42 protein-coding genes, 1 pseudogene and 1 riboswitch are annotated in these 51,103 nt (G+C 53.9%); of the genes and pseudogenes, 26 read left to right on the forward strand and 17 right to left on the reverse strand.

The features are described from left to right. On the forward strand, positions 1 to 3,409 hold a 3,409-nt coding region (locus HY788_15040), incomplete at its 5' end, for a PAS domain S-box protein (protein ID MBI4775463.1). Between the two features lie 414 nt (positions 3,410 to 3,823). On the opposite strand, the gene HY788_15045 is transcribed toward HY788_15040, so the two are convergent. Together HY788_15045 and HY788_15050 are read right to left on the reverse strand one after the other, a co-directional pair. After that, positions 3,824 to 4,447, reverse strand: coding sequence for a hypothetical protein (locus HY788_15045; protein ID MBI4775464.1), 624 nt, complete (start codon positions 4,445 to 4,447; stop codon positions 3,824 to 3,826). Positions 4,448 to 4,563: 116 nt separating this feature from the next. Then, positions 4,564 to 8,076, reverse strand: coding sequence for a multicopper oxidase domain-containing protein (locus HY788_15050; GenBank protein ID MBI4775465.1), 3,513 nt, complete (start codon positions 8,074 to 8,076; stop codon positions 4,564 to 4,566). A 1,506-nt stretch (positions 8,077 to 9,582) separates the two neighbouring features. Here HY788_15050 and HY788_15055 point away from each other — a divergent pair. Further along, a complete protein-coding gene (locus HY788_15055; GenBank protein ID MBI4775466.1) occupies positions 9,583 to 12,483 on the forward strand; it encodes a PAS domain S-box protein in 2,901 nt (966 codons plus the stop codon). An 83-nt stretch (positions 12,484 to 12,566) separates the two neighbouring features. Here the strand turns inward: HY788_15055 and HY788_15060 are convergent, their stop codons facing one another. After that, on the reverse strand, positions 12,567 to 13,079 hold the full coding sequence (locus tag HY788_15060) for a type 1 glutamine amidotransferase (GenBank protein ID MBI4775467.1): 513 nt from the start codon (positions 13,077 to 13,079) through the stop codon (positions 12,567 to 12,569). 582 nt (positions 13,080 to 13,661) lie between these two features. Here HY788_15060 and HY788_15065 point away from each other — a divergent pair. Next, the gene (locus HY788_15065; protein MBI4775468.1) at positions 13,662 to 14,807 is read left to right on the forward strand and encodes an acyl-CoA dehydrogenase family protein; all 1,146 of its coding nucleotides are present in this window, start codon (positions 13,662 to 13,664) and stop codon (positions 14,805 to 14,807) included. Between the two features lie 187 nt (positions 14,808 to 14,994). On the opposite strand, the gene HY788_15070 is transcribed toward HY788_15065, so the two are convergent. The 9 genes from HY788_15070 to HY788_15110 form a co-directional block, all read right to left on the reverse strand. Further along, positions 14,995 to 15,624: a (2Fe-2S)-binding protein gene (locus tag HY788_15070; GenBank protein ID MBI4775469.1), complete on the reverse strand. Its 630-nt coding sequence runs from the start codon at positions 15,622 to 15,624 to the stop codon at positions 14,995 to 14,997. Beyond that, a complete protein-coding gene (locus HY788_15075; protein MBI4775470.1) occupies positions 15,621 to 17,549 on the reverse strand; it encodes a 4Fe-4S binding protein in 1,929 nt (642 codons plus the stop codon). Before HY788_15075 ends, HY788_15070 begins: the two co-directional genes overlap by 4 nt. An 8-nt stretch (positions 17,550 to 17,557) precedes the next feature. Continuing rightward, positions 17,558 to 18,010: an NAD(P)H-dependent oxidoreductase subunit E gene (locus HY788_15080; GenBank protein MBI4775471.1), complete on the reverse strand. Its 453-nt coding sequence runs from the start codon at positions 18,008 to 18,010 to the stop codon at positions 17,558 to 17,560. A 52-nt stretch (positions 18,011 to 18,062) separates the two neighbouring features. After that, on the reverse strand, positions 18,063 to 18,836 hold the full coding sequence (locus tag HY788_15085; protein ID MBI4775472.1) for a hydrogenase iron-sulfur subunit: 774 nt from the start codon (positions 18,834 to 18,836) through the stop codon (positions 18,063 to 18,065). 94 nt (positions 18,837 to 18,930) lie between these two features. Beyond that, positions 18,931 to 22,014 carry a CoB--CoM heterodisulfide reductase iron-sulfur subunit A family protein gene (locus tag HY788_15090; GenBank protein ID MBI4775473.1) on the reverse strand — a complete coding sequence of 1,028 codons (3,084 nt, stop codon included), beginning with the start codon at positions 22,012 to 22,014 and terminating at the stop codon, positions 18,931 to 18,933. Positions 22,015 to 22,041: 27 nt separating this feature from the next. Further along, the gene (locus tag HY788_15095) at positions 22,042 to 23,217 is read right to left on the reverse strand and encodes a (Fe-S)-binding protein (GenBank protein ID MBI4775474.1); all 1,176 of its coding nucleotides are present in this window, start codon (positions 23,215 to 23,217) and stop codon (positions 22,042 to 22,044) included. A gap of 35 nt (positions 23,218 to 23,252) precedes the next feature. Continuing rightward, positions 23,253 to 23,801, reverse strand: coding sequence for a (4Fe-4S)-binding protein (locus HY788_15100; GenBank protein MBI4775475.1), 549 nt, complete (start codon positions 23,799 to 23,801; stop codon positions 23,253 to 23,255). 21 nt (positions 23,802 to 23,822) lie between these two features. Continuing rightward, complete coding sequence (locus tag HY788_15105; GenBank protein MBI4775476.1) at positions 23,823 to 25,829, reverse strand: aldehyde dehydrogenase; 2,007 nt, start codon at positions 25,827 to 25,829, stop codon at positions 23,823 to 23,825. A 293-nt stretch (positions 25,830 to 26,122) separates the two neighbouring features. Continuing rightward, on the reverse strand, positions 26,123 to 26,314 hold the full coding sequence (locus HY788_15110; protein MBI4775477.1) for a DUF2080 family transposase-associated protein: 192 nt from the start codon (positions 26,312 to 26,314) through the stop codon (positions 26,123 to 26,125). 402 nt (positions 26,315 to 26,716) lie between these two features. Between HY788_15110 and HY788_15115 the strand changes: the two genes are divergently transcribed. From HY788_15115 to HY788_15135, 5 genes and pseudogenes are all read left to right on the forward strand, one after another. Continuing rightward, the gene (locus HY788_15115; protein ID MBI4775478.1) at positions 26,717 to 27,115 is read left to right on the forward strand and encodes a hypothetical protein; all 399 of its coding nucleotides are present in this window, start codon (positions 26,717 to 26,719) and stop codon (positions 27,113 to 27,115) included. Between the two features lie 69 nt (positions 27,116 to 27,184). Then, entirely contained in the window at positions 27,185 to 27,433 is a 249-nt protein-coding gene (locus HY788_15120; GenBank protein ID MBI4775479.1) for a hypothetical protein, read from the forward strand. Next, a complete protein-coding gene (locus tag HY788_15125) occupies positions 27,403 to 27,831 on the forward strand; it encodes a hypothetical protein (protein ID MBI4775480.1) in 429 nt (142 codons plus the stop codon). Before HY788_15120 ends, HY788_15125 begins: the two co-directional genes overlap by 31 nt. Before the next feature lie 616 nt (positions 27,832 to 28,447). After that, on the forward strand, positions 28,448 to 30,811 hold the full coding sequence (locus HY788_15130) for an FIST C-terminal domain-containing protein (GenBank protein ID MBI4775481.1): 2,364 nt from the start codon (positions 28,448 to 28,450) through the stop codon (positions 30,809 to 30,811). 49 nt (positions 30,812 to 30,860) lie between these two features. Further along, positions 30,861 to 31,064, forward strand: a pseudogene (locus HY788_15135) (sensor with HAMP domain protein). Between the two features lie 150 nt (positions 31,065 to 31,214). Here the strand turns inward: HY788_15135 and HY788_15140 are convergent. Next, positions 31,215 to 31,709: a prepilin-type N-terminal cleavage/methylation domain-containing protein gene (locus HY788_15140; GenBank protein ID MBI4775482.1), complete on the reverse strand. Its 495-nt coding sequence runs from the start codon at positions 31,707 to 31,709 to the stop codon at positions 31,215 to 31,217. Continuing rightward, positions 31,685 to 31,759, reverse strand: a riboswitch (cyclic di-GMP riboswitch). (Overlaps the previous gene by 25 nt.) A gap of 674 nt (positions 31,760 to 32,433) precedes the next feature. On the opposite strand from HY788_15140, the gene HY788_15145 reads away from it, so the two are divergent. The 16 genes from HY788_15145 (at position 32,434) to HY788_15220 (ending at position 45,894) form a co-directional block, all read left to right on the forward strand. Then, entirely contained in the window at positions 32,434 to 33,009 is a 576-nt protein-coding gene (locus HY788_15145) for a rubrerythrin family protein (GenBank protein ID MBI4775483.1), read from the forward strand. Between the two features lie 142 nt (positions 33,010 to 33,151). Continuing rightward, the gene (tpx, locus tag HY788_15150; GenBank protein ID MBI4775484.1) at positions 33,152 to 33,667 is read left to right on the forward strand and encodes a thiol peroxidase; all 516 of its coding nucleotides are present in this window, start codon (positions 33,152 to 33,154) and stop codon (positions 33,665 to 33,667) included. A 174-nt stretch (positions 33,668 to 33,841) separates the two neighbouring features. Then, positions 33,842 to 34,222, forward strand: coding sequence for a desulfoferrodoxin (locus HY788_15155; GenBank protein ID MBI4775485.1), 381 nt, complete (start codon positions 33,842 to 33,844; stop codon positions 34,220 to 34,222). Between the two features lie 398 nt (positions 34,223 to 34,620). Then, on the forward strand, positions 34,621 to 34,830 hold the full coding sequence (locus tag HY788_15160; protein MBI4775486.1) for a rubredoxin: 210 nt from the start codon (positions 34,621 to 34,623) through the stop codon (positions 34,828 to 34,830). Between the two features lie 14 nt (positions 34,831 to 34,844). After that, positions 34,845 to 36,404 carry a hydroxylamine oxidase gene (locus HY788_15165; GenBank protein MBI4775487.1) on the forward strand — a complete coding sequence of 520 codons (1,560 nt, stop codon included), beginning with the start codon at positions 34,845 to 34,847 and terminating at the stop codon, positions 36,402 to 36,404. Positions 36,405 to 36,810: 406 nt separating this feature from the next. After that, positions 36,811 to 36,996, forward strand: a complete 186-nt coding sequence (locus HY788_15170) for a hypothetical protein (GenBank protein MBI4775488.1) — start codon at positions 36,811 to 36,813, stop codon at positions 36,994 to 36,996. Between the two features lie 119 nt (positions 36,997 to 37,115). Further along, positions 37,116 to 37,319 carry a hypothetical protein gene (locus HY788_15175; protein ID MBI4775489.1) on the forward strand — a complete coding sequence of 68 codons (204 nt, stop codon included), beginning with the start codon at positions 37,116 to 37,118 and terminating at the stop codon, positions 37,317 to 37,319. A 23-nt stretch (positions 37,320 to 37,342) separates the two neighbouring features. Further along, a complete protein-coding gene (locus tag HY788_15180) occupies positions 37,343 to 37,501 on the forward strand; it encodes a rubredoxin (protein MBI4775490.1) in 159 nt (52 codons plus the stop codon). A gap of 312 nt (positions 37,502 to 37,813) precedes the next feature. Beyond that, positions 37,814 to 39,901: a thioredoxin domain-containing protein gene (locus HY788_15185; protein MBI4775491.1), complete on the forward strand. Its 2,088-nt coding sequence runs from the start codon at positions 37,814 to 37,816 to the stop codon at positions 39,899 to 39,901. A gap of 269 nt (positions 39,902 to 40,170) precedes the next feature. Next, positions 40,171 to 40,680, forward strand: coding sequence for a ferritin family protein (locus tag HY788_15190; protein ID MBI4775492.1), 510 nt, complete (start codon positions 40,171 to 40,173; stop codon positions 40,678 to 40,680). 180 nt (positions 40,681 to 40,860) lie between these two features. Next, positions 40,861 to 41,058, forward strand: coding sequence for a heavy-metal-associated domain-containing protein (locus tag HY788_15195; GenBank protein ID MBI4775493.1), 198 nt, complete (start codon positions 40,861 to 40,863; stop codon positions 41,056 to 41,058). Positions 41,059 to 41,155: 97 nt separating this feature from the next. Beyond that, positions 41,156 to 41,650, forward strand: coding sequence for a ferritin family protein (locus HY788_15200; protein MBI4775494.1), 495 nt, complete (start codon positions 41,156 to 41,158; stop codon positions 41,648 to 41,650). A gap of 245 nt (positions 41,651 to 41,895) precedes the next feature. Beyond that, entirely contained in the window at positions 41,896 to 42,981 is a 1,086-nt protein-coding gene (locus tag HY788_15205; protein ID MBI4775495.1) for a PAS domain S-box protein, read from the forward strand. Positions 42,982 to 43,055: 74 nt separating this feature from the next. Continuing rightward, a complete protein-coding gene (locus HY788_15210; protein ID MBI4775496.1) occupies positions 43,056 to 44,252 on the forward strand; it encodes a flavodoxin domain-containing protein in 1,197 nt (398 codons plus the stop codon). A gap of 220 nt (positions 44,253 to 44,472) precedes the next feature. After that, positions 44,473 to 45,054, forward strand: a complete 582-nt coding sequence (locus HY788_15215; GenBank protein ID MBI4775497.1) for a flavodoxin family protein — start codon at positions 44,473 to 44,475, stop codon at positions 45,052 to 45,054. Positions 45,055 to 45,192: 138 nt separating this feature from the next. Further along, positions 45,193 to 45,894 carry a HEAT repeat domain-containing protein gene (locus tag HY788_15220; GenBank protein MBI4775498.1) on the forward strand — a complete coding sequence of 234 codons (702 nt, stop codon included), beginning with the start codon at positions 45,193 to 45,195 and terminating at the stop codon, positions 45,892 to 45,894. Between the two features lie 137 nt (positions 45,895 to 46,031). On the opposite strand, the gene cysK is transcribed toward HY788_15220, so the two are convergent. The 4 genes from cysK to HY788_15240 form a co-directional block, all read right to left on the reverse strand. Next, positions 46,032 to 46,958: a cysteine synthase A gene (gene cysK, locus HY788_15225; protein ID MBI4775499.1), complete on the reverse strand. Its 927-nt coding sequence runs from the start codon at positions 46,956 to 46,958 to the stop codon at positions 46,032 to 46,034. A 3-nt stretch (positions 46,959 to 46,961) separates the two neighbouring features. Further along, positions 46,962 to 47,978: a serine acetyltransferase gene (locus tag HY788_15230; protein ID MBI4775500.1), complete on the reverse strand. Its 1,017-nt coding sequence runs from the start codon at positions 47,976 to 47,978 to the stop codon at positions 46,962 to 46,964. Positions 47,979 to 48,239: 261 nt separating this feature from the next. Beyond that, a complete protein-coding gene (locus HY788_15235) occupies positions 48,240 to 49,445 on the reverse strand; it encodes a cytochrome c3 family protein (protein MBI4775501.1) in 1,206 nt (401 codons plus the stop codon). Between the two features lie 49 nt (positions 49,446 to 49,494). Continuing rightward, positions 49,495 to 50,046 (reverse strand): NapC/NirT family cytochrome c, encoded by a 552-nt coding sequence (locus HY788_15240; protein MBI4775502.1) that lies wholly within the window; start codon positions 50,044 to 50,046, stop codon positions 49,495 to 49,497. A 44-nt stretch (positions 50,047 to 50,090) separates the two neighbouring features. Here HY788_15240 and HY788_15245 point away from each other — a divergent pair, with 44 nt between their 5' ends. Further along, positions 50,091 to 50,468, forward strand: a complete 378-nt coding sequence (locus tag HY788_15245) for an ATP-binding protein (protein MBI4775503.1) — start codon at positions 50,091 to 50,093, stop codon at positions 50,466 to 50,468. After that, a complete protein-coding gene (locus HY788_15250; GenBank protein ID MBI4775504.1) occupies positions 50,465 to 50,926 on the forward strand; it encodes a response regulator transcription factor in 462 nt (153 codons plus the stop codon). The genes HY788_15245 and HY788_15250 overlap by 4 nt, the downstream gene beginning before the upstream one ends. The last annotated feature ends 177 nt before the right edge of the window (positions 50,927 to 51,103 follow it).

The following is a 51,103-nucleotide window of genomic DNA, read 5'->3' on the forward strand; positions in this document are numbered from 1 at the left end:
GCCTTTCCATGTCGATCCCGAATATCCGTCTCCTCATCTCTCCGTGGTCGTGCCTCTCTTTTCCGGAAAAGACCGTCGGACGGCCGTTGGAGCCCTCGTCCTGGTCTGTGAAGCCGCCCAGTTTCTCTACCCCCTCATCCAATCCTGGCCCACGCCCAGCGACACGGCGGAAACCCTCCTGGTTCAAAAAGACGGCGACGACGTGCTCTTTCTGAATGAATTGCGCCATCAGAAAGATACGGCGCTTAAGCTCCGGATTCCCGTCAGCCGGGCCGATCTTCCTGCCGCCATGGCGGCTGGAGGTAGAGAGGGAATCGTGGAAGGCAAGGACTATCGTGGGGTGGAGGTTGTGGCGGCCATCCTGCGTGTACCGGATTCTCCCTGGTTCATGGTGGCCAAGGTGGATTCGACCGAAGCTTTTGCCGAATGGCGATTTCGCTCGATCATGATCCTGGTATTTATGCTGAGTGTCATAGGCCTTGTTGTTGCGTTCGGGCTCGTTATTCGGCAACGTAATCTCAAGGCCCACTACCGCGAACTCTACCGCTCCGAGACGGCCCTGAGCCAGGCCATGGAACGGCACAGCATCACCTTGCAGGCCATCGGAGACGCCGTGATGGCCACGGATTCGAAAGGCCGGGTGGACCTTATGAACCCGGTGGCCGAAACCCTCACCGGATGGAAGCAGGAAGAGGCTCGAGACAGAAGCATAAACGAAGTCTTCCGGATTATCAATGAAGGGACGCGGAGCATCGTAGAGGATCCGGTAGCGCGGGTGCTCAGAGAGGGAATCGTGGTGGGCCTCGCCAACCACACCCTGCTCATTGCCAGAGACGGGCGTGAGATCCCGATTGCCGACAGCGGGGCCCCTATCCGCGACAATAACAACGAAATCATCGGCGTTGTCCTGGTGTTCAGGGACCAAACCGCGGAACGGACACACCAAAAAGAGATCATTGAAAGTGAAAGAAAATACCGCCTGTTGTCCGACAACACCTTGGACGTGATCTGGACCATGAACCTCGATCTCGAGTTCACCTATGTCAATCCGGCCATATTCAGCCTTATGGGCTTTACCCAGGAGGAGTGGATCGGAAGCCGGCTCCCGGAACATTGTGACGAGGAAAACTTCGCAAGAATGACCTGGATCATTGCGAATGAAACAGCCAACGGGGCGCGGAGTACCGGCGTCATTTTCGAAGCCGTGATGTTCAGGAAGAATGGCCAACCGTTGCCGGTGGAAATCCACGGCAAAGTTATTTATGACGATGGAGGACAGCCCGTCGGTCTTCAGGGTGTCACGCGAGATATCTCCGAACGTAAACAGGCCGAAGAGGCCCTGCAATATCAGGATCGTCTGTTGCGGGAGATGGGCGGCATCGCAAAGATCGGCGGATGGGAGTTCCATCCCGCCACGGGCAAAGGAACGTGGACGGAGGAAGTGGCCCGGATTCATGACCTCGACCCGAGCGATGAAACCAGCCTGAAACGCAGTCTGAACTTTTATCTGGAAGAGTCTCGCGCAAAAATCGAGAAGGCCGTGCAAGACGCCATTGAACTCGGTAAGCCTTATGACCTGGAATTGGAACTGATCACCGCCAAAGGCGCTCGCAAATGGGTACGAACCATTGGTCAGCCGAAAACGGAAAACGGGAAGGTTGTCCAGGTGAGGGGTTCTTTCCAGGATATTACCGAGCACAAACTCGCCGAACTCCGCATCGAGCACCTGAACCGGGTGTTGCGCTCGATCCGCGACATGAATCAGTTGATCGTGCGTGAACGGGACCCGGGGACACTGATCCTCGATGGGTGCAGACTACTGGTTCACAATCGCGGATATGCTTCGGCCCTGGTCATTCTCACCGACGAAGACGATCGGCCCTCCTCCTGGGCCGGCGCGGGCATGGACGATATCTCCGAGTCGCTGAACGCCTTTCTGGCGAGTGGCGGGCTGCCGTCCTGTTGCGATCCGGGCCGGACCGATCGGGAGGCTGTGTTGATCGAAGACAAAGCGGATGTTTGCGATAAATGCCCGATCGCACAAAATTGCACCAAGATGCACACCATGTGCGTACGACTGATCCATGGAGATGTGGCTTACGGCTATCTTATTGCCGCGCTGAGTCATGACCTGACTATTGATGATGACGAACGGGGCCTCTTCACCGAATTGGGTGGAGACCTGGCCTACGCTCTCAGCTTCCTCCGGATGGATAAGGCCCGAAAAGAGTCCGAGCGTAAACGGGAATCACTGGGAAAACAGCTGCTCCAAGCGCAGAAGATGGAATCCATAGGCCGATTGGCCGGAGGAGTGGCGCACGACTACAACAACATGCTCAGCGTCATTCTCGGTTATTCGGAGCTGGCGCTGGATAAGGCGGCCCCGGGTAGTCCCTTGCGGAACGACCTCAGGGAGATCATAAAGGCCACAAACCGGTCCATGGACATCACCCGGCAGTTGCTGGCCTTTGCCCGCCGGCAGACCATAGCACCCAAGGTGCTCGACCTGAACGATACTCTGGAAAGCATGCTCAAAATGCTCCGGAGGCTCATCGGCGAGGAGATCGATCTTGCCTGGCTGCCCGATGCGGATCTTTGGCCGGTAAAGATCGATCCCACGCAGGTCGATCAGATCCTGGCGAATCTCTGCGTCAACGCCCGCGACGCCATAGGCGGCGTAGGGAAGGTCACCATAGAGACGGAGAATGTGAGCTTCGACGAGGCGTATTGCGCCGATCACGCCGGATTTGTCCCAGGTAACTATGTATTGATCGGCGTGAGCGATGACGGCTGCGGCATGGACCCGGAAACCCTGGACAAGGTCTTCGAACCTTTCTTTACGACCAAGAGCACGGGTCTTGGCACCGGCCTGGGTTTGGCCACGGTATACGGTATCGTCAGACAGAACAACGGCTTTATCAACATCTACAGCGAACCGGAAAAAGGCACTACGGTCAAAATCTATCTTCCCCGACATACGGGCGCAGCAGTCCAGGCGCTGAGCGAAAGCGTTACAGAAATCCCATCGAGCCGCGGAGAGACGGTATTGCTGGTCGAGGACGAGGTTTCTATTTTGGAGATCGGCAAAAGGATGCTAGAGGGACTTGGTTATGCCGTATTGACCGCGGGCGCCCCCGGAGAAGCCATGCACCTGGCCGAGGAACATGCGGGCGAAATCAACCTGCTGATAACGGATGTGGTAATGCCTGAATTGAACGGACGCGAATTGGCCAATGAACTGAGATCCTTCTACCCTGATCTCAAAATCCTGTTCATGTCCGGCTACACGGCCAACGTCATCGCCCATCGGGGAGTATTGGAAGAAGGCGTTTGTTTCATGCCCAAGCCTTTTTCAAGAAAGGATCTGGCGCTTAAGGTCAGAGAGGCGCTGGATACCGCCAAGACCTGATCGGCGACTCTACACGCTCGCCCCCGGTGGAGCCGGCGGGAGGAAAGGCGCCGGCCTCCGACTCCCGCCATTTTGAACGGGCTATGGTCTGGTACCCGCCTTTTCGGTTGTGCCGCTCACTTTCTCCTTGATCTCCTTCTGAAGCTCTTTCAGGACCATGTGCATCTCCTGCAGCGTCATCGCCGGTTTGTTGCTTTCCACTGCGTCTTTGGCGCCTCACCGGCCAACAGTTCCATAATCACGATCATCGCCATCACAAATTCCGCGCTCGTTCCTTGTTTCCGGGAAGAAGACAGGGAGGTATAACCTCCCTGTCTTCTTTCGAATCGCGTTGCCCCGCGCCGACCCGACGGCGGACTGACTTCGCCGCAGCGGTCAAACCGGGCAATCGCCTTTGTTCATTCAGGCTTCGTCCTAGGCCCTATGAATCCTGCGTCTGCCCATTCCAATCAGCCCAACCAGTCCGGAGCCCAGCAGCCAGATCGCGCCCGGAATCGGAACGGGGGCGCCCACATCGGGGGTGCCCACATCGGCCCCGTTCGCACCGGCGAACTGATAAAAGGTAAATTGATCGTCGGTGAACCCGTCAAACTGGTCGCCGATCTGTGAAAGCACTGAAAAATCAGCCAGTCCGTCAAAGAACTGAACCGGTGCGACAATGTCGAACGTAAGGGACGCCAGCAGGTAAGCGCCGGCGGCGGCAAACGTCACGTCCGTGGCCGGGTTGAAAGAAAAGAAGATGTGATTGAGCGAACCCGCGGGAGGACCCGCTGTTACGTCTCCCGCCACCACATTCGACGCCGTCCATCCGCCAAGTTCGGTGGTATCGTACACCATGCCGATATCCCAGGAAATAAATGTGAAACTCTCAGCGCCTTCGACATTGAAAAACACGTCAAAGGTGATCGAGGTTGCGCCCGCCGCCACGGCATCGAACGAGCCGGTGGGCGAAACCGATAAGAAGGCCGCGTCGGCCCTGGGGAGAAAAACCGACATACTCAAGAAGAAAAGGACCGCTAGAATTCGTACCACTTTCATTGTATTTTCCTCCAGTTGTTGGGTCTTGCCCCTTACCCGGCCCGTCCCACCTTGTGAGCGACGGGCCGGGTAAGGATGAATCATTTACGAACAAACGTCCGCGTGTTTCGTGTAATTTATGGACATGTCGTACCGTAATACTGCCTGAAGAGGACTAAATCCGCCTGGTTGACCAAGCCGTCTCCATTGATGTCGCCGGTCGGGCCGGTTGTGCCGTAGTTCTGCCTGAAGATGGCAAAGTCCACCTGGTTGATCCTGCCGTCGTTGTTGAAGTCGGCGAGCAGCGCGCACACCGGGATGACCCCGGAGAACGACTCCATCGTCAACACCGGGAAAGCATAACTGCCGGGAGCAATCTCGTTGAAGTTCGGATTGCTGTAATCCCAGGTGTCCCCAACCTGGTTTTGGGCTACCACCCTGTAGTTGTAAGGAACCGCATTCATCAAGCCGGCGTCCGCGAACATGGTCGTATCCTCGGGAACCGTTCCGACATCAACCCATGTGGCGCCTCCGTCGTCACTTCTCTGGACGATAAAGGACGTTTCGTTGGAAGAGTTATCCACCCAGCTCAAAGCCGCCGAGCTACCCTGGATTGCAGCGCCCAAACCTGAAGGAGCATTCACCGGCAGGGCCACGGCTTGCGGCCGCATCATATCCATCTCTTCATGGCTCAGGATATGACAGTGCCAGACATATTCCCAACCGAAATTCACTACATGGTTGATAATGTCGATCGGCTCGCCGTCCGGAGCGAAACCAAGGATCGGCAACCCGGCTGTTTCAGCCGCGGTGCTGTTCACCAGGTACGCGCCTATCGGCATCATCGGACTCATCGGGCGAACGCTGTTGGGAAGATCGAACGGTACGACCGGCATTATTGGTCTTACGGCCACAATCGTATCTTCCAATGGACTGACCCTGACCGTGTCTTTCCAACCCACCTCGTTCGGATCCGGTAGTCTGACACCGTTATCCCAACCGACCCTGTTGATCAGCTGCACATCATACAAGTGCCAGTGCATCGGGTGCGTGTCCACTCCATTGTGGGTGATCTTCCAGATCTGAGTACCGTCATCGGCGGAAGCGATCGGTTGGACTTGAAGTTCGCCGGCTCCATCCACCGGAAACTTGAGGCCTGCTAGGACTTCAGTCGGCGGAGCCGAGTACGGATACAGAATCATATTCTGCAGTCCGGCCTGGGCATTGGGGACCTCGAGACCCAAGTTCCCCTGCATTCTACCGTACTCTTTTTCAAAGGCTTCACCCATTTCATCCTGAATCATTTTGTTCTGGAAACCGATGGAAAGAGGGGTTCCAAGCAGAGTTTGGAAGGTCAGGGAGAAATCGAAAATGTTGGCCCATGTATACGGGAACGCCGTTCCATACGCCGAATTATACGCCTGCTGCCCGATGATGATCGGCTTCTGGGCGCTCTCGAACACTCCGGAGTTATCGGCCTGATGAGCGAATGCCGCTTCCAGAGCAGGCAGGCCAAACGCCGGCGCCGCACCCGTGTTCGCTACCTTAACCTGCATGACGGTGCGGGTGTTCGGCCCATATCCCGCGGGAATCGTAGGAACACCGCCTGTGTCGGTCAGGTCGGGCGATCCTGTGTAATAGTCGTATCGCGGGTCACGCGCCGGGAAGGCTGCCGGAGCATCGTTATACAGGATCAGCGTCTGACCGGCAAAAGCGGAGAAGTCTACAATCACGTCCGCTCTCTCCGCAGGCCCGAGGAGAAGCGAGTGCAGATCGACGTTGCCTGCATTGAAAAGCGTCGGGTCATTAACCCAAGTAGTAGGATGAGCAGGAATAACGACCGGAGCGGGTAAGAACCCTCCCTCGGTGCCGATTTGAATCCAGTCGGGACCTTCAGTGCCGGCCACCGGCGTCGGAAAAACGGTAGGATCGGTCAATGCTGCCGTCACCTCGAGAGGGTTCAAATTCACTTCCGTACACGCAACCCCGCTGGCTTCCGCAATAGGCGCAGGATTGGTGTTTTCATCGCATAATACTCCGATAGCGTCGACGGCCTTGTACCAGGAGAGGTTGAAGAATCTGTCGTTAGCCGCGCTCAGGATGCGGAAGCGATAGGCTTTCGGCTCGACTTCCAAAACCGGATACGCGGTGCCGTTAACCAGGGGCGTGTCGTTAAACGCTTCCATTCCGGCCGAATTAAAGGGCGTCCCCGGCATGATGAGCGGTTCAAGGGGAGAAGTGCCGTAGTACGGGTTCGGAATCGGTCCATGGTCAATAGCATTCGTCGGCGGCCAGAACCAGGAACCATACATCCAGCGGCCATACGCGTTGAAACCGGACAGATCACCGGGATTCTGCGCCGGCACATACACGTGAGGGAACCACAAGTTACCTTTCGCGCCCCATCTTGCGCTGTCCCACGTTTCATCCTGCATGGCTATCTGCCAAGGATCCGGCACAAAGGTCTTGTCCTGAAAAACCAGGGGGATCTCATCGGCGGGAATCAGTCCTCCGGTCAAAAGTAACTGCTCGACCGCGTCTCTGATCAGATAGCCCGCAGCCTCCCCCACATAGACGTTCAGACGGGTAATTCCCCACGCATGATCGTGATAGAACAACAATCTCGCGCTTTGCTGGTTGGTGTAATAATAGGTCTGCGTACCATCCGTCGGGTTGTTATCATCGCCCATATCCGGAACGGGTTGTACGCTGACGCCTTGAGGAAAATTCGTAGGCTCGCCGGCGGGCGTAATCCACTGATGCGGCGTCCCATCGCTGATCCACGGAGTTATGCCCCCATGCAGATGCAATGTAGCCCTGTTCTCCGGAAAACAATCGGGCATGATCATATCCTTGTCCGTGCACATCGGATTTTGCCAATCCGCTTCCGGCATCGGAACGGGAACTCCGTCAGGACCCATCATAAACATATTGGGGCTCATACCCGCGCCCATGAATGTGGCGTCCGTTGGGACAAACAGATTTCCTCCCATTCCGGTCGGCAACAAATTGTAAAACTTGATCCGCACCGGCCTGTCCTTCTGGGCTACGATGGTCGTTCCCAAATAATGGGGATCGTCGTACCCGAGCTTTCCGCCGGGAAGAGGAACGTGCTTGCTCGTCGAAGCATTAAAAGGCGTCTCGAGCTGCACGTAGCCTCTCAGCTTGGTCGCAGGCAAATCGGAGTGCAATTGCTCCATGAACTCTACGACCGCGATCTCATAATAATCGGAACCGGGATAGGTCGTGTCGTCAGGAACGGGCACGGAAATATATTGACCTAAATTATTCATCCCGGCGGATGTAAGCCCCGGAAGCCCGTCCACAAATTTACGGATTCCGACGGAAAACTGCGTGCCGTCGCCGAGAATGTCCACTCCTTGCAACGGGCTGTTCATATAGTTGGGATGGGTAAAGTAACGTGGAGCATCTCCCGGCTGAGCAACCGCCAAGAACATATTCCCCCCTAAACCCGCCGCTTCAAGCTTCGCCGCCGCGCGATCGGCGGCCGCTTGCCTGTCGGCATGAGTCGGTCGCTTCGATATCCCAAACGCATGTGAATTTTGCGTCCAGGCCAGACCGACTACCAATGAAAGCATACATAGCGTCGACCCCAAGCTCATACACTTCAAAAACTTGAGCTTACTCATCACACTTCCCCTTTAAATAGACTTGGTCCTGTTTTTTTTCCTGTTAACGATGAGTCCATCACCAATACCTGACCGGTTTCTTCTTCATTGCCTCCTTTCTTTTGGATTGAGTCAATTTTCTATCCTTGAAATCGCTTGAACAAACGCCACTCAGGCAGAAAAACCAGTCACACGGATACAAGGGTTACCCGATTTCCGGAACACAGACCCTGGCTTGCTCGCGCCACGTCGGAGTTCCAACCTCTGCCTGTGTGTTACGCATCAACGGAACCAGGCAGAAAACAGGTTCATCGGATGTCTTCTTCGCAAACCTCGATCGCCCGTTTTTTCGTGTGGATAACATGTTGTAATACTAACTTCTTACCCGTTCTGACGACTATAAGGCCGATACTGTATTTCCACCTACAAGCAACCCTTGCATGAGATTCAGGCGGTCTTCCTCCCTCGAAATCGCTCGACCAAACAGCTCTCGCACCAAAGAACCGGTGACACAGATGCAGGGGTAACCCGACTTCCAGAACACGGACCAGGGCTCGCTTGCATTCCGTCACGGAATTCGAACCGCCACCCCTCCGTTATGCACCAGCGAAACCAAGTAGAATTTAGCTCAACCGCATACCTGTTTCGCAAAGCTCGATCCTCAAATTCGATACGATTGTGCTCCGGCGAACACCCCAACCAACCTCAAGTCAACTTTATGCCCCTCATCAGAAGCTCACTTCTTCAAGTTGGCAGCTCTTTTTTGTAATACTAACTTCATACCCGTTTGGACGACTATAAGGTCTGTACTGTATTTCCATCTACAAGCAGCCAAATCCTCCAAAAACGTGTGGACATCTCGCCTTTTCGATGTCAGCATATGCCTAGGCGGTTCGCTGACGTGGGCGGAAGAAGCTTTTGCGGGTACAACGGAACACGGGGCTTGGGGCCTTTGAACAGGACCATTGAAAGTGGTTTCCGATGTATTTCAAGGCATTACAAGGCACATGCACTCGTGGGTGGGGTCGTCCGGGTCTCCGGAGGGAGGCGGACATTCGGACACAGGCCTGAATGAGATCCAATGTCTATGGTCGACACTGTCAAGGCGAGAATGTGGATAGAAGTATACAGCAAGATGAGGACGAACCTCAGCGGGCCTATGAGTATCATATCGATAATACCTTTATTCAGTGATTCAATGTCGTTGGAAAGTAATTTAATGATCGGAACATCTGACTTTTCCGATCGATTTCCTGCTATTACTTCGGCTCGAATAACGTCGATTATGGATTTCATCATTTAAATACGAGGAAATTGATCGAACATTAAGCCGTTTGGAGGGTCTCCCAAGCCCGAAAAAAATCTTTACAATTCCGGCTCATGGGATATAGGCTGTATATGGGGAAATGGACACGACACTCCATTTCGCTTCAATAGTCTCATCCTGCTGATTTTACTCTCAATAATTTAATAAGGGCTCGAAAAGGCATGAATGCCGGTGACTTAACGGATCCCGGGAATTCTCGGATGAATAATGAATCGCTTCAGGATTCCTCCCGGCGGATCGGCGCGATCCTTGACAGCATGACCGAAGGTCTTGTGGGCATTGACTTCGATTGGCGGTGTACCTATGCCAACGAAGCGGCCGCTCGGTTCTTGGGAAAAACAAAAACGGATCTTATAGGACAAAAAGGCTTCGAGCTGTTCCCGGAAGCCAGAGGGACGGTCTTCGAGACCAACTTGCGCAAAGCCCTGGAAGAACGTGAGTCCGTATCGTTCGAAGCGTTTTACGAACCTTTGAAGTCCTGGTACGAGTGTCGCTGCAGTCCCTCTCCCGAAGGCATCAGCGTCCTCTTTTCCGACACAACCGAAAAAAGGCGTCGAGACAAGGAGCATGAAGATCTCCTGAGTGACCTGAACCGCAAAGCAGCCGAATTGGAAGCCGTGATCGATACCATGTCCCAAGGGCTCAAGATCTGCGATATGGCGGGGAATATCTTGACAATGAACCGGGCTGCGCTCGATCTGCACGGATTCAAGACCGTCCCGGACGCCCGCCGACCTGTATCGGAATATTCGGATCTTTTTGAACTGAAGCGTCTCGACGGTGAGCCGATACCAGCGGAGGAGTGGCCGTTAAAAAGGGTCATGCGGGGGGATTCCTTTTCAGGACTGGAACTGAGGCGGTACAGGAAAGACACGGGGATGGAGCAGGTGTGCGAGTTTTCCGGGGCTCCCGTTCGGGACGCAACCGGACGGCCTGTATTGGCCGTCGTCATGCTCCAGGATATATCCGAGCGCAAGCGGGAAGAGCAGCGGATCCGCCGGTACAACAACGTGTTGCAGGGGATCAACCGGATCTGTCAGAAAGTGATCCGGGCGGAATCGGAAGAGGCCTTTGGGGAAACCTGTCTGGAGATTGCTCTGGAGATCACCGGCGGCGAAATCGGCTTCATTGCTGAAATCGGGAACGACGGTCTTCTTCATTACGTTGCCGTCAGCCAATCGGGATGGAGCCAGTGTGCGATGATCGAGCAGACCGGCCCTGAAGGTCCGTCATGCGCTTTCCCCCTACGCGGCCTCCACGGCCGGGTTGTTCAGGATGGAAAAAGCCTGGTCGTCAATGATCCGCGGGCGCACCCCGACAGCATCGCGTTGCCCGAAGGCCACCCGCCGCTCAGTTCGTTCCTTGGCGTTCCCCTTATCGAGGACGGAGAAACCACGGGCATCATTGCCGTGGCAAACCGTAAGACAGGCTTCCGCGCAGACCAGCAGGAGGACCTCGAAGCGCTTGCGCCCGCGGTGGTGCAGGGCCTGCGGCGGATAAGGTCGGAAAGGGAGCGGGCCCTCACCGAGGAGTCGCTGCGGTCGAGTGAGAGCAGATACCGTGAACTGGTCCAAAACGCCAGAAGCGCCATCATCCGCTTTGAAAGAAACGGTACGATCTCGTTTTTCAATGAGTATGCACAGGAGCTGTTCGGCTACAGCGAACAGGAGATACTCGGCAAACACGTGGGCATTCTGCTGCCCGAAATCGAATCCTCCGGAACCGATCGGTCCGGTCTGGTCCGGGAAGTGGTCAGCCGGCCAGAGCGTTACATGAGCAACATTAACGAGAACGTATGCCGGGACGGACGCCGGCTCTGGATGACGTGGACGAACCACGCGATATACGACGAGACCGGCCGATTGGCGGAAATTCTGGCTGTTGGAAGCGATATTACCAAGCTGATCCAGGCGGAGGAGGACCTGCGGAGATCCCGGGATGAGCTCGAACGGCGGGTTAAAGAGCGGACGGCTGAACTCCGGGAACGGGCCGAACAGCTCACCAGGCTGTCATCTCAGTTGACCCTGGCGGAGCAGCGCGAGCGACGCCGTCTGTCCGTAATCATTCACGACCACGTCCAGCAGTTGCTCGTAGGGGCCAAGATCAGTTTGGAGGTCCTGGCGGATGAATTGGGAGAGGAACACCAGGAGAGCGTCGGACAGATCTATAACTTGCTGCTCGAGTGTCTGAAGACTACGCGCTCCCTGAGCATACAAATGGCGCCCCACGTTTTGTACGAGCGAGGGCTGGCTCCGGGATTGTCATGGCTGGCCCGAACAATCCAGGAGACCTTTCGAATCGACATCGAGGCGGATATCGGATCGGGGGACATCGTTGAAGCGGAAGACCTTAAAGTGCTTCTTTTCGAGTCGGCTCGCGAACTGCTGCTCAATGTGATTAACCATGCCCGCACTTCGTCGGCCCGACTCGAAATGTCACGCGATAAGGACGGCAACCTGCGGATCGCCGTCAGCGACCAGGGCGTGGGGTTTGACGCGGAGAAACTGGCAAAGGAATTGGGCCGGGAGGATCGTTTCGGACTGTTCAGCATTCGGGAGAGGCTGGAGCTTATCGGCGGCCGCCTCGAAATAGAGAGTTCACCCGGAAAGGGCGCGGTCTTCGGCCTGGTTGTCCCGATCGAAAAGATAACAGCCGCCGGCAAGGGTTTTGAAGCGCGCAAGGCGTCTCATAAAGGGGCCGTTACGGCTCTTACTCCGGCGGAGAAGAGAATCCGCGTCTTGCTGGTGGACGATCACACGGTGATGCGCCATGGCATCCTCTCTTTGCTGGAAAGGTATTCCGATATAGAGGTGGTGGGGGAGGCCGGAGATGGTTTGGAAGCCGTTCAGATGGCCCGAAACCTACAGCCCGAAGTGATTCTCATGGACATCAGCATGCCTAAAATGAATGGCCTGCAAGCGACCAAGTTGATCCATTCGGAATCGCCCCACATCCGAATCATAGGGTTGTCCATGTACGACGGGAGTGAAACGGAGAAAGGCATGCTCGTGTCCGGGGCCGCGGCCTGCATACCCAAGAGCGCTCACTCGGCTGCGCTCTTGACGGCGATTCGCCAACGGAATCCGGAAATGATACATTAAGGATGAACTGAAGAAGAAGCGGAAACCTCCGACTCGGCCGGCTTCCGCCCCATGTTCCCCACCACGCCTGATCCCGCAAGGGGTTACCCAAGCTTCTCGAGAGCCGCCGAAATAAAAGCCGGCAAGTCCCCCGGATCGCGACTGGACACCAGGTTGTCGTCCACCACGACCTCGTCGTTGACAAACTCGGCCCCGGCGTTCTTGATATCCTGAATGATGGATTTGTAGCCGGTCAGCTTTCGCCCTCGCAGCACGTCCGCGGTGATCAGCAGCTGGGCCGCGTGGCAGATGGCAAAGACCGGCTTGCCGCTCTTGACGAAATCGTCGGCAAACCGTACGGCGTTTTCGTCCACCCGCAACTTGTCCGGCGAATAGCCTCCGGGAATCAGTAAGGCGTCAAAATCGTCGACGCCGACGTCTTTGACCTTCCGATCGATGGTCACCGGGGTGTTATCCTTTTTTCCGTGAACGGTGGCCCCGGCTTTCAGGCCCACGTGAACGAGTTGATGCCCGGCCTTTTTAAATGCCTTGGCCGGTTCGGCGTACTCCGAATCTTCAAACAGATCCGTGATGATCACGGCAACTTTGCTCATAATTGTATCCTCCTTGTTGTGTCCTCCTTCTATCCGTATCGGGGGGAATACTTTGCTCCTGCCCGTGGATAAACCGGCACGTACAGCGTACATCGGCGCGTGCAAAAAGACTAATCCGTCTTTCACCATAAAGAAATAGGTGGAATCCCTTATAAAGCGATAAGCGCTACCGTATTATCTACCGCAGCGGGTATTCGGAATGCTCCATAAACGTCGTGAAACGGCGGGAATCGGAAGCAAGAAAGATCAAGAACGGTTGTCCTGGTTGGCTTTCGCTTTTTCCGGCGAACATGAACTGCTCGGCCTATTTCGCGGAGTAACACCTCTTCGAAGCCTCGCCCACCCAGGCTAGAACATGGTTGATGAGGTTCCCTGAGAGGGTTTCTCGGACGGAATCTTACACATTGGACGAGGTGACCTGGATGTTGTCACTCTCGATTAGAAAAGGAACACGAGGTAAGGCATTGACAAAATCCGGCTGCCAGGCTTGACTCGATTCCTCGAATGCCGAACAATTCTGTTCGGATCAACCCGGCTGAATCGGTCATCCGGAGAGGGCCGAATACACACAATGGGGGTGGCGCCGTGGATTTTCAGATATCCGAAGAGCAGGAACTTCTGAGGCAGACCATTCGGAAGATCGCAAAAAAGAAGTTTGAACCAAGGGCGGCTGAAATCGATGAACAGGAAGCATTCCCCTGGGATAACAAAACCATTTTAGCTCAAAACGGCTTATTGGGGATTAATTGTCCCAGGGAGTACGGCGGCTCCGGGGAATCGATTCTTACCTTGGCGCTCGTTATCGAGGAGATTGCCCGCGTATGCGCGTCCACCGCCCATATCGTCGCCGCGCACTCGCTCGTGGTGGACGCCTTCGTGTTGAAGGGCGCCCACGAGCAGAAGACGAGGTGGCTCAGACCCCTGGGAGAAGGTTCACGGATCGGGGCCTTTGCAATGACCGAGCCGAATGCGGGCTCCGACATCATCAGCATGAAGACGAAAGCCACAAGGACGGACGACGGGTACGTGATCGACGGATCCAAGAGGTTCATCACCCACGGGCATTCCGCCGGCATCATCGTCCTGGTGGCCTATTCCGACCGCACCCTCAAACACGAAGGCCTGAGCCTCTTTGTCATCCCCGGCGACGCCGCCGGACTGATTCGCGGCAAGAAGGAAAGGAAGATGGGCCTTCGGGGTTCCGACACGGCGGATTTGTCCTTCGAGTCCTGCTTCGTGCCCAAGGAAAATATCCTCGGGCAGCCGGGCGAGGGATTCAAGACGGTGATGGCCCTGCTGAACGCCTCTCGCCTGGGCATAGCGGCGGAGGCGGTGGGAATCGCCCAGGGTGCCATGGACCAGGCGGTGAACTACACTCGCGACAGAATCCAGTTCGGAAAACGTCTCGTGGAATTCCAGGGCCTGCAATGGGTGTTGGCGGACATGGCGCTCAAAGTGGAGCTGGCAAGGACCCTGTTGTATCGCGCCTGCGCGGCCATCGACAAGGACAGGAATGCAGGGGAAATCCCCAAGCTGTCCGCCATGACCAAGTGGTTCGCGTCGGACACCGCCATGGAAATCACCACCAGCGCGGTCCAGCTATTCGGCGGGTACGGCTATGTGAGGGACTACCCCGTCGAGCGGATGATGCGGGATGCCAAAATCACTCAGCTTTTCGAGGGCACAAACGAAATCCTCCGGAATGTGGTCAGCAGACAGTTGCTTCGCTAACTCTCCATTCAGCAGCGGCCCTTTTCATCTCATGACAGCCCGTTGAAAAAGCCGGGTTGTCACAGGCCGTTGAAAAACGATGAGATGCAAGGCGCGCAAATCCCGAGGAATGAAGGCGTACATAGAGTACGTCGCAGTGACGAGGGATGAAGCGTCACGCCGTTGGCGTGACCGCAGATCGCGTTTTTCAACAGCCTGATGAAGGGAACTGAAGCAACTCCGCGCTTGACGGGGCGGGACTCGCCAGCGCTTTAGTCAAAGCGTAGGCCGCTTGTACTGCCGATGTAGGACAAAGGGGGAAACATTCCTTGCAGCCCCAGCACTCCTTAGCGGCTATTTCAGGGATGAAACATATCTCTCGCCTGGTTCCTCTATCGACAAATCCGACAGCGTTCTTCTTCTTCACTTCGGCGCAATATCTCACACACAGGCCGCAATGTACGCAAAATGAGGCCTCTTTGCCGAAACGGTCTTTGTCTGCTCCATATTCTTTAGCCAAATCAAGCAACTCCAAGGAATCCGGAGCATGCGCCAGCAATAACTCCACTATCATTTTGCGAATTCTATCTATCTTTTCAGATCTGGTTCTTACCACCAAGTCTCGTTCCACCGGGTAAACGCAAGCAGCAACGAGTTTTGGCCGGCCGCGAACTTCCACTTCCACCGAGCAAATTCGGCAAGCTCCGTAAGGGTCTAATTTCTCGTGGTGGCAAAGAGTCGGAATAACAATCCCTGCATTTTGAGCTGCCTCTAAAATGGTCATCCCTTCCCTCGCCTCAACTTCTCTTCCGTCAATCCGCAAAAGCATTTCACTCATTTCTGTTTACTCTCTCTGACTATAGTTCTGGCTTCTTCAGGGATAGGAGACGGAACAGGCTCACCGGAACTTTTCTCTACCGCGCCAAAACGAGGGGGGCAAACTTCAAAGCAGGTTCCGCACTTCGTGCATTTCTCCTGGTCAATTACGTGAATCTGGTTTTTGGCGCCTACTACCGCCTCCGCAGGGCATTTTCGAAGACAAATCATGCAGGCCTTACACTTATCCGGGTCAATATGGTACGCGATCAGCTCCTTGCAGGAAAGAGCCGGGCACCTTCTCTCCTTGATGTGCGCCTCATATTCTTCTCTGAAGTAGCGCAACGTGCTTAGAAACGGGTTGGGCGCACTCCTGCCCAAAGCACAAAGCGAAGCTTCGCCGGCTACTTCGGACAGTTCCTCCAACAGCTCGATGTCACCCTCTTTTCCCTTTCCTTTGGTGATGTTGGTGAGAATCTTAAGCATCTGCCTCATGCCTTCGCGGCATGGGGCGCATTTGCCGCACGATTCATCGGTAAGGAAGTCGAGGAAATACCTGGCGACGTCGACCATACAGGTATCTTCATCCATTATAATCATCCCACCTGACCCCATCATCGAACCGGCCTTGGTGAGTTCATCAAAACCAACTTCCAAATCCAACAGTTCCTCGGGGATACATCCTCCGGACGGTCCCCCGGTCTGCACTGCTTTGAACCGCTTGCCACCAGGGATTCCACCGCCTATTTTGTAGATGATGTCTCTCAGGGTCATGCCCATGGGCACTTCCACAAGGCCGGTGTTGGTTATCTTACCGACCAAGGAGAATATCTTCGTGCCCTTGCTTCTTTCAGTTCCGAATTGAGCAAACCAGTCAGCGCCATTGTTGATAATAAGTGGCACATTCGCCCACGTCTCGACGTTGTTCAAAACGCTGGGTCTATCCCAAACGCCCTTGACCGCGGTGTGGATATATTTCGGTCGGGGCTCTCCGGCCCTGCCTTCCAGCGCCGTCATCAGGGCGCTCGATTCGCCGCAGACGAAAGCGCCGGCTCCTTGGTGCACTTTAACAGTGAAATCAAAGCCGGAGCCAAGGATGTTTTTCCCAAGAAAACCATACTCCTCAGCCTTCTTGATAGCGATGGTCACATTTTCTACCGCCAGAGGGTATTCCTGTCGAACGTAGATATAGCCCTCGTGGGAACCTATGGCATAGGCTACGATGGTCAATCCCTCGAGCACTGAGTGAGGATTCCCCTCGAGAAGACTCCTGTCCATATAAGCTCCAGGGTCCCCCTCGTCTGCGTTGACGATCACATATTTGATTTCGCCCGGGGCATTGAGAGATTCTTCCCATTTTCTCCCTGCGGGAAAGCCTCCTCCTCCTCTCCCTCTCAAGTTCGATTTCTTGACTTCCTCCAATACCTGCTCGGCCGTCATCCGGGAAAGAACCTTGGCTAACGCGGAATAGCCACCGAGCGCCAGATAGTCGTCCATGCTTTTGGGATCAATATGACCGTTGGAACCGAAAACCAGCCGCTTTTGGTTCTTGTAGAAGGGGATTTCAGATTCACGAATTATTTTTTCATTGGTACTAGGGTCGGTATAGAGTAAACGCTCTATAACCTCCTTCTCTTTTACCGTCCGGGAGACGATTTCATGAACATCCTTGGGCTCTATTTGGAAATAACATATTTCCTCAGGGTGAATAACTATAATAGGCCCCCTCTCACAAAAACCGTGGCAACCCGTCTTCCTGATGTCTACCTCGGCGCTTAGGCCTTGTTTCTCGATCTCCTCTTCAAGGCTCGCAGCGACTTCTTTACTGCCGGAAGCATGACAAGCAGATCCGGAACAGAGAGTGATGCAAGGCTTATTGGGGTCTCTTTTCGACAGGATGCTTTTCCTGAATTCCTCCAATTCAGCGGGCGAATGTATCCGCGACATAATCTTCCCTAATCATAGTTTTTCAGCACGTCTGCTGTTTTGGCCGGCGCCATCTTGCCGTGAGGCTTCCCATCGATTTCCATCACCGGTCCTAAAGCACAGCAGCCGAGGCAGTTAACCGTCTCCAGACTGAACTTCAAATCCAAGTCCGTTTCGCCGGGTTTAATTCCAGTCAGGTCCCGCACCGTGTCTAGGACGCGCGACGCACCCCGAACATGACAGGCGGTGCCCATACAAATGTGAATTTGATGTCGTCCTTTTGGAACCAAACTAAAAGCTTTATAAAAGGTAGCTATATGCTGAATCCGGGTCAAAGGAACCTGCAATCTTTCGCTAACCCTTTCCAATACTTCCTTAGGAAGCCAGTTATTTTCGCTCTGAATCTCCAGCAATATTTGAATGAGTGAACTAGCTTCACAGTTATGTTTTTCAATAATCTGATCGATTCTCTCTTTGTCCATAGCCGATGTCCTAATCTTCTTCTTTCGCTAATCCACTACAAAGTCTTTCACCTCAGGCGAGAGTAAAACACTTCCGGCTTTCATCGTATCGGACCAATCCTTGCCTTGACGAACTGTTAATGTGTCTTGATACTTCAGACGGGTTTAGGCCCGACATCTCAGATATTTCTCTGGTTGAAAGGGGTCTTTCTCTCAAGAGCGCCAGTATTTGACCCAATGCCAATCGATCACCAATTAATTCATCAAATAACCTGTTTACCTCGTCACTGGTGAAGAATGTATTATACGCTTGTTCCGATTTAACCGGTACTCTCAGTCGCTCCCTTTCCACCAGCTTAACGTAGGGGATTAATCTGTTAACGGATTCAAATTTGAGCCTTAATCCATGTTCGTCAATTCCTTCGCTCTTGCCAAGAGGTCCTAACTCCCTCAGCTTCACCTTCATGGAGAAGTCATTCATGACTTCGGCGAAACGGCTTCCTTGAGAAGCAGATATCCATTCAAGCCTTAACCTCTCGGAGTTCACCCCTATGTGTTCCAGTAATTTCTTACATAGATACATATTGCTTAACGCGGCGTAATTTCCTTCAGTGATATAGTGGCATTCGCCGGGCCAACAACCGCCGATAAACACCCCGTCATTTCCATTTGAGAAAGCTCGGATGATGAACGACAGGTCGACTCTGCCCGTGCACATGAGGCGAACAATTCTAATCTCAGGCGAATATTGTAGTCTGGAAACTCCAGCCAAGTCCGCGGCGGAGTATCCTCACCAATTGCATAAGAAGCCTAATATTTTTGGTTTAAAATCGAATCCTGTACCCATTCTTATCTCGCTCCCGGGTCGGTAATCCCTGCGTTGTTCATTGGCGGACTTCTACGAGTCCTCAATCATCGCGTCAATTCGGCAAACGATCTGTCTACGCCGCGTCAATCTGGCAAATGATCTCTTCATCCGTATAGTGCTTCAGAAAAATGGCCCCTGTTGGACACTTCGCGTTACAGAGGCCATCTCCCTTGCAAAGAACCGGATTAACCCAGGCCCTTCTGCCTTGTGGCGTGTCACGAAACTCTATGGCGCCGTAAGTGCAAGCTGTAATACATGCCCCGCAGGATACACAATCGTTCTCTTTAACCGCGCAAACAGCGCCGGAGGCTGTGACTGAATCCCGCGATAGAAGTGTTATGGCCCGGCCTGCCGCTCCATACGCCTGGCTGATCGTCTCAGACATGTGCTTAGGATAGTGGGCGGTTCCACACAGAAAAACACCTTCCGCGGCAAAGTCAACGGGTCTCAACTTTACATGGGCTTCCTGAAAGAAACCGTCCGGGCTCAAGGATACCTTGAATAATCGGGATATCTCCTGAGTTCCCGCCGAGGGGATTATGGCGGCGGCCAACGCGACCGCGTCGGCATCTATGGCAAGTTGCTCATTCAGAATAGGATCAGTCACGGTAACCCTTAAACTACGTTGCCCGCCCTCCTCGACAGCTTCAACGTGAGGTTTATCATGCGGCTCGTAGCGGATGAACTTCACATCCTTATTGGATGCTTCCCGGTAGTAGTCTTCTCGAAACCCATAGGTTCTCATATCCCGAAAAAGAATGTAGATATCCATCCGGGGATTGATCTCTTTCAGTTTCAGAGCATTCTTTATAGACTGGCTGCAGCATATCCGGGCGCAGTAATTCCGGTCTTCTTGTCTGCAACCTACACATTGGATCATCGCCAGCGTCTGGGAGTTAATCAGCCTTTCTTCTCCCTTGGCGATGCGTTCCTCCAATTCCAGGTTGGTCAACACCCTGTCATCTTCACCATAGAGATATTCAGTGGGTTTGTATTCCGCAGCACCGGTGGCGAGGATGGCTGCTCCGTGGCGTATTTCATGGACCCTTCCCTGGGCCTTCACCTTGGTTATGAAATTTCCGACATAGCCGGAAACCTCGGTGATGGCGGCGCCCGTTAACACATGGACCAAGGGATGCCGATATACCTTGCGCACCATATCACTCAAATAGGCTTGAACATCCAGTCCTTCCAGGGTGTAATGAATTCTTCGGGCCATTCCCCCCAGGTCTGAATCCTTTTCCACGAGGTACACCTCGAAGCCCTGGTTGGCCATACTCAACGCACTGGTCATGCCGGCCGGGCCCCCTCCGACCACCAGCCCCGTCTTGTTGACCGGCAGATCGAATTCCTGCAAGGGCTCCAAAAGGGTCGTTCGGGCTACCGACATCCGGACGATATCCTTTGCCTTTTGGGTGGCGTCTTCCTTTTCTCGAGAGTGGACCCAGGAACAATGTTCCCTAATATTCGCCATGTCGAAGAAATATTGATTAATTCCCCCTTCCCGGAGCGTGTCCCGGAATAACGGTTCATGAGTCCTGGGGGTGCAGGCGGCGACAACCACTCGGTTGAGTCCTTTTTCCCGGATCGTTTTCGATATTTGCTCGGCAGCATCGGTAGAACATGCAAACAGGCTTTCCTCGGCGTGAACCACGTTGTCCAAGGTTAATGCATATTCAACCACGGAAGGAACATCGACCACTCTTCCGATATTAGCTCCGCAATGGCACACAAAGACTCCCACCCGGGTCTCTTCTTCCGACACATCCCTCTCCGGCGGATATACCCTTTCTCTGGCCAGCTTCCCACGCCGGTAATCGAGCAGTTGACCACACAGAGCGTCAGCCCCACTGGCGGTCACAACGGATTCGGGGATATCCACGGGACCCTGGAAAGCTCCGCTCACAAAAATGCCCGGTCGAGAGGTCTCGATCGGATTCACGGGATTGGTTTTGCAGAACCCATAAGAGTTGAGCTCGATGCCGAACGTATTCGCCAGGCCTTTCACATCGGCAGGTGGGTTGAGGCCAACGGATAATACCACCAGGTCGAATTCCTCCTCCTTTACACCCTCGTCGGAAGTCGCGTATCTTATCGTTATGTTCTTGGTTTCAGGGATTTCTCTTCCTATGGATACGTAGCTTCTGATAAATCGAACCCCTGGAAGATTCTCCGCTCTTTGGTAGAATCGTTCGAAATCCTTACCATACGATCGAATATCGTTATGGAATATGGCCGCTTCGATCTCGGCGTCATGGTCCTTGGCCAAGATCACCTGCTTCTGGGTGTACGAGCAGCATACGGCTGAACAATAGGTGTTACCGCCCGGAATAACCTGCCTGGAACCGACACAGTGAATCCACGCTATCTTATGTGGGTGTTTCCCGTCGGACGGACGCCTGATCTCACCTTCGTACGGCCCGGTGGCGCATAACAGCCGTTCAAAGTCCAGACTGGTTACCACGTTCTCCATTCTTCCGTAGCCATAGTCGCCCCTCAACTTAGGGTCAAATATCTCATAACCCGGAGACAAAACGATCGCCCCCACATTTACTTCTAGCTTTTCCGCCTCTTGATGAAGATCTATGGCGTCATTCTTACAGACTCCTTCGCAAATCGTACACTTCTTGTCTTGAATGTACAGGCAGGTCTTGGGGTCTATATAAGTGATAAGCGGTACCGCTTGAGAAAAGTATATATGGATGGCTTTATTCGACGATAAGTCTTGATTGAACGGATCAGGCACTTTCACAGGGCAATACTCTACACAGGTAGTACAGCCTGTGCACCTGTCCTCTATAATGTATCTGGGTTTCTTGGTCAGAGTTACCTTGAAGTCTCCTGCTTTCCCTTCTACACTGTCTACTTCGGTATAGGTCAGAATCTCGATATTGGGGTGCCTTGCACATTCGATGAACTTGGGAGATTCAATGCACATGGAACAGTCGTTGGTGGGAAAGGTCTTATCAAGCTGGGCCATCTTTCCGCCAATGGCAGGTGACTTCTCAACCAAATAAACCTTATAACCTGAAGTGGCAAGATCAAGAGAAGCCTGGATACCGCTGATCCCTCCACCCACAACCATTACGTCGCCGAAATCGGTGTCCGTGGGAATTTTTAAGTACGTTCCTTCAACGGGTTCTTTTTCCAATCTCATATGTCCTTATCGGGTTTCTACGATCCCTTAAATCACTTCCTGGATAATCTCTGTAATGTCCTTAATCTCTGGGACCTTACTACCCTCGATCTCTATGTCTTTACTATCCTGCAGGTTTAACCTGCTATCTTCGAAATTGGTGATGCAATACGGGCAGGAAGTAACCAATATCTCAGCCCCGACCCCCATAGCTTGTTCGAGTCTGAGGTCGGAGAATCGTTCACCCTTCGGAGTTTCCATCCAAATCCGGCCTCCGCCCCCTCCGCAACATAGGCTGTCCTTCAGCGAATCGGGCATCTCATTCAGCTCTAAACCGGGTATCTTCCTCAGGACCTCTCGGGGCTCGTCAAATATGCCATTATGCCGACCAAGGTAACACGGGTCATGATACGTCACCTTCTTCGCATACTCCTTCCTGATCTCGAGCCTTCCCTCGTTTATAAGATCGAAAATATATTGGGAGATATGAACCACCTCGAAGTTCACCCTGAATTCGGGATACTCGTTCTTGAAGGTATGGTAACAATGAGGGGAAGAGACCAGGATTTTCTTCACCCCGCTATCGATGAACGTCTTGATGTTTTCCCTGGCTAAGCGTTTGAACAGCTCCTCGTCGCCCGTCTTTCGGATGCTTTCTCCACAGCAATTTTCCTTGGAGCCCAGTATCCCGAAATCGACCCCTGCCCGTTTGAGGATCTGGGCCGTGGCTCTGGCCACCTTTTTCAATCTCGGGTCATAGCTGAGATAGCAGCCGGGGAAATATAGAATCTCCATCCCCTCGGCGAACGTGTTTACGGACAGACCTTCCGCCCACTTCGCCCTGTTTTTTCGCTCCTCGTTCAAGGGGTTGCCTTCGCCGATAAGGCTTGCGCTCACGGTGCGGATCGGGCGGACAGAAGCAGGAAAGACCCCATATTCCGTGGCAATCCTGCGCAAAGACATCCCCGATTCGATCTGTTTTACGTCCCTGGGGCACCGCTGAGGGCAGATTCCGCAGGTAGTGCACCGCCAGATGTCTTCACTTTCTATCTCAGTCAAACCGAACGTCGCCTGACGGACAATCTTGCGCATGCTGAAGGTTCGAACCCTGTTCCAAGGACAAACCGTATCACACAGTCCGCATTGATAGCATCGTTTGAAGGCATCTCCGCCCTTCGCCTTGATGACGTCCACAATCTCTTTGAAGTCGGCTACAGTCTCCACGGTGTTTATCGATCCTGTTCTTTCGCCTGAATGTTTTAGCCCTTCTTTGACATGGCCATTCGAGCAACGGCATCCATTACCTGCTTGAAGCCATATTTGTTGGCCAATGATTCCAATCCGATCTCCATCTCCTCCTGCGTTTCTTCTTCTTCGACTTCCTCTTCCCTTTCTTCATAAATCAAGGCATCGTTTAAGCACCATTGGACACACATCGGCCTTTCCAGCGCCGGATCGCTTTCACACATATCGCACTTTAGAGGAAGTCCGGAATCGGGTTCCTTAAAAAGGTCCCTGGATGGGCAGGAGGCTCTGCAAAAGGCGCATTCGTCGTATTCCTTTCCGTCAATGGTGTATTTGTCCCTGCCGGTACATTCGGCTTTAGTATACTCGCCTGCATATACAGGGACATATACGTCTCTCAGTGGCTCATGAATCACGCGGATGCGAGACCTGGCCGGATTGTTGCTCCCATATTTGGGCGCAGCGTGAAAGGAGGAGCAGATAACCTCACAGGCACGGCACCCGTTGCATTTATCCAGATCCACTTTTATGGTTTTAACAATTTTCTTTTTCTTCTCACCCATGACGGTTGCTACCTCTTCCCTTTATTTTTGCACTGTTTCCGACGAAGTCTCTTTGGAGAGTGCGACCTCGTTGTCTTTCAAGATGCCTCGCTGCAGCAAATCTTCGGCAACGTCATCCATAGACAATTCATGCAAAGACTCCTTGGTGGGAATGCCCTGATGATTCCATCCCTTAAATCCGTAGTACTCATCCAAGAGCTTAGCTTCCAACTCGGGAAAACGTTTCTTCCAGTGATCCTCTGGAGGACGTTCGTCTCTTCTTCTTAAACCTCTTCTAACATTAACGGCTCTGATTAAGGTACGGTTCCTCTTGGCAACTTTTGATAGTCCGTCTTCATCCATATCGATTCCCGTTGCAGATGATACAAACGATGGATAATTGTGTATGTGATATGGAGGTTTCAGGGGAAACGATGACAAGCCGGCGCACATCCCTAGAGTGTCATCGATGTAGTGCATCTTCTCTTGCCAATCGACAATTTCACATGTCGCTTCAATCGTGGGATAGTATGGAATGGAGTTTTCTCCGCGAGGATCCCAATCCAAGAAATATTGTTTGAACTTCTCATTGGGAGCCTGGAACCAATCTTTTACAAACTCTTCTCTATCCTCTCTATTGGGAAAAGGCGCCTGGGGAAACTGCCCTTCAATTTGGGTAATGTTGATCTTCTCGCCGGTGCAATACATGAGGAAGTAAATGGGGTTCAGCATGCCCAGCTTGAGAGGAAGTTGCTCGTGTTTCTTGATGTTGTTATGGGCATATGCTTCCGCACCCTTACCGATCTGTTTGGCCGCCCAGTGGGTGCCATTGGCCAGAACATCTCCGATCCCTTCCCGACGAACAATTCTGTCAAGTAACCATAAAAACCTACCCTGGTTATCGGACGGCATCCCCTGCAGGTCCTGGTCCGTCAAAATGCCGGCTTCATATAACTCGAGGGCGAAGGCCATCGTTTGCGGGGTTGAAAACGCGTCCACCCCATAATCGGTGGCACGCTGAGCGATCTTAAAACCAAACTCCAGGTCCGTCATGGACGCCATGGTATAAGTGAGCTTCGAGTAGCATTTCATCATGTACGTTGGATGTCCCGGGACATTTATGGTCGCCCCGCACTTCATCGGACAGTTATAGCAGCTGATGAAGCGCTCCCGAACGTTGTCGAGGCTCTCCGTCCACTTCTTTTTGACTTCCTCGTTCCAGTAGTCTTTTAGTCGGTGGCGCGCATTTCCCCAGGCGAAATTGTTGGCATGCCACTCCTCGTCATGGATGGCCATCTCTTGCGGTGATCCGAGCCCGGCCAAAATGGCCGGCACTCCCTTGATTGGATTGTTTGCTCGGAACTGTATGTACTTCAGCACTTCATTGCAAAGCTCGATGAATTCAGCCGGTCGGGCAATATTGATGTCCTTTGTTCCACGAACAGCGATTGCCTTTAACCCTTTGTCCCCCATAACGGCGCCCATTCCTCCCCGGCTGGCGCTGGACCGGCCCTGCTCGACGGAGGCGAAATAGACCCTGTTTTCACCGGCCAACCCGATAGCGGACACCTGGGCCTTAGGCTCCTTTAACTCCTGCCGAATCAGTTTTGCGGTTTCCACAGCGCCCTTACCGTGCAAATGAGCGGCGTCACGTATTTCCACTTTGTCGTTGTTGATCCACAAATAGACCAGGCTGGGGGACTTGCCGCGAACGATCACTTTGTCATAACCGGCATACTTCAATTCCGGCGCCCAGAATCCCCCCATCATGGAATAGGCCATTAACTGAGTCTGGGGAGAAATGGTGGAAAGGATGGTGCGATTACAGCCGACGGCAGGTGTTCCGCACAGAAGACCGGTGCCGAATATGAGTAGATTTTCAGAAGAAAAGGGTTCAACTTCAGGGGGAACCCTATCCCACAATATCTTGGCGTTGGTGCCCAGACCCCCCAGAAGCAGCTCGGTCAATCTCGGGTCAGTGGGCGCCCTCTCAATGTTTCCTCGGGATAGATCAATTTCCAGATTAAACCCTGTCTCTGCGTATCTCATGTTCTTACCCTTTACACTCGATTTGCTATATGGTCGTCCTCGCCGCCTTGAATGCCGGAAAAAGGATATGGCTGATCATCCGCCTCACACCCGGCCGTGACACTTCGGCGCAAAGCGGGCGTCCCCGTCCCTCGAGAATCTGCTCGAAATCGATGGACTCCCTATCCTATCGTCATTCCAGTAAAATGCAGGAAACGGCTTAAGGATCAAAAGGCATTGCGGATCCTAGTCGCAACAGCCGACGATCCATGAAGGATGTGCAATAGAGTCGGAAGCCATTGGCTGCGCCGTTCCTAATCCAATCGAATGATTTTGACATGCCGGCCCACCCAGTCTTTGGGCAGATATATCCGGCCGCTGACGCCGCATGACCTGACTTCCTTCTCCACCATCTCCATGCCATACGCCTCCAGCTTGACCTTTCCGCGTGTTTTGCCGGCGGAAGGGCGCTTGGATTTGCTGACCGTTCTACTGTCGTCCGGCATTTCTTCTCACACCTGGGACACCAAGAATTAGTAAATGAAAACAACAGCTTTTGATAATTAGTTACAAAGTAGCCATAATATAACTATTTGTCAAGGAAAATCCGGAAAAGGCGCCACAGCCGCCTGAATTGCCGAAGGCCGCGTGGATCAACGAGCCGTCGAGCAGTGGTGAGAGAGTCTAATTTCTGGAAACCGGTGTCTCATTCCCATTGACACATTCCGCTGGATAAGCCTTAAGCATATCGCTTTAATGACGATATATAGGAAACGCCCTGTCTCGTCCGAACGAGACGACCCACGCGCGACGAAAAGGCAAAAGCTCGGGGTGATGTACGCGCACGGCGGCTGATTTCGGACGGCCGATCAACCTATCGATGGCCCAGATGCGGGAAAGGTACAATAATGGGACCCACTTTGACCCGGCGGCTGCATACGCTCTGTGATCCGGGCGCCCTGGAAGAACATCCCGGGGAAATGAGTCTGGCCTACTTCACAGGTTCAGCCGACATAGGAGGCCGCCGCGTGATGGTGATTGCCGCCGATCCCGACCCCCTGCCCGAACATGCCGATTTGTCGTTATCGTTGTCCCGCTATATCGAAGCCCTGATACAGGCCGAATCGTCGGCCTGCCCCGTTGTCTTTCTTCATGACGCCCCGGAGCTCTATACCTCCGGCCGGACCGCATTTCAGGGTTCTCAAATCGAGCTGATGATGGGCAAGAAAGGCGTCGGGAGGCAATACTATGGAATTGGCCGGCTTTGCGGGCGGGTCCCTTTAGTCTGCTGGATCGCGGCTTCCTGACCGGGATTATCGAGCCGAAGCAGGTCAGGGGAACCATCGTCGGCTTTTTGAAAAGCAAGGAGAGCAAGAATGGATTTTGAGATCAGAGAGTTGAGTCGACCCGACGAATTGGAAGACGTCATCAAGTTGCAGGCCGTCGTTGGAGGCTTGCCGCCCAAGGACACCATGTCCCCGATCACGTTGCGCGTCCTGACGTCGGATCGTCCCCGCACCGGTTGGGTATCGGGCGCATACCTGAATTGTATCGGCAAAGCGGCATCCGGAGGGTTTACTTTACCTTCGAGCCGTTGGAATCCCGCAACGCCCATCTTTATCTGAACAAGTTGGGCGGACGCTGCGTTCAATACAAGACGGATTACTATCACCTGGATTCGGGGCTCCACCGCGGCATGCCCCAGGATCGTTTTCTCCTCGAAATGGATATTGAAGATGCACGGACTCGGGACCGGGAATCGGCATCCTTGCGCGATGCCTTGGACCGCTTTCCAACGGCCTCCCGGGAGTGCATGCCCGAAGCCGACGCCTTGCTGGTGGAAATCGTCGGCGACGTGCGCCGTGTGCAGGCGGAAGATCAGGACCAGGCCCTGGCCTGGCGAATGAACACTCGGCCCATATTTCTAGAATACATAAATAACAGAGGCATGGTCGCCGACCAATTATTCTCGGACACCTTGGACGGAAAACGACGTAGCTTTTACCTGTTACGCAAACCTTGATTCTCGAGGACGCCATGGAAATCAGGAACATTCTGAGCTCCCACACCCTCCACGCCCTGACACATGATTCGCAACTCGCGGTTGGAAGCCGCGGAGCTTTGGCAGGCATTGGCCAAAAGAGGGTTTCTCACCGCAAACCTGAACCGCGTCAGCGGACTGCAAGGCAGAAATTTCCTTCGTATGACCATCTGTTCCGAAAAAGACAACGATCTATTTGTCGATAGTTGCAGGCAAATAGAGCAAGAAATGAGGTAATCCATTTCGGATGTACTGATTACGTGGGTTTTTGTGTTCAGAACCCCCTCTTCATCATCAGAAGGATTTTTGCAGGCCTCTGATTTGCTCAAGGATGTTTAGAAATCTCCCAAATACGACGGATTTCGTACCACCGGCTCGATCGTTGCCGTCAGCGTGTTTGATCAGTACACGTTGCAACCTGATGCAAAATAGTATGCCACAAAGCCCTCCATGTATGGTACTCTTTCTACGCAGTTGACTCCTGAAGGTGTGCGTCTGAGGAGAGCGACTTTCACAGGCTCCATGTCGGTTTTTTGGGGTCGAATAACCTGTCCGATGCTCATCGCATGATGCCGGCTCGACACCAACGGAAGAAAGTATGAAACAGATTGAGGTGGGATACGGCGCGGCGGAGGGAAAGGATTCTTTCTCCGTCGGTGCGGAGGCCGCCCTCAAAGCAGCCGAAGGGATCACCTCGCACCCCCTATCCGCGGTGCTCGTTTTTGCGTCGGTTCGTTACCATCTGCCTGAATTGCTTGGGGGAATCCATCATATCATGGGCCATGTCCCCGTATTTGGAGCCACCACCGCCGGCGAAATCTGTAACGGGTCTTTACACGGGAGCGTGGTTGTAACCGCCTTGGCTTCAGCGAATCTTCGAGTGCGACTGGGGCTCGGGAAACATGTTTCCGCCGGATGGCGAAAGGCGGTGGAACAGGCCATCGGCTCGACCGAGATCCGACCCTATTTCTCAGGCAACGACAGCGAAATTTGGGCGGAAATGACGCGCAAGGGCAAGTCGATTTTCGGCATACTCTTTTCACCCGGAAACACCCGCCATGCCGATTCCCGCAGTTTCGAAACGCTGGAAGAGCTCAAGCGACTGTCGGCCGGCCGGATTCCTTTTTTCGGCGGCAGTGCGGCCGACGATTGGAACATGGAAGCCAATTTTGTCCTGCATAACATCGAGGCGCATGCGGACAGCCTGCTGGTAGCGGTTTTCGAAACCAGCCTCCGGTTCGGCATGTCGATGGGCCACGGCTTTTCGCCTTCGGACAAACGGGCGGTGGCAACGAAAGTCAAGGGCCATACGATTTTGGAATTGGACGGCTGCCGCGCGGCTGACCTGTACGCGAAAATGCTGGAAAGCGATGTTGACGGCTTGAGAGACAAGCACCTGACTCTGACGTCCTCCCGGCCTGTCGGAATGCCGGACATGCTGGATCAATATCACATCAATGTGGCCAGCTTTTTCACTCCCGAAGGGGGCGTGCGTTTCAGCCAGCCGGTGCCTGAAAACAGCACTATTACGATCATGGAGGCGCGGCCCGAGCAGTTGATCGAAGCGGCGCGGGAGACAGTGCGAAATGCCCTCCTGCGCGGGCAGATTCAGCGACCGGCCGTGGCCCTTGTTTTCTCGTGCGCCTTGCGCAGACATATTCTGAGAGAAAGATCGTCTGAAGAAATTTCAGCCATCCGGTCCTTACTCCCAGAAATTCCCATCCTCGGTTTTTATTCATTTGGAGAACAAGGGGTCAACGATGCCGGCGTGAGTGGTCATGGAAACGAAAAGATTACGGCTCTTGTCCTGGGAGATGAGCTTTCGACGGGCGCAGAAGTGGCCCTCGAGAACCAGCGGTTATTGAGACTTCAGCGGGAGGCTGAAAAAAAGCTTCGGTTCCAGGCCAATATCCTTGACGCCGTCCAGGACACAGTGTTGATCATTTCGAGCGAGATGAAAACGTTGTGGGGCAATCCGGTTGCCAAGGACCTCTTCGGGGACCGGCCTGAAATGTTCACCGACCCGTGTTATCGGTTTTATAAACAAAGGGACGTGATCTGTGAGGAATGTCCCGTTATCAAGACCATGACGGACGGTCGCAGTCATCAAGCGATCATGAAATCGATCGACAAGGATGGGAACGTCATCTGGCGGTTGAACCGCGCCTATCCCTATTTTGACGAACAGGGACGGATCGCCGGCGCCATTGAGATCGTATCCGACTATTCCGATCAAAAGAGGTTGGAGGACGCTCTCAAGGAGAGCGAGCTCAACCTCAAACAGGCTCAGGCCGTGGCCGGCGTGGGGAGCTGGCATCTCGACATTATGCACGATGTCCTGACCGGTAGTGACGAGGCCTACCGGATATTCGGCATCCCTAACCGCACCCCTCTAAACATAGAAACCGTTCTGGAGCGGGTGCATCCGGACGATCGAACCCTGGTGGAATCCGCATGGAATGCGGCGTTAAAGGGGGCTGTCTTCGATATCGAACACCGCATCATCTCGAGGCAGGAAGAACTCTGGGTTCATGAAAAAGCCCGCATCGTCTTTGACGGCCGAGGGACTGCAATAGAAGCGATAGGAACGGTCCACAATATTACCAAGCGCAAGCAAACCGAAGAGTCGCTGCGCGAAAGGGAGGAAAAATTCAGATTCATCAGCGAAAACATAGCGGATATTGTCTGGACCCTCGATTTGAATTTGAATACGACATACGTAAGTCCCTCTGTCGAAGCCATCCTCGGATTCACGCCGGAAGAAAGGGTAAGACAATCGTTGGAGGAGATGATTACGCCGGAATCCATTCAACGGATTCTGGCACGATTTCAGGAAGAGCTATTGCGCGAAAATGAAGATGCCGTCCCACAAGGATGGGTCTGTTATATGGATGGAAAACATCGCGAAGCCGATAAGGGATTCATCCGGATCTCTCGTAGGGATATTGGGCGTTTCGCGTGACCTCACCGAGCGCAAGCGCGCGGAAGAGGAAAAAGAAAAACTCATTAATGAATTAAGAGAGGCCTTGGCCAAAGTCAGAACGTTGAGCGGTCTTTTACCCATTTGTTCCGTATGCAAGAAGATCAGAGACGACAAAGGATACTGGAACAAGATCGAGTCGTATATTAAGGACCATTCCGAGGCGGACTTTACCCACAGTATTTGCCCGGAATGCGCTAAGAAACTATATCCCGGTTTCGGTGTATCCGGCTGAAAAAGACTCCCGGACGTCCGCTCGAACACGCCTTCCTCGGCGCCCTTTCGACCTTCGAGGTTCCCCGACTTTCCTATGGATCGCGTAAAAGCACGCAACGCCGATGCAGAAGCCCGAAACCTACCTCCCGGCAGGAAGTCGCCGCGGCGGCTAGTTACTCCAGATATAACCGCCCAGGCTGGTGAACTTCAGAGAGCCCTTCGCGCAGTGGCCGTTTGTGTCGACGCCGACGATCGTGGTTACCGGATCGCCCGTAACGGATACCTGATATGTTCCCCGGTAGCCTGTTGAAGTCAGCTCGTCTTCGCCGCCGGCATAGGTATCCTTCACGGTGAAGTAGGCCTCCTGGGAGGTAACATAGTTGTGAACGGCGGATTCGATTTTCGCACAGTACGCCAGCGAGCGATAGTTGAGGTATCTCGGAACCGCAAGGGAAGCCAGGATTCCGACGATGGCGACCACGAACATAAGTTCCACTACCGTGAAGCCATCTTTGCACCGTTCTTGAGCTGTGTTCATCACCGTTTTCCCTCCGTGTCGGCCGCGCTCGGAATCGCTATTCTCGATGCCGACGATGGAAATCTCCGAGAGTCCAAAGAAAAAAAGCCGGGTGACCTTATTCAGGCAACCCGGCTGTCTGTTCAAGACCCGTGGCTTTCCGTCCCCACCTCCCGGCGGGTTTGGCGTTCTTACTGAACAACTGTAAATATGGTTACAAGAATATATGATTACTTGCTACCTGTCAAGCACCCAAAAAACCTTTTTCGCTCTTCCGTGGCTGGAAAGTCTGTTGCTTCCGTTGCAACATGTTCGCCCTTAGGAATTCGATCCAGAGAGGCGAGCAGAAACAATAGCTTCAAAGCTCCATATCGTCATGATCGGATTTAAGGAATGCTTCCGGGCCCTTACCCGTCCCGTCACCGCACTGGTTGTAAAACGCATTTGAACTGGGATAGCTCCCACCCTTTCAGCCGGTTCTTTTGAAACCAGATCGTTTCCGAACTCATCACCGGATTTCATTTTAGTTTTCCCGCTGCCGCGGCGTCAAGAACGGAGGCGACAGAACGGAGGCGAGCCGTTATGCATCCGGTTTGATCGATACCCAAAGCGCCAGGATCTGCGAGCGATCCTACCCGCGTTTCCCATCGAAGGCCGAGGCCCCTTGGCGTATCTGCTTCAGGCGGAAGGAATTCCTTCGCCACCCTTGACAGGGGCCGTCATGCACCCTAGTGTTGAACTAATACATCTCTTTTCTTAAACATCGATCCGGCTTTAATCGAGTGTAGCTTGTCCATGGGATCCAACGTTTTCCCGTGGGGGATGGTCATGTGGAATCGACGTCTTACTGATCTGTACAGGGGGGAGTGAAATGCCCACACTCAAAGGAAGTCAGACTGAGAAGAATGTGCTCACATCGTTTGCCGGCGAGTCACAGGCTCGCAACCGCTACACGTACTTCGCCGGCCAGGCCCGTAAGGAAGGATACGATCAGATTTCCTTTATATTCGAAGAAACGGCAAACCAGGAGAAAGAACATGCCAAGCGCTTCTTCAAGCAGTTGCAGGGTGGAGAAGTTCAGGTTCAATGGAATTTTCCTGCGGGAGTACTTGGAGCGACCGGCGAAAATCTCAAAGAAGCGGCGGCCGGAGAGCAATTCGAGTGGACCGAGCTGTACCCCGGTTATGCCAAAGTCGCCCGGCAAGAGGGATTCGAAACGATCGCCAAACTCTACGAATTTGTTTCCGTTGCGGAAAAGCAGCACGAAAAGAGGTATCTCGGTCTGCTGGCCAACATGACGAACGGAGCCGTGTTCAAGAAACCCCAAAAGGTTGTCTGGCGCTGCCGGAACTGCGGATACTTGCACGAAGGATTGGAAGCACCCGCCATGTGCCCGGCCTGCGAGCATCCTCAAGCGTATTATGAGCTGTTGGGCGAAAACTGGTGAGACCTGGTATCAGGCGGTAGGAATAAAACGAAAAACCGGAGCTACCGGAATGATCCGAGCCGGGCGGCGATAAGAGCGATCGTTTGAAGCGCGGCCATGGCAAGAGCACGGACCATGACGGGACATGACAGGAGGGTATAAGATGGAAGAAAGAACGGGCATTGTAACGATTCGTGGAAATCCTGTAACCCTGGTCGGCAAAGAAATTCGTGTGGGGGATCCGGCTCCGGATTTCGAGGTCATCGGCAACGATCTCAAGCCCGTGAAGTTCTCCACGTATCGAGGGAAAGTAGTCATCATCAGCTCTGTTCCTTCCTTGGACACTCCGGTGTGTGACATGGAGACCCGCAGGTTCAATCAGGAAGCCCCCAAACTCGGCCCGGACGTCGTCATTCTGACCGTTAGCGTGGACTTGCCCTTTGCCCAGAAACGGTGGTGTGGAGCCGCCGGGGTGGAGAACGTGACTACACTGTCCGACCACCGGGAGGCTGCGTTCGGCAAGACCTATGGAGTGCTGATGAAGGAGCCGAGGCTGCTGGCGAGAAGCATTTTTGTCGTTGATCGGGCGGGCGTAGTCCGCTATGTCCAATTGGTCAAAGAGACCAGCCAGGAGCCGGATTACGAAGCCGTGCTAAATGCCGTCAGAAAGATCGCATAAACACGATTTCAAACCCGAAGCGTTCAACGCATCTTGAATACGCCATTGAATTAGGCGGATTTCGTGGCTATGTATCTATCTCAAGCTCATGTCTGCTGTCGGTTCAACCCGTGCGAATTTTGGAAGATGCAACCAACCATGTTCAGTGACGCAATACCAGCGAGGAGGTAAGAAATGCCTGAGAAACTGGCCATCTACAAATGCGAAGTCTGTGGTAACATTGTTGAAGTAGTTCATGCCGGCGATGGTGAACTCGTGTGCTGTGGCCAACCCATGAAGTTATTCAAGGCGAACACTGTGGATGCGGCCAAAGAGAAACATGTTCCGGTAATCGAACAAGTGAAAGACGGCGTCAAGGTTAAGGTAGGCAGCGTTGCACATCCGATGGAGGAGAAGCACTACATCGAGTGGATCGAGGTGGTGGACGGCAAGAACAACGCGTATCGACACTTCCTCGAGCCTGGAACAGCTCCGGAGGCTACCTTCTGCATAAATCCCGCAGGGGTGACCGCGCGCGAATACTGCAATCTCCACGGATTGTGGAAGGCGGAATGAACATGCTCAGCGAGGGAGTACGGGAAGCGCTGAACGGGCAGATCGGATGGGAACTCCATTCAGCCTACCCGGCCGGAGGGAAACGCCGCATCAAACCGGCCGTTTGACGTTCGAGCCGTTCTGCGCTGCACCCTCGGAAAGCCGTTCGTTTACGGCTGACCCGCTTGATTGTAATACTTCCCCTGGTTCCCGCTACGACGGAAACCAGGGGAAGCGTTGTCCGGTAAAGATCTGCTTCCTGCTTTTGCCAGCGCTTTGTAAAGGGTGTGGTGTCTCCTTTTATTAGAGCAGGAAAAGCATTCGTGCAGGTCGCGGCTTGGGAGGCTGCTCGTCTTGCACAGGTTACCGTGAGCTCGAAGCCCCCGTCAGCGCCTTAGATGCTCGCCCAGGAGATTGCCATGGCCAAGCCTGAAGAAATGTATCAATGCCAAACGGTGAATTGCGGGTTCATCTACGATCCGGATAAGGGGGTCAGGAAGAAGAAGATCCCGAAAGGGGTCCGGTTCGAGGACCTTCCGGAGGACGATATCTGTCCGATCTGTGGAGCCGGCAAGAAGAGTTTCCGTCCTCTTGCCGGACCGGGCTCCACCAAAGAGGAAAAGAGATAAGCTGCAAAGGAAGGATGAGCTTCATGAGGAACCTGTCGATCGCCTTTGCCTTGTTATTTCTTTTCGCTGGGCGCGGTCTTGGCGCGGACAAAGAGATCAGCGCCGCCAGCGCAGATTGCTTGTCCTGCCATGCCACTTCCACCCCCGGAATCGTTTCGGATTGGAAACGAAGCAGGCACGCCCTTCTCGCCCCCTCGGAGGCTGTGCGGAAGCCGAATATGGAGAAACGTATGTCCGCCGATACGGTGCCGGAAAGCGTTTACGGAGTTGTCATCGGTTGCGCCGAGTGTCACACCGCGAACTCTAAGCAGCACCAGGACAGCTATCGCCACAACGGTTACGTCATACACACGGTGGTAACGCCAAAGGATTGCGCCATTTGCCATCCCGTGGAAGAAGAACAGTACGGGCAGAACATCATGTCCCACGCCTATGGAAACCTGATGAACAATACCGTCTTCCACGAACTGTCCCAAGACATTAACTCCGTGGTATCCTATGATGGCGCCGGGACGAAGACGATCTCCCCGGACGCCGAAACTCAAGACGACTCGTGTTTGGTTTGCCACGGAACAGTGGTAAAAATGACTGGATTGAAGACCTTGGACACGGTTCAAGGAGAAATGGACCTCCCCGTGTTGTCCGGTTGGCCCAACGTAGGTGTGGGAAGAATCAACCCGGACGGCAGCATCGGTGCGTGTACTCCCTGCCATTCGAGGCATCAGTTTTCCATAGAGCTGGCGCGGAAACCCTACGCCTGTCAGAAGTGTCATGAAGGTCCCGATGTGCCGGTTTACAAGGTCTATTCCGTGAGCAGGCACGGGAACATCTTTGATGCCCTTAACAAGGACTGGGATTTCCGGTCCGTGCCCTGGGTGCTCGGCAAAGACTTTGCTTCGCCCACCTGCGCCGTCTGCCATGTCAGTCTCACCGTGAGCGAAGAGGGCGAAGTGTTAGGCGAACGTACACATAGGATGACCGATCGAAAGGCATGGCGCTTGTTCGGTCTCATCTACGCGCACCCCGAGCCCAAATCCCCGGATACTACGGTGATACGCAATATGGCGGGCCTGCCTTTGCCGACCGAATTCACCGGAGAGCCGGCCTCCGGGTACCTGATCGACGCAGCCGAACAACAAAAACGACGGGAAACCATGCAAAGGGTCTGCCTCGGTTGCCACAGCGCGGGTTGGGTTGCGGGCCATTACAAACGACTCGATCATGCCATCGAGACCAGCAACGAGCTGACCAAAACCGCAACCAAGATCATGATCAAAGCCTGGGACACCGGAGTGGCCAAGGGAATGGCGCAGAACGATTCCATGTTCAACGAGGGGATCGAGAAAGACTGGTCGTCGCAATGGCTTTTTTACGCCAATTCGGTCCGTTTCGCTTCCGCCATGATGGGCGCCGATTACGGTGTTTTTGAAAACGGCCGATGGTTCATGACCAAGAACATTCAGCGATTGGTGGACTGGCTGGACGTGAAATCGAACTCCCGAAGCCCTTCTCCCGGATCCGGGAAAGCACGCCTCGGGGCGCCTAGCCATAAAGAGGAGACAGTAAGTGACTGAGACTACCTGGAAATGTACGAAATGCGGGTATACTCTGAACGCTGCCGAGCCCCCGAAGCAGTGCCCGAGCTGCGATGAAAAATGCGAGTTCGTCGATGTAACCTGCTATATTCCCGAATGTGGGGATACGGGTTCGGATCCCAGGCTGGGAAATCCCTCCTGATTGGATGGATCCGAAAAGAATCAACGAGTTGGTCCCAGGCATACCTGAAAATAGGATACGCTAGGGACGGCGGCCTTTTGACCACCTGTTTCAATCGGCGCCAGGCCGCGAGTCTGAGTTGAAACCAAACGGAAGGCATGCGGTTCAGGGACGGAAGCGGAAACGAGAGACTTCCCCTCTTTCCGAAGCTGTAGTCCCTGGCGTGGAACAAGTCGGGATCGATAAACGAACAAGGAGGGATTCGTGTCCAAGAGAAAATATCGAGTTCGAGCAGAGTGTCCTGCCTGCGCGTGCGGCGACATCTCGTTCTTAGGGCCGGAAAAGCTTCGAGAGAAGTTCATCGGAAAAGAGGAAGAAATCGACATTGTTTGTCCCATGTGCGGGGAAAAGCATAAAGGGAAAATAGAAGAGGTGCCGAACGAATCCTGAAAGGAATCTGTTTCGAATATGGCTCAGGATTATGGACGCCAGGTCGCCAAAAAGATGGAAGCGTGACGGGTCACCGGACCGTTCCCGCGAATCAACTTTTCACTAGAGGAGGATTTATCATGACAACACCGCAACATTGTCCGGGATTCGAGCGAGTCAAACATCTGCAATCTTTTGTCTGTAATTGTCCGAACTGCGGCAGGGAAGCGGAAATCTTTTCAGACGAGTTTGATAAGAAGCACATATGCAGAGGCTGTGGCGCCCCGATCGATTTCACCAAGTGCACGCTGAATGCGGAGGGCGGGATGTCAAGCGCCCGATAGAATCTAGAGAGGAGTCGACGTCTATGGATCGATATGTTTGTCAGGTTTGCGGCTATGTCTATGACCCGGAGGCCGGTGATCCCGATAACGGGGTTCCCAAAGGGACCAAGTTCAAAGACCTTCCGGATGATTGGACATGTCCTGTTTGCGGAGCCAGTAAAGATCAGTTCGAAAAAGAGTAGAAGCTCTTTTTAGGTACGATCTGCATTCATAGTGCCGTCCGGGAGAGAACCCACGGGTGTGCTTCAAGGCATCCGAGAGAATGGTTGCTCCCGGACGCACGTCAAATGCGTTTTCAGAGCCCGTATCTCGCCAAAGATCCGCCCGCAGAAGTAATGACTTCCGCCCTTAAGATCCGATCCTTCTTCTTTTCTGCGGTCAATGATGAGCCGTTTTAGTTGCGCCCGATTGGGACGGCCGAGGTTTTAATCCACAGAGTATCCGGTGTGCTGGGATTCGCCATTGCTTCCGGCGCCACCGCAAAAGGGGTCGATATGAGTGAAAGCAAGCTTGGGGGTGGAGGGTTTAGGAATCATTTGGCGGGCGAAAAAAGCCCTTATCTGCTCCAGCATGCGGATAATCCGGTGGATTGGTATCCGTGGAATGAAGAAGCCTTCAGCAAGGCGAAACTGGAAGACAAGCCAATTTTTCTTTCCATCGGATACGCTACCTGCCACTGGTGCCATGTGATGGCTCACGAATCCTTCGAGGACGAGGAGGCGGCTCGAGTTCTCAACGGATCCTTTGTGTCGATCAAAGTGGACAGGGAAGAAAGACCGGACATCGATCAGATCTACATGTCCGTTTGTCAGGCCTTGACCAAGAGCGGCGGATGGCCCCTCACCATCATCATGACTCCGGACGCCAAACCTTTTTTTGCCGGAACCTACTTCCCCAAGAAAGGGCGCATGGGCATGCCCGGCTTGATGGACATACTGGGCCAGATCTCCGATCTGTGGAAAAACGATCGAGAGCGTATCTTCCGGCTTGGCAACGAGATTACCCGCGCGCTTCAGTCCTCTTCCGAACGCTCTTCACCCCCGCGCACGCTCGATGTCAATACGCTTCAAAAAGCATATAGTTATCTGTCCCGCAATTTCGATCCTAAATACGGCGGCTTTGGTTCGGCGCCTAAATTCCCTTCTCCTCATCAGCTGACGTTTCTGATCCGATGGCACACTCGACGCAATGACCCTGTTGCCGGAAAAATGGTGATCGAGACCCTTGACGCGATGAGGAACGGGGGCATCTTCGACCAGATCGGCTTCGGGTTTCACAGATACTCGGTGGACGAACGATGGCTGGTCCCCCACTTCGAAAAAATGCTGTACGATCAGGCCCTGTTGCTCATGGCCTATGTGGAAGCGTATCAGGCTTTTGGCGAAGAGCGGTTTGCAAGAACGGCCCGCGAAATTTGCACGTATGTTCTGCGCGACATGACGGCTCCGGAAGGAGGCTTCTACTCGGCGGAAGACGCGGACAGCGAGGGCAAGGAGGGTCTGTTTTACGTCTGGAAGCCTGAAGAGCTCATCCGACTCCTTGGAAAAGAAGCAGGCGACCTGTTCTGCGATTTCTATAATATCCAGGCTGGAGGCAATTTCGAGGAGGGATACAGCATTCCCCACGTTACTCACGGCGCGGACGTCTTGGCCAGGCGTATGAACATGGAACGCTCCCAACTCGTGAACGCACTTGATGCATCCAGGGCGCGTCTGTTCGAAGTTCGAGAAAAGCGGGTCCATCCGCTCAAGGACGACAAGATCATCGCCTCTTGGAATGGCATGATGATCGCTTCAATGGCCAAGGCGTACCAGGCTCTGAGAGAACCCGCATACATATCGGCGGCCGCCAATGCCGCGGATTTTATTCTTAATAGGCTTCGCTCATCCGACGGTGCTCTGATCAGACGATTCAGGGAGGGCGAGGCGGCGCACGCCGGGTTCGCGGACGATTACGCTTTCCTGATATGGGGACTGATCGAGCTTTACGAGGCCACGTTTGAGGTCCGATTTCTCAAACACGCGGTCGCCCTGAACGATCGCATGTTGGACTTGTTCTGGGACGATTCGGGAAAGGGATTCTTCTTCACGGGAAAAGAAAATGAGAAGTTGATCGCCCGGACTAAGGAACTATACGATGGCGCCGTGCCTTCGTGCAACTCGGTGGGCGTGCTCAATCTAATGCGACTCGGACGAATGACCGGCAGGGTGGATCTGGAACAGAAGGCGGACGAAGCGATCAAGGCCTTTTCTTCCGAACTGGCGGAAGCGCCCATGGCGCACACACAGTTTATGAACGCACTGGACTTTATGATCGGACCGAGCCGGGAAATCGTCATAGCCGGGGATCCGGTCTCGGAAATGACGATGCGCATGATCGAGAAGATTCATGCCCGCTTTCTTCCGAACAAGGTCCTGCTCCTCCGGGAGGGAGGGAAACATGGCGACGAGCTGATCGATTTGTCGCCGTTTGTCGAGCCTCTGCGTCCGATCGAGGGCCGTCCTACGGCCTACGTCTGCGAACAATATGCGTGCAAGACTCCCGTTATGGACGTGGATTCCCTGGAAAACGTGCTTGGATAAGGAATGGTGCAAAGAGGAAGTTTCCGGGCCGGCCGGTGTATGTCTGCCTCTTTATTCCCGAAAATCCGTGGTTAAATAAAGCATACGGAGATAAACAAGCTGGAGCGTCCTTCAGGCGACAAGTGCGGACGGTGGGGTGGGTCGATTCCCTTGTTGTGCGGGCAGGATTGCCGTGATACGTAGAGGGAAGAACGAGATCTCATTGAAAGCGAGAAGAGAATGCGTGTGATCGTTATATTGCGTCCCTGCAAGTTCGAAAGGAGAGTCAAATGTCATCAAAGGAGAACCTGATCAAGATTTTCGAGTACGCGCTCAATCAGGAGAAAACAGGGATGAGTTTCTTCCGGACCTCCATCGATCGCATGGGGATTGGGTCGGCTATTGATGCATTCAGGAAGCTGATAAAGGAAGAACAGCGTCACATTGACTTCATCAGCCGGATACTCGAAAACCTGAAAGAAAAGGACGAGGTCGAAATTCCCGATATGAAGGAAGTGGCTATCAAGGAAACCGACTTCTTTGACGATCGCTCTGAATCGGAGTTTCTTGAGCAATGTATCGAGGGCTCCATGGTCCCCGACGTTACCGTATTTAATACGGCATGGTTGATAGAGAAGGACCTCAGTGAGTTCTATGAAAAAATGGCGTCTCAGACGGCGGGCAAAGCGAAGCAAGCCCTTGAAATGTTGTCCCGATGGGAAAAAAGCCACGAGATTTTTTTCAGAAAGTATCGGGACAAATTAAGCGACATGTACTCTCGAATGCCGTGGGGCGGATGACGAGCGGGATTTGGACGAATCGGCCGGGTCCGATTCGCTGTATGTGGAGGTTGGAAAACAGAGGAACCTGAACGCTTCAATCAGGATGTTTCGGGCTTTAAAGCCCGGTAATCGATGTTCCGATGTTGGGGTGAGCCGTCGGAATACGAACGACCAGTTCGAGTCATAAGGAGATATACCATGAAAACGATTGAGATCAAGGGAATGTCATGTAAACACTGTGTGGCTGCGGTTACAAAAGCCCTGAATGAAATTAAGGGACTGAGTGATGTTTCGGTGAACCTCGAGAAGGGGGAAGCCAGCTTCGAGAAAGCGGCGTCCGTTGACGACTCCGCCATCAAGGCGGCGGTTAAAAGAGCCGGCTACGAAGTGGTTTGAGTCCGGCGTAGGCAAACCTCCGGATCCATGTGAGCCCGGAAGAGGAATGCGACCAACGTTAGAGTTATGATCTGCCTGAGAGAGGAGGAGGATGCCGATGATCTATGCCTTCAACGCGAATGAGATCCTTCAGATGGCCATTGACGTCGAGGAAAACGGCCTCGTGTTTTACGAGCTAGCACAGGAAAAAGTGGAGGAGCCGGAAGTCAAGGACATATTCCGATTTCTGGCCGGAGAAGAAAGGGCGCACAAGAAACAGTTCGAGTCTCTCAAGGCTGCCCTGCCTGAATCGGCCAAAGCCGAAACGGTGTGGGATCCGAATGACCAAATGGTGCAATATCTTCAGATGATGGCCGATTTGCACGTATTCGGGAAGGCGGGCGTATCTGAAAAATACCTCGAACACGTGAAGAGCACCGAGGACGCCTTGAATATGGCCATCCAGTTCGAGAAGGATTCCATCATCTTCTTTCTTTCCCTGGAAGAAGCCGTCGAGGATCGTCAGGCGCGCCTGAAGGTAATGGACCTGATCAACGAGGAGCGCCAACACATCAAGAAGTTGGCGCTGAAACTCAGGCAGTTGAGACGATAGTTTTCGGCTTTGGAAACGGGTATCGTTCGTTCGATAGAGGGAAACGGTTACCACGTTTTCCTCTGGTTCCTTCCCGAAACCTTTTTCAGCATTGCCCGGCGCCCGAGATCGTGCGGCTGAAGTTTTGAAACGGCTTGGACTTTCCTTGCACCCCTGATATGGTTAAGGTGGATCTCGACGGGTCCAGTTCGTGTTGGAACGCAACAGCTCATGGCTGATTGTTCGTCTTGGAGGAAGAGCCGGATATGAGTGCACAAAATAATCGGGAAATGGAGCCGGAAAGGTCGATCCTCATAGAAGAAGCGGTCGAGAATACAAACGAAGCGTTTGTCACGATCGACGAAGATCATCGAGTGCTCTTTTTCAATCGGGCTGCGGAAAAGCTGTTCGGTTACAGCCGGGATGAAGTGGTGGGCCGGGATTTGAACCTGATCCTCTCGTCCGACTGCTCGGTGCGACATCGCCGCGCAGTAACGCGTTACCTCGAAAGTAAGCAGGCTGTTCGAATCGGACACGCGAGCGAGCTCATGGTTTCTCGAAAGAACGGCGAGCAGTTCCCGGCTTCCATTTCATTTTCCGTTTCGGAAATCCATGGTAAATCGTATTTTACGGCCATCCTGCAAGATCTCACTGAACGAAAAGCACTTCAAGAGCAGCTTCTGAAAAACGAACGACTCGCTGCTTTGGGCCAGGTCGTGGCCGAGATTACGCACGAGATCAAGAATCCCCTCATTTCCATCGGAGGATTCGCGCAACAGCTGGCTCGAAAAGCAACCGACGACGCCAGCGCAAAAAAATTGGAGATCATTTGTCGCGAGACTTCTCGCCTGGAAAAATTGCTGGCCGAGTTGAGGGAATTATACCATCCGGGCGCACAGGATTTTCGCCCGGTGGATATCCGGCAATTGCTGGCCGATGTCATTCATCTCAGCAACCCCGGCTGCTCCGAGAAGCGCGTTACCATCGAATATGAAACGGGCGAGGAGCCCGTACTGGTTCAAGGCGACAAGGACAAACTCACCCAGGTCTTCTTAAACCTGATACAAAACTCCTCCGAAGCAATGACGCACGGAGGGAAGATAACCGTCCAATCCCGGTCAACGGACGACTCCGTGGTTATCACCGTGTCGGATGAAGGGCCGGGCGTTTCGGAGGAGCTTCTCGACAAGCTTTTCTCTCCTTTTGTAACAACGAAGAAACACGGCAGCGGGCTTGGATTGGCGATTTCGAAGAGGATCGTGGAAGACCACCATGGAAAGATCCTGGCCAAGAGCGCGGAAGGCAAGGGAACCCAAATGATCATCACCTTGCCCCTCCTCGATCGAAAATAGCCGGCAAACAGTGATGTCAACGAGTCCGAAGACGATTGATGGCATGATAAAGCCAAGGGAAGGGAGGCGGAACCATGAGACCTTTCAAGATCGCTGAGAACATATACTGGGTTGGAGCGATTGATTGGAATGTGAGGGACTTCCATGGGTACTCGACGTATCAAGGTACGACCTACAACGCGTATCTCGTCATGGATGAAAAGGTCACGTTGATCGATGTCGTTAAGAAGCCGTTCGTGCGGGATATGCTGGACCGCGTTCGTCAGATTGTGGATCCGAAAAAGATCGACATTCTCATCAGCAATCACACGGAACCGGACCATACGGGGGCCATGCCCCACGTACTGGACGCCATCGGCGCTGACAAGCCTTTGTACTGCTCCAAAATGGGTCACAAGAATTTGCAGCTCCACTTTCACAAGGACTGGAACTTCCAACCGGTCGAAACCGGCGGGACCTTGAAGATCGGAAAGCGCACCCTGACGTTTCTGGAAACTCGAATGCTGCATTGGCCCGACAGTATGTTCACTTATGTGAATGAAGATAAGCTTCTGTTTTCGAGTGACGCTTTCGGGCAGCACTACGCCGGTCCGGAAAGATTTGACGATGAAGTCGGCGATGCCATCATGCCGCACGCTTTGAAATATTTTGCCAACATCCTGACCCCTTACGCTCCTCTGATTTTGAAGCTCGTGGAAAAGGTCACGGACCTGGGACTCGAACTGAACACGATATGTCCCGATCACGGAGTCATCTGGAGGCAGGACCCCGAAAAGATTATTAACAAGTATGTCGAGTGGAGTCTGCAGAAGCCAAAGAAAAAGGCGGTGGTGGTATTCGACAGCATGTGGGAAAGCACGCGCATGATGGCCGAAGCCATAGTGGAAGGGCTTGTGGAAAAAGGCATCAAGACAGTGCCCATGAGGCTGCGCGCCTGTCACCGAAGCGACATCATTACCGAGATTCACGAAGCAGGCGCGGTCATCGTTGGTTCTCCGACGCTCAACAACGGACTTTTCCCCACGGTGGCCGACTTTCTCGCCTATATGAAGGGCCTGCGTCCTCAGAATAAAATCGGAGCCGCCTTCGGCTCGTATGGATGGAGCGGGGAGGCCGTCAAACTGATCGAGGCGGAACTCGATGCCGCGAAAATGAAACTGGTGGAACCCGGTCTGAATATTCATTTTGTCCCCGGTTCGGAAGGACTCGAGTCCTGCTTTGAATTCGGGGCGAAAATCGGCAAGGCCCTGCTGGCTCGGATCTCCGATTGAATCTGAAGCCGGCCGAAATCGCTGTTCCGATCGGGATTCGAAGGAAAGCCGATGAGCGATCCGATGGACGGAATATTCCGATGCCCTGCCGGCGGAACGCCATTCGAGATGAAAGCAACATCGGAAAAAATCGCCTGACGGGGAGAAGTACCCGGTACTGACAGGTAATGCGACGCATCATTGAATCTAACGTCCCATGCCGCAACGGAGATTCCTCGTAATGAAAGTGGTTGGTATTTACGGAAGTCCTCGAAAGAATGGAAACAGCGACGTCCTTTTGGATAAAGCGCTCGAAGGGGCTCAATCCCTGGGTGCTGAAGTATCCAAACTGTTTGCCAGAAAACTGAACATAGGGGGTTGCCTCGAGTGCGGTGGATGCGATGAAACCGGCGCCTGTGTGATTCGGGACGACATGGACCGCGTCTACGCCGAGCTTTTGACCGCGGACGCCGTGATCATGGCTGCGCCTGTTTTCTTTTACGGTGTTCCCGCTCAGCTCAAGGCCCTCATCGATCGCTGCCAGGCCATGTGGTCCAAACGCAGGATCGAGAAATCGCCCGAGCAGAGAAAAACCTACGACAGAGGGCGGGGCTATTTGATCGGGGTGGGGGCCAGCAGAGGAAAACAGCTGTTCGACGGTATGGAACTCACGGCCAAGTACTTTTATGACGCTCTGGACATGAGTTACGAGGGCAGTTTGTTGATGAGAGGACTGGACGCCAAAGAAGATGCGGTCCAGAAGCCGAAAATGTTGGCCGAAGCCTTCGAATTCGGCAGGCAGGTAGTCCAGGCCGCGAAATAAGGGGACTTGGAAGCGGTCCGTATCGAGGCCTGCCCAAGAGCGGCGACCGGTATTTCAAAGAGAACGCCTTTCACCTCGAATCCTTCGACGTGACGTCAGTGAACCGCGGTCCAGCTCAGGCTTCGGCGGGAGAAATGAGTGGAAGCCCCTGAAAGGACAGGCCGGGCTCTGAGGAAACGAGTAGCCGGGCTGCTGAGCGCCGGCGATGTCGACTCGATCCTGTGTCAACTGATCGAGCTGCCCGCCCGAAAGATCATCAATCCGCTGATTTTAGCGCTCTACTCCGGAGACGAAGAAACACGTTGGCGCGCCGTGCTCAGCGTCGGCGCCGTGGTCGCACATCTGGCCCAAGAAGACATGGAATCCGCCCGGGTCATCATGCGCCGCTTCATGTGGAGCTTGAACGATGAGTCCGGCGGCATCGGCTGGGGGGCGCCCGAGGCCATGGGCGAGATCATGGCTCGCCACGAAGGACTGGCTCGAGAGTTCGCGCCGATCCTCATCTCTTACCTGAGAGAAGACGGCAATTTCCTGGAACTCGAGGCACTGCAGCGAGGGGCCGTCTGGGCTGTTGCACGGGCGGGTCAAGTGCGGCCCGACCTGTTCCGCGCGGCCGGCCCCCACCTCCTACCCTACCTGGAATCAACCGATCCAGCGGTGCGCGGGCTAGCCGCATGGTCGTTAGGCGTGTTGGGTTTCCGCGGCGCCCGAAACAAGCTCGAGGCCCTGCTTGCAGACCATGCCGAAATCATCATTGCTCCCGAACATCGGCCCATTGCCACGCGAGTCAGCCGATTGGCGAGGGAGGCGCTGAACGCGCTTTCGGAACAGCCCGCGTGAACCGGCCTGTTCGAACCGCGACCAACCCGCTTAACCCGGGGCCGCGCGAGCAAAACGGTCATTCAGGAGGCACAAAGCAGGGACGTATTGCAATACGCCCCACGGTGTCCGCCTTTCAAAACGAGCCGAGGTTCCGGCTAGGCCTGGAAAAGCTCCGTACTCAAATACCGCTCCCCGGTGCTGGGCAATACTGTGACCAGCCGTTTCCCCTTGTTTTCGGGCCGTCGGGCCAATTCCAGAGCAGCGGCGACGGCCGCCCCGGAAGATATGCCGCACAGAAGTCCTTCGATTTTGGCCAGGTCCCTGGCCGTTTCGAAAGCCTGATCGTTCGAGACGGTAACCACCTCGTCTAGAATGCTTGTGTTCAGCACCTTGGGTACAAAGCCCGCGCCAATACCCTGTATTTTGTGGGGACCGGGCTGACCGCCGGAAAGCACCGGCGAATGGATGGGCTCAACCGCCACGGCCTTGAAGCCCGGCTTCCGGGCCTTAATCACCTCGGCAACACCCGTGATGGTGCCCCCGGTGCCGACGCCGCCCACGAATAGATCCACCTCCCCGCCGGTATCCTGCCATATTTCTTCCGCCGTCGTTTTTCGATGGATTTCAGGATTGGCCGGGTTTTCAAACTGATTGGGCATATAGGCATTACTCTCGTTCGCCAAGACCTCCCGGGCCTTGGCGATGGCGCCTTTCATGCCTTCGGCTCCGGGCGTCAGAATCAGGTCCGCTCCGAGATGTCCCAGCAGTTTTCGCCGCTCCAGACTCATGGTTTCGGGCATCGTTAGAACCAGGCGCAGCCCCTTGACCGCGCATACGAATGCCCGCGCAATACCGGTATTGCCGCTGGTGGGTTCAACGATGAGTGTATCTTCCCCGATCTTGCCCTGGGCGATCCCTGCTTCGATCATGGCCACTCCGATACGGTCTTTCACGCTGCCCAATGGATTTGAATACTCGAGCTTGGCCAGAATCGTCACGTCCATGCCGCGTGTAATGGTATTGAGCCGTACCAAAGGAGTACGACCGACCGCTTTGCATACGTCCGAGTAGATGCTTTTCATGCTTTATTCTCCAGACGGTCCGGCCTGCGATTCCGCCGTGGCCGACCCTTTGTAGATCAGTTCCGGAGGTCTCAATATGACTTTGGTGTCGGGGGGAATGCTTTCCGTTATCCAGACGTTTCCGCCGACGACACTCCGGGCTCCGATCACGGTATCTCCCCCCAAAATAGTGGCTCCGGAATAGATGATCACGTCATCCTCGATGGTGGGATGCCGTTTCCGATTCCGATACAAGGCGCCCGCTCCTTTGGGGAGCGACAGAGCCCCCAAGGTCACTCCCTGGTAAATACGAACGCGATCGCCGATCATGGTAGTCTCTCCGATGACCACCCCGGTCCCGTGGTCGATAAAAAAACTCTCTCCGATTTGAGCGCCGGGATGAATGTCAATCCCGGTAAGGCTGTGTGCGTATTCCGTCATGATGCGCGGCAACAGGGGAACGCCGTGTTCGAGCAGAGCATGGGCCATGCGATAAACGGATATGGCGAACATGCCCGGATAGCTGTAAATAATCTCGTCGTACCTTTGAGTTGCCGGATCCCCCTCGTAGGCGGCCTGCACGTCTTTTGCCAGCAGCCTTCGTATGTCAGGGAGCCGCCTCAGAAAATCCAACGCCGACTCCCGGCCTCTGTTCGAGCAGTACGTGCAGGGCTGCTCATACCTGAGGCAATCGTGTCGGATGGCCAGAATGATCTGTTCCGACAGCCGCTCGAAAAGCGTGGTCACTTCCTGACCCAGATAATACTCGAGGTTCACGGGATCGATTCTCGTCGACGTGAAATAACCTGGGTACAGAATGCGTTGGACCAGATGAAGGATCTCGATGACGGATTGCCGGGAAGGGATCGGCTCGGGCCCTACGTGATCGAAACAGACCCCGCTGTTGCAGGATCCCACGATTTCGTGGACGATTTCAGGTATGGCGCCGCGGTATTCATCCGCGACTGCTTCACGGACCTTGCATTCCCCCGCTTTTTCTTCTCCAGGAGCTTCCGGTTCATATCTTTTTTCTTCGAACATGGGACATCCTTGATGTTTACAATCGCTTCATGACGGGAAAACAGCTCATCCACACTCGGGACAAACCGGTCGCGCATGCTACGAACGCTATTATGTATCATTGTAAGCGCAAATATAACCACACACAAGCCATACTCTGCGCACGCTCAAGAAAAGGCCTCGGTCCCCTTTCGGGAAACGAGGCCTTCTACTAGGACGAGCGGGTGGGAAGGACTATACCGATACTATTCCTTTACGGGAAGCGTCTCCGGCGGGCGTTGGCTATTGCCCGTGGCGTTGGGGAAATCTTTGGCTACATTCCACTTCGAGTTCCTCGTCGAAGAATTTCGTCTTGTCCAAAAGGCCCTTCACATATAACTGGTCCAACAAGGCCTTCGCGGGCTTGAAATAGACTTCATTGTATTCCTCCACAACCTTGTCCAGCTTGGAGAAATGACCGTCCACCCAAGTCTTTCCGTGGCATTGCATGCACACCTCTTTCATCTTATCCCGCTCTTTTTGCCAATCCGTGTTCGCCGGAAAGGGTTTGAAATCCGAGGGGCGTATGGTCAACGGCGCCTGAATCTCCCAGGCAAGCCGTTCCGTTACGTCATGCGAAGTGAGCACGGTTCCCGAGCCGGACATGTGACAGGCGGCGCAGGTGGGACCCCTGAAATCCACACCGGCCGTCCACGTTCCCGGCGCCGAATTCCAGTTGTAGTCGTCCCCATGAGCCGTATAGATGTCACCGTGTTTGGACTCCATGTAGATTTCAATCTGCGGATGATCCGGGCCGAGATGGCACTGGCCGCAAGCTTCCGGCTTTCTGGCTTCCATGACCGAAAACCGGTGCCGCGTGTGACAACTGGTGCAACTGCCCCGGCTGCCGTCAAAATTGATCCGGCCCACGCCCACATTGGGCCACGTATCCAAATCCATCTTGCCGTCTTTCATCTTCAAGATCGTGCCGTGACAGTGAAAACAGCCCGAAGCCCGTTCGAAATCGCTGTTCATGCCGTTCATGAGCCACGGGTCGATCTGCCAGATCACTTCCTGTGTATTCGCATGCTTGCTGCGTTGGTACTGGGCGGCCTCGTCCGGATGACAGCGCGAGCAGTCCTTGGGCGTCACCACGGCGGCCACGGGAACCTTATATTCCCGCGTTCCGAAAGCCGTATCCGATCTTTCATACTGCTTATAATGCTCCTTGCTGACGTCGGGATCGAACTCCTCCGCCTTGTGGCAGTCAAAACAGGTAATGTTCGCGGCTGCATGCCGGCTTTGAGCCCAGTCCGTAAACAGACCGGGATGCTCCTTTTTGTGACACCCGATGCAGGCAACCGCCTCTTTGGGCATGCTGCGCTCGATCCTGAACTCTTTCATTTTGGGTTGGTTTGCAGCCGTTTCCGCGCGAGCATCGAAGGCGGCCGGCATCCAAAAGATTCCCAACATCGCCAACAAAATCCCGAATCCCAACAGCTTTCTCATCCCGAGCCTCCCTGTAGTGATACATCCAATATGGTTTACAGCCGAGGACTCAGAGTCCCAGGCCTCGGTATTCCATTTGATATTGCTTGTAATTGTAGTACGCGCGGGGGGTATGAACCAGGTTCCTGTGGCAGTTGAAGCAGCTTTTTTCTTCGCCGGGCTTGGCATAGACCACCGTCCTGTGGGCCAGCATCGCCCCCCGTTTGTTGGGTATGTACAGGAGATTCTGGTGACATTTCATGCACTGGTCGTTTTTTACGGTCGCGTAAGCGATCTTCCTGTTTTTCTCTCTGTCATAGGTATCTTCCGTAAAATGCACAAAGATGTCTTTTATGCCGTGCATGGTCTTGGCATAAAAAAACTGGTACGTGTCTTCCGGCGCCGGCAGGTGACAGTCCATGCATACCGCCACGAAACCCTGACCATTGTTCGCGTGAGTCGATGTCTTCCAGGCGTTGTATGCAGGCTGGATCTCGTGGCACAAGGTGCAAAACTGAGGAGAGGACGTGCGGACCAGGGTGTAGTAGGAGAGACTGAACAAAGGAAAGGCTAATATGATGCCGATACAGATGAAAAGGATCGTCTTCATGTAAGGTTTCATGCGCCCCCCTTGGACAAATTCGGGTGGAACTCGCCACACATTGAATATACACTAACTTGCATCATAACCTCGGGAACCGTAAAATAATAGTAAATCAGCGTAAAGAATCTGTAAATGTTTTTTCCGCAACCGGTAACAAGCCCGTGCCGGTAAAGCTTGTCAACAACGATTCCTACGCGGAAGTGTCGGTCCGGGATCACGGCCCGGGAATCGCGCCCGAGTTCAGAGAGGTCATTTTCGAGAAATACTGGCAGGCTCCTTCACACAAGGGCGGTGCTTTGGGGAAGAAAGGGACCTTCGGCGTCGGACTGGCTGCTTGTAAAGGCCTGGTGGAGGCGCACGGTGGGAAGATCTGGGTCGAGAGCACCGGCGAGGCCGGATGCCGTTTCTGTTTCACGCTTCCCAAAGGAGGCCCTTCATGAGTCCCACCAAAGTCCTTGTGGTGGACGACGACCTGGACATCCTGCAGATCACAAAGGACAACCTTGAACTGGACGGTTTCGCGGTCTCCGTTGCCTCTACCGGCAAGGATGCCTTGTCGGCCGTCAAACGGAACGGACCCGATCTGGTGATCCTGGATATTATGTTGCCCGATCTGGACGGCGTTCAGATCTGTCGCATCATCCAAAAACAATCCCAGGCGCCCATCGTCATGCTGACGGCGAAGGACACGGTCTCGGACAAGGTCCTCTGCCTCGAAAGCGGCGCGGACGATTATGTGGTCAAACCATTTGACTACCTGGAGCCGGCCGCCCGGATCAATGCCTGCTTGCGCCGGGGAAAGGGTCCTCCACCTCCCGAGCACGTCTTGGAGGCCGGGAGTCTTCGTATCGACCCGAACGCCCGTAGAGTGGATTTCAGACAGGACTTTCAGAGTTAGTGAAGAAAACAGTTCTCAATTAGTTGGAATTACGTGATAAATCAGCTTTGTAGTTGTAGAACCGAACCGTCTTTTATTGTATATCCAAGGGCGGTCAATACCTTGGTCTGGATCTCGTTGGGTTCCTCGATTTGAACGATGGGGAGGGCGGCGCCCTTGTACCAGCTCAAGGCGGAG

The organism is Deltaproteobacteria bacterium, assembly GCA_016208165.1.
Lineage (GTDB): Bacteria > Desulfobacterota > Desulfarculia > JACQYL01 > JACQYL01 > JACQYL01.

Excerpts from the sequence above, each read along its gene's own strand:
- HY788_15045 (MBI4775464.1), bottom strand. The coding sequence starts at position 4,447 with ATGAAAGTGGTACGAATTCTAGCGGTCCTTTTCTTCTTGAGTATGTCG.
- HY788_15050 (MBI4775465.1), bottom strand. The coding sequence starts at position 8,076 with ATGAGTAAGCTCAAGTTTTTGAAGTGTATGAGCTTGGGGTCGACGCTA.
- HY788_15055 (MBI4775466.1), top strand. The coding sequence starts at position 9,583 with ATGAATAATGAATCGCTTCAGGATTCCTCCCGGCGGATCGGCGCGATC.
- HY788_15070 (MBI4775469.1), bottom strand. The coding sequence starts at position 15,624 with ATGAGTGAAATGCTTTTGCGGATTGACGGAAGAGAAGTTGAGGCGAGG.
- HY788_15075 (MBI4775470.1), bottom strand. The coding sequence starts at position 17,549 with ATGTCGCGGATACATTCGCCCGCTGAATTGGAGGAATTCAGGAAAAGC.
- HY788_15080 (MBI4775471.1), bottom strand. The coding sequence starts at position 18,010 with ATGGACAAAGAGAGAATCGATCAGATTATTGAAAAACATAACTGTGAA.
- HY788_15090 (MBI4775473.1), bottom strand. The coding sequence starts at position 22,014 with ATGAGATTGGAAAAAGAACCCGTTGAAGGAACGTACTTAAAAATTCCC.
- HY788_15100 (MBI4775475.1), bottom strand. The coding sequence starts at position 23,801 with ATGGGTGAGAAGAAAAAGAAAATTGTTAAAACCATAAAAGTGGATCTG.
- HY788_15105 (MBI4775476.1), bottom strand. The coding sequence starts at position 25,829 with ATGAGATACGCAGAGACAGGGTTTAATCTGGAAATTGATCTATCCCGA.
- HY788_15110 (MBI4775477.1), bottom strand. The coding sequence starts at position 26,314 with ATGCCGGACGACAGTAGAACGGTCAGCAAATCCAAGCGCCCTTCCGCC.
- HY788_15115 (MBI4775478.1), top strand. The coding sequence starts at position 26,717 with ATGGGACCCACTTTGACCCGGCGGCTGCATACGCTCTGTGATCCGGGC.
- HY788_15120 (MBI4775479.1), top strand. The coding sequence starts at position 27,185 with ATGGATTTTGAGATCAGAGAGTTGAGTCGACCCGACGAATTGGAAGAC.
- HY788_15130 (MBI4775481.1), top strand. The coding sequence starts at position 28,448 with ATGAAACAGATTGAGGTGGGATACGGCGCGGCGGAGGGAAAGGATTCT.
- HY788_15145 (MBI4775483.1), top strand. The coding sequence starts at position 32,434 with ATGCCCACACTCAAAGGAAGTCAGACTGAGAAGAATGTGCTCACATCG.
- tpx (MBI4775484.1), top strand. The coding sequence starts at position 33,152 with ATGGAAGAAAGAACGGGCATTGTAACGATTCGTGGAAATCCTGTAACC.
- HY788_15155 (MBI4775485.1), top strand. The coding sequence starts at position 33,842 with ATGCCTGAGAAACTGGCCATCTACAAATGCGAAGTCTGTGGTAACATT.
- HY788_15160 (MBI4775486.1), top strand. The coding sequence starts at position 34,621 with ATGGCCAAGCCTGAAGAAATGTATCAATGCCAAACGGTGAATTGCGGG.
- HY788_15165 (MBI4775487.1), top strand. The coding sequence starts at position 34,845 with ATGAGCTTCATGAGGAACCTGTCGATCGCCTTTGCCTTGTTATTTCTT.
- HY788_15175 (MBI4775489.1), top strand. The coding sequence starts at position 37,116 with ATGACAACACCGCAACATTGTCCGGGATTCGAGCGAGTCAAACATCTG.
- HY788_15180 (MBI4775490.1), top strand. The coding sequence starts at position 37,343 with ATGGATCGATATGTTTGTCAGGTTTGCGGCTATGTCTATGACCCGGAG.
- HY788_15185 (MBI4775491.1), top strand. The coding sequence starts at position 37,814 with ATGAGTGAAAGCAAGCTTGGGGGTGGAGGGTTTAGGAATCATTTGGCG.
- HY788_15190 (MBI4775492.1), top strand. The coding sequence starts at position 40,171 with ATGTCATCAAAGGAGAACCTGATCAAGATTTTCGAGTACGCGCTCAAT.
- HY788_15195 (MBI4775493.1), top strand. The coding sequence starts at position 40,861 with ATGAAAACGATTGAGATCAAGGGAATGTCATGTAAACACTGTGTGGCT.
- HY788_15200 (MBI4775494.1), top strand. The coding sequence starts at position 41,156 with ATGATCTATGCCTTCAACGCGAATGAGATCCTTCAGATGGCCATTGAC.
- HY788_15205 (MBI4775495.1), top strand. The coding sequence starts at position 41,896 with ATGAGTGCACAAAATAATCGGGAAATGGAGCCGGAAAGGTCGATCCTC.
- HY788_15210 (MBI4775496.1), top strand. The coding sequence starts at position 43,056 with ATGAGACCTTTCAAGATCGCTGAGAACATATACTGGGTTGGAGCGATT.
- HY788_15215 (MBI4775497.1), top strand. The coding sequence starts at position 44,473 with ATGAAAGTGGTTGGTATTTACGGAAGTCCTCGAAAGAATGGAAACAGC.
- cysK (MBI4775499.1), bottom strand. The coding sequence starts at position 46,958 with ATGAAAAGCATCTACTCGGACGTATGCAAAGCGGTCGGTCGTACTCCT.
- HY788_15230 (MBI4775500.1), bottom strand. The coding sequence starts at position 47,978 with ATGTTCGAAGAAAAAAGATATGAACCGGAAGCTCCTGGAGAAGAAAAA.
- HY788_15235 (MBI4775501.1), bottom strand. The coding sequence starts at position 49,445 with ATGAGAAAGCTGTTGGGATTCGGGATTTTGTTGGCGATGTTGGGAATC.
- HY788_15240 (MBI4775502.1), bottom strand. The coding sequence starts at position 50,046 with ATGAAACCTTACATGAAGACGATCCTTTTCATCTGTATCGGCATCATA.
- HY788_15250 (MBI4775504.1), top strand. The coding sequence starts at position 50,465 with ATGAGTCCCACCAAAGTCCTTGTGGTGGACGACGACCTGGACATCCTG.